The organism is Rahnella sp. ATs2, assembly GCF_051851855.1.
GTDB lineage: Bacteria > Pseudomonadota > Gammaproteobacteria > Enterobacterales > Enterobacteriaceae > Rahnella > Rahnella variigena.
In genome coordinates, this window is the sequence record NZ_JBLYPL010000008.1 from 1 (window position 1) to 57,037 (window position 57,037).

52 protein-coding genes and 1 tRNA gene (1 of these 53 cut by a window edge) are annotated in these 57,037 nt (G+C 53.3%); 28 read left to right on the forward strand and 25 right to left on the reverse strand.

Annotated elements, in window-relative coordinates; genetic code table 11:
- Positions 1–74: 74 nt before the first annotated feature.
- Entirely contained in the window at positions 75–266 is a 192-nt protein-coding gene (locus tag ACJY2G_RS09760) for a hypothetical protein (protein ID WP_013576041.1), read from the reverse strand.
- 436 nt (positions 267–702) lie between these two features.
- Here ACJY2G_RS09760 and ACJY2G_RS09765 point away from each other — a divergent pair, with 436 nt between their 5' ends.
- The 4 genes from ACJY2G_RS09765 (at position 703) to ACJY2G_RS09780 (ending at position 7,486) form a co-directional block, all read left to right on the forward strand.
- Entirely contained in the window at positions 703–1,989 is a 1,287-nt protein-coding gene (locus ACJY2G_RS09765; protein ID WP_430319794.1) for an HlyD family secretion protein, read from the forward strand.
- A complete protein-coding gene (locus ACJY2G_RS09770) occupies positions 1,976–4,075 on the forward strand; it encodes a peptidase domain-containing ABC transporter (RefSeq protein ID WP_430319793.1) in 2,100 nt (699 codons plus the stop codon). The genes ACJY2G_RS09765 and ACJY2G_RS09770 overlap by 14 nt, the downstream gene beginning before the upstream one ends.
- Positions 4,076–4,291: 216 nt before the next feature.
- Positions 4,292–5,266 carry a porphobilinogen synthase gene (gene hemB, locus ACJY2G_RS09775; protein WP_112290678.1) on the forward strand — a complete coding sequence of 325 codons (975 nt, stop codon included), beginning with the start codon at positions 4,292–4,294 and terminating at the stop codon, positions 5,264–5,266.
- Between the two features lie 402 nt (positions 5,267–5,668).
- Positions 5,669–7,486 carry a methyl-accepting chemotaxis protein gene (locus ACJY2G_RS09780; RefSeq protein WP_439291680.1) on the forward strand — a complete coding sequence of 606 codons (1,818 nt, stop codon included), beginning with the start codon at positions 5,669–5,671 and terminating at the stop codon, positions 7,484–7,486.
- A 126-nt stretch (positions 7,487–7,612) separates the two neighbouring features.
- On the opposite strand, the gene ACJY2G_RS09785 is transcribed toward ACJY2G_RS09780, so the two are convergent.
- Positions 7,613–7,828: a YgdI/YgdR family lipoprotein gene (locus ACJY2G_RS09785; RefSeq protein ID WP_112290675.1), complete on the reverse strand. Its 216-nt coding sequence runs from the start codon at positions 7,826–7,828 to the stop codon at positions 7,613–7,615.
- A 455-nt stretch (positions 7,829–8,283) separates the two neighbouring features.
- On the opposite strand from ACJY2G_RS09785, the gene ACJY2G_RS09790 reads away from it, so the two are divergent.
- The 9 genes from ACJY2G_RS09790 to ACJY2G_RS09830 all read left to right on the forward strand — a co-directional run bounded on the left by ACJY2G_RS09790 (position 8,284) and on the right by ACJY2G_RS09830 (position 18,927).
- Positions 8,284–9,408, forward strand: a complete 1,125-nt coding sequence (locus tag ACJY2G_RS09790) for a branched-chain amino acid ABC transporter substrate-binding protein (RefSeq protein ID WP_120161825.1) — start codon at positions 8,284–8,286, stop codon at positions 9,406–9,408.
- 80 nt (positions 9,409–9,488) lie between these two features.
- A complete protein-coding gene (locus ACJY2G_RS09795) occupies positions 9,489–10,403 on the forward strand; it encodes an ABC transporter permease subunit (RefSeq protein WP_120161826.1) in 915 nt (304 codons plus the stop codon).
- A 10-nt stretch (positions 10,404–10,413) separates the two neighbouring features.
- Positions 10,414–11,703: a high-affinity branched-chain amino acid ABC transporter permease LivM gene (gene livM, locus ACJY2G_RS09800; RefSeq protein ID WP_430319792.1), complete on the forward strand. Its 1,290-nt coding sequence runs from the start codon at positions 10,414–10,416 to the stop codon at positions 11,701–11,703.
- On the forward strand, positions 11,700–12,593 hold the full coding sequence (locus ACJY2G_RS09805; protein ID WP_120161828.1) for an ABC transporter ATP-binding protein: 894 nt from the start codon (positions 11,700–11,702) through the stop codon (positions 12,591–12,593). Before livM ends, ACJY2G_RS09805 begins: the two co-directional genes overlap by 4 nt.
- On the forward strand, positions 12,590–13,306 hold the full coding sequence (locus tag ACJY2G_RS09810; RefSeq protein ID WP_439291681.1) for an ABC transporter ATP-binding protein: 717 nt from the start codon (positions 12,590–12,592) through the stop codon (positions 13,304–13,306). The genes ACJY2G_RS09805 and ACJY2G_RS09810 overlap by 4 nt, the downstream gene beginning before the upstream one ends.
- A 416-nt stretch (positions 13,307–13,722) precedes the next feature.
- Positions 13,723–16,035, forward strand: a complete 2,313-nt coding sequence (gene opgB, locus ACJY2G_RS09815; protein ID WP_439291682.1) for a phosphatidylglycerol--membrane-oligosaccharide glycerophosphotransferase — start codon at positions 13,723–13,725, stop codon at positions 16,033–16,035.
- A gap of 246 nt (positions 16,036–16,281) precedes the next feature.
- Entirely contained in the window at positions 16,282–17,124 is an 843-nt protein-coding gene (locus ACJY2G_RS09820) for a MetQ/NlpA family ABC transporter substrate-binding protein (protein WP_120161831.1), read from the forward strand.
- 11 nt (positions 17,125–17,135) lie between these two features.
- On the forward strand, positions 17,136–18,290 hold the full coding sequence (locus ACJY2G_RS09825) for a methionine ABC transporter ATP-binding protein (protein ID WP_430319789.1): 1,155 nt from the start codon (positions 17,136–17,138) through the stop codon (positions 18,288–18,290).
- Positions 18,271–18,927 carry a methionine ABC transporter permease gene (locus tag ACJY2G_RS09830; RefSeq protein WP_430319788.1) on the forward strand — a complete coding sequence of 219 codons (657 nt, stop codon included), beginning with the start codon at positions 18,271–18,273 and terminating at the stop codon, positions 18,925–18,927. Before ACJY2G_RS09825 ends, ACJY2G_RS09830 begins: the two co-directional genes overlap by 20 nt.
- Before the next feature lie 42 nt (positions 18,928–18,969).
- Here ACJY2G_RS09830 and ACJY2G_RS09835 read toward each other — a convergent pair whose 3' ends face one another.
- Positions 18,970–20,283 (reverse strand): NAD(P)/FAD-dependent oxidoreductase, encoded by a 1,314-nt coding sequence (locus tag ACJY2G_RS09835; RefSeq protein WP_430319787.1) that lies wholly within the window; start codon positions 20,281–20,283, stop codon positions 18,970–18,972.
- 345 nt (positions 20,284–20,628) lie between these two features.
- On the opposite strand from ACJY2G_RS09835, the gene ACJY2G_RS09840 reads away from it, so the two are divergent.
- From ACJY2G_RS09840 to ACJY2G_RS09850, 3 genes are all read left to right on the forward strand, one after another.
- Positions 20,629–20,781 carry a Hok/Gef family protein gene (locus ACJY2G_RS09840; protein ID WP_112290661.1) on the forward strand — a complete coding sequence of 51 codons (153 nt, stop codon included), beginning with the start codon at positions 20,629–20,631 and terminating at the stop codon, positions 20,779–20,781.
- 230 nt (positions 20,782–21,011) lie between these two features.
- Complete coding sequence (locus ACJY2G_RS09845; RefSeq protein ID WP_112290660.1) at positions 21,012–21,371, forward strand: type II toxin-antitoxin system RelE/ParE family toxin; 360 nt, start codon at positions 21,012–21,014, stop codon at positions 21,369–21,371.
- The gene (locus ACJY2G_RS09850) at positions 21,371–21,673 is read left to right on the forward strand and encodes a helix-turn-helix domain-containing protein (protein WP_120161836.1); all 303 of its coding nucleotides are present in this window, start codon (positions 21,371–21,373) and stop codon (positions 21,671–21,673) included. Before ACJY2G_RS09845 ends, ACJY2G_RS09850 begins: the two co-directional genes overlap by 1 nt.
- An 86-nt stretch (positions 21,674–21,759) precedes the next feature.
- Here ACJY2G_RS09850 and ACJY2G_RS09855 read toward each other — a convergent pair.
- Positions 21,760–21,835: transfer RNA gene (locus ACJY2G_RS09855), tRNA-Asn, on the reverse strand.
- Between the two features lie 395 nt (positions 21,836–22,230).
- Here ACJY2G_RS09855 and ACJY2G_RS09860 point away from each other — a divergent pair.
- From ACJY2G_RS09860 to ACJY2G_RS09890, 7 genes are all read left to right on the forward strand, one after another.
- Entirely contained in the window at positions 22,231–23,103 is an 873-nt protein-coding gene (locus ACJY2G_RS09860) for a MurR/RpiR family transcriptional regulator (protein ID WP_120161837.1), read from the forward strand.
- A gap of 28 nt (positions 23,104–23,131) precedes the next feature.
- Positions 23,132–23,713 (forward strand): D-alanyl-D-alanine dipeptidase, encoded by a 582-nt coding sequence (gene ddpX, locus ACJY2G_RS09865; RefSeq protein WP_430319786.1) that lies wholly within the window; start codon positions 23,132–23,134, stop codon positions 23,711–23,713.
- A gap of 47 nt (positions 23,714–23,760) precedes the next feature.
- Positions 23,761–25,341 (forward strand): ABC transporter substrate-binding protein, encoded by a 1,581-nt coding sequence (locus tag ACJY2G_RS09870; RefSeq protein ID WP_430319785.1) that lies wholly within the window; start codon positions 23,761–23,763, stop codon positions 25,339–25,341.
- Positions 25,342–25,482: 141 nt separating this feature from the next.
- The gene (locus ACJY2G_RS09875) at positions 25,483–26,499 is read left to right on the forward strand and encodes an ABC transporter permease (RefSeq protein WP_120161840.1); all 1,017 of its coding nucleotides are present in this window, start codon (positions 25,483–25,485) and stop codon (positions 26,497–26,499) included.
- A gap of 3 nt (positions 26,500–26,502) precedes the next feature.
- A complete protein-coding gene (gene ddpC / locus ACJY2G_RS09880; protein WP_430319784.1) occupies positions 26,503–27,414 on the forward strand; it encodes a D,D-dipeptide ABC transporter permease in 912 nt (303 codons plus the stop codon).
- A gap of 1 nt (position 27,415) precedes the next feature.
- Positions 27,416–28,444, forward strand: coding sequence for an ABC transporter ATP-binding protein (locus ACJY2G_RS09885; protein WP_430319783.1), 1,029 nt, complete (start codon positions 27,416–27,418; stop codon positions 28,442–28,444).
- Positions 28,444–29,400 (forward strand): oligopeptide/dipeptide ABC transporter ATP-binding protein, encoded by a 957-nt coding sequence (locus ACJY2G_RS09890; RefSeq protein WP_120161843.1) that lies wholly within the window; start codon positions 28,444–28,446, stop codon positions 29,398–29,400. The genes ACJY2G_RS09885 and ACJY2G_RS09890 overlap by 1 nt, the downstream gene beginning before the upstream one ends.
- A gap of 202 nt (positions 29,401–29,602) precedes the next feature.
- On the opposite strand, the gene ACJY2G_RS09895 is transcribed toward ACJY2G_RS09890, so the two are convergent.
- From ACJY2G_RS09895 to galB, 4 genes are read right to left on the reverse strand one after another with little or no spacing between them, the layout of a single operon-like run.
- Positions 29,603–30,487 (reverse strand): DUF1932 domain-containing protein, encoded by an 885-nt coding sequence (locus ACJY2G_RS09895; protein ID WP_430319782.1) that lies wholly within the window; start codon positions 30,485–30,487, stop codon positions 29,603–29,605.
- Entirely contained in the window at positions 30,480–31,604 is a 1,125-nt protein-coding gene (locus ACJY2G_RS09900; protein ID WP_430319781.1) for a 4-oxalomesaconate tautomerase, read from the reverse strand. Before ACJY2G_RS09900 ends, ACJY2G_RS09895 begins: the two co-directional genes overlap by 8 nt.
- Before the next feature lie 9 nt (positions 31,605–31,613).
- The gene (locus tag ACJY2G_RS09905) at positions 31,614–32,339 is read right to left on the reverse strand and encodes a 4-carboxy-4-hydroxy-2-oxoadipate aldolase/oxaloacetate decarboxylase (RefSeq protein ID WP_279919117.1); all 726 of its coding nucleotides are present in this window, start codon (positions 32,337–32,339) and stop codon (positions 31,614–31,616) included.
- Entirely contained in the window at positions 32,336–33,082 is a 747-nt protein-coding gene (gene galB / locus ACJY2G_RS09910) for a 4-oxalmesaconate hydratase (RefSeq protein WP_129638605.1), read from the reverse strand. The genes ACJY2G_RS09905 and galB overlap by 4 nt, the downstream gene beginning before the upstream one ends.
- 275 nt (positions 33,083–33,357) lie before the next feature.
- Between galB and ACJY2G_RS09915 the strand changes: the two genes are divergently transcribed.
- Positions 33,358–34,575 (forward strand): LysR family transcriptional regulator, encoded by a 1,218-nt coding sequence (locus ACJY2G_RS09915; RefSeq protein ID WP_120161847.1) that lies wholly within the window; start codon positions 33,358–33,360, stop codon positions 34,573–34,575.
- A 272-nt stretch (positions 34,576–34,847) separates the two neighbouring features.
- Here ACJY2G_RS09915 and aroQ read toward each other — a convergent pair whose 3' ends face one another.
- From aroQ to dapF, 5 genes are all read right to left on the reverse strand, one after another.
- Positions 34,848–35,288, reverse strand: a complete 441-nt coding sequence (aroQ, locus tag ACJY2G_RS09920) for a type II 3-dehydroquinate dehydratase (RefSeq protein WP_430319780.1) — start codon at positions 35,286–35,288, stop codon at positions 34,848–34,850.
- A gap of 14 nt (positions 35,289–35,302) precedes the next feature.
- The gene (locus ACJY2G_RS09925) at positions 35,303–36,136 is read right to left on the reverse strand and encodes an amidohydrolase family protein (protein ID WP_430319779.1); all 834 of its coding nucleotides are present in this window, start codon (positions 36,134–36,136) and stop codon (positions 35,303–35,305) included.
- The gene (locus ACJY2G_RS09930; RefSeq protein WP_112288278.1) at positions 36,133–37,395 is read right to left on the reverse strand and encodes a gallate dioxygenase; all 1,263 of its coding nucleotides are present in this window, start codon (positions 37,393–37,395) and stop codon (positions 36,133–36,135) included. The genes ACJY2G_RS09925 and ACJY2G_RS09930 overlap by 4 nt, the downstream gene beginning before the upstream one ends.
- A 142-nt stretch (positions 37,396–37,537) precedes the next feature.
- On the reverse strand, positions 37,538–38,917 hold the full coding sequence (locus ACJY2G_RS09935; RefSeq protein WP_279919112.1) for an MFS transporter: 1,380 nt from the start codon (positions 38,915–38,917) through the stop codon (positions 37,538–37,540).
- A gap of 323 nt (positions 38,918–39,240) precedes the next feature.
- Entirely contained in the window at positions 39,241–40,080 is an 840-nt protein-coding gene (dapF, locus tag ACJY2G_RS09940; protein WP_430319778.1) for a diaminopimelate epimerase, read from the reverse strand.
- A 158-nt stretch (positions 40,081–40,238) separates the two neighbouring features.
- On the opposite strand from dapF, the gene ACJY2G_RS09945 reads away from it, so the two are divergent.
- Entirely contained in the window at positions 40,239–40,808 is a 570-nt protein-coding gene (locus tag ACJY2G_RS09945) for a GNAT family N-acetyltransferase (protein ID WP_430319777.1), read from the forward strand.
- A 212-nt stretch (positions 40,809–41,020) separates the two neighbouring features.
- On the opposite strand, the gene ACJY2G_RS09950 is transcribed toward ACJY2G_RS09945, so the two are convergent.
- The 4 genes from ACJY2G_RS09950 to spy all read right to left on the reverse strand — a co-directional run bounded on the left by ACJY2G_RS09950 (position 41,021) and on the right by spy (position 44,831).
- Positions 41,021–41,356, reverse strand: coding sequence for a phage holin family protein (locus ACJY2G_RS09950; protein WP_112288275.1), 336 nt, complete (start codon positions 41,354–41,356; stop codon positions 41,021–41,023).
- Positions 41,357–41,663: 307 nt separating this feature from the next.
- On the reverse strand, positions 41,664–41,969 hold the full coding sequence (locus tag ACJY2G_RS09955; RefSeq protein ID WP_430319776.1) for a YbdD/YjiX family protein: 306 nt from the start codon (positions 41,967–41,969) through the stop codon (positions 41,664–41,666).
- Positions 41,962–44,028, reverse strand: a complete 2,067-nt coding sequence (locus tag ACJY2G_RS09960; protein WP_430319775.1) for a carbon starvation CstA family protein — start codon at positions 44,026–44,028, stop codon at positions 41,962–41,964. Before ACJY2G_RS09960 ends, ACJY2G_RS09955 begins: the two co-directional genes overlap by 8 nt.
- Positions 44,029–44,321: 293 nt before the next feature.
- On the reverse strand, positions 44,322–44,831 hold the full coding sequence (spy, locus tag ACJY2G_RS09965; RefSeq protein ID WP_120161856.1) for an ATP-independent periplasmic protein-refolding chaperone Spy: 510 nt from the start codon (positions 44,829–44,831) through the stop codon (positions 44,322–44,324).
- A 368-nt stretch (positions 44,832–45,199) separates the two neighbouring features.
- Here spy and ACJY2G_RS09970 point away from each other — a divergent pair, with 368 nt between their 5' ends.
- A complete protein-coding gene (locus ACJY2G_RS09970; RefSeq protein WP_430319774.1) occupies positions 45,200–46,642 on the forward strand; it encodes a PLP-dependent aminotransferase family protein in 1,443 nt (480 codons plus the stop codon).
- A gap of 87 nt (positions 46,643–46,729) precedes the next feature.
- On the forward strand, positions 46,730–47,215 hold the full coding sequence (locus ACJY2G_RS09975) for an Hcp family type VI secretion system effector (protein ID WP_120161858.1): 486 nt from the start codon (positions 46,730–46,732) through the stop codon (positions 47,213–47,215).
- Between the two features lie 30 nt (positions 47,216–47,245).
- On the opposite strand, the gene ACJY2G_RS09980 is transcribed toward ACJY2G_RS09975, so the two are convergent.
- The 8 genes from ACJY2G_RS09980 to ACJY2G_RS10015 all read right to left on the reverse strand — a co-directional run bounded on the left by ACJY2G_RS09980 (position 47,246) and on the right by ACJY2G_RS10015 (position 55,172).
- Positions 47,246–47,578: a DUF1493 family protein gene (locus ACJY2G_RS09980; protein ID WP_120161859.1), complete on the reverse strand. Its 333-nt coding sequence runs from the start codon at positions 47,576–47,578 to the stop codon at positions 47,246–47,248.
- 9 nt (positions 47,579–47,587) lie between these two features.
- Entirely contained in the window at positions 47,588–48,037 is a 450-nt protein-coding gene (locus tag ACJY2G_RS09985) for an STM2901 family protein (protein WP_439291683.1), read from the reverse strand.
- 139 nt (positions 48,038–48,176) lie between these two features.
- The gene (locus ACJY2G_RS09990) at positions 48,177–48,785 is read right to left on the reverse strand and encodes a KpsF/GutQ family sugar-phosphate isomerase (RefSeq protein ID WP_120161861.1); all 609 of its coding nucleotides are present in this window, start codon (positions 48,783–48,785) and stop codon (positions 48,177–48,179) included.
- Positions 48,782–50,422 (reverse strand): FGGY-family carbohydrate kinase, encoded by a 1,641-nt coding sequence (locus ACJY2G_RS09995; RefSeq protein ID WP_430319772.1) that lies wholly within the window; start codon positions 50,420–50,422, stop codon positions 48,782–48,784. Before ACJY2G_RS09995 ends, ACJY2G_RS09990 begins: the two co-directional genes overlap by 4 nt.
- 29 nt (positions 50,423–50,451) lie before the next feature.
- Complete coding sequence (locus ACJY2G_RS10000; RefSeq protein WP_120161863.1) at positions 50,452–51,405, reverse strand: ABC transporter permease; 954 nt, start codon at positions 51,403–51,405, stop codon at positions 50,452–50,454.
- A gap of 1 nt (position 51,406) precedes the next feature.
- Positions 51,407–52,396, reverse strand: coding sequence for an ABC transporter permease (locus ACJY2G_RS10005; protein WP_120161864.1), 990 nt, complete (start codon positions 52,394–52,396; stop codon positions 51,407–51,409).
- Positions 52,389–53,909 (reverse strand): sugar ABC transporter ATP-binding protein, encoded by a 1,521-nt coding sequence (locus ACJY2G_RS10010; RefSeq protein ID WP_279919105.1) that lies wholly within the window; start codon positions 53,907–53,909, stop codon positions 52,389–52,391. Before ACJY2G_RS10010 ends, ACJY2G_RS10005 begins: the two co-directional genes overlap by 8 nt.
- Positions 53,910–54,185: 276 nt before the next feature.
- A complete protein-coding gene (locus tag ACJY2G_RS10015) occupies positions 54,186–55,172 on the reverse strand; it encodes an autoinducer 2 ABC transporter substrate-binding protein (protein WP_430319771.1) in 987 nt (328 codons plus the stop codon).
- Positions 55,173–55,949: 777 nt separating this feature from the next.
- Between ACJY2G_RS10015 and ACJY2G_RS10020 the strand changes: the two genes are divergently transcribed.
- Positions 55,950–57,037 carry the 5' portion of an aspartate aminotransferase family protein gene (locus tag ACJY2G_RS10020; RefSeq protein ID WP_120161866.1) on the forward strand. The gene runs 133 nt beyond the window's last position, so only the first 1,088 of its 1,221 coding nucleotides appear in the window; it begins with the start codon at positions 55,950–55,952; its stop codon lies beyond the right edge, outside the window.

Below are 57,037 nucleotides of genomic sequence, written 5' to 3' on the forward strand. Positions count from 1 at the left end.
TGAGCAGGGGCTTGTATTACTCTGACTGAGTTGCTTATAAAACCACTTTCTTTAAAGCGAAAGCTATTTATAAACTAGGTTGTCAGATAGTTCTGTGCTTTAGCAAGACCATCGGAAATTTGTGAATACGCTTTGTTCACCGCATTACTGGTGTCACTTACCGCGTCCTGACCAAAGTTTGATAGGCGATCGGCAACTTTATTCACATCTTCCGACCAACCTGCACCATTAACCATTTCAATATCATGTTCTGTTAATTGTTTCATCTTAGGCCTTCCTTTTAATCTGTTAAAGCAAGTCCCCTAAAAAACCGGGGGCGATGAAAACATTGAGTAATGCTATGGAGATAATTTCTACGCAATGTCTTCACAGGGATTAAGCCTAGAGCACTGGCGGCGGAATTTGACTAGGAATAATCTCCTATGTGAAATATTATGCATAACTCATTGTTTTTAAATTAAATTAAGAGTTAATAAAATCTGATTTATTAATTTCACGTATAAAAAATAATCGCTTACTCAGGCGGGGGGTTATTTATGCGTCAGATCTGCGTCAAAAGGTAAATTAATATGACGGAGTAACAGTCGCTATGCGGAAATACCTGCCTGCGATGTTTCAGAGTAATCGCGGTGGCAGGAGGTTTTATGGCTGCTATCTTTCAAAGATTCTGTTTTTACAGCCAGTTTTTCCGGAACAAAAAATATGCTCTTTCGTAAAGAGGTCAATGAACATCAGCAAAACCACTGGACGGGTAAGGCGTTATTACTCGCCGGCTGGCCCATATGGATTGTGACGTCACTGACCGCTGTTTTTATTATTTCTTTACTGATATTCCTAATCTTCACCAATTACACCCGGCGTATTAATGTCAGCGGTGAAATTATCACCCAGCCACACAGTATTAATTTGTTCAGCCCGGAACAGGGCGTGATCACCAAACTGTACGTGGATACCGGCAAACCGGTCAAAAAAGGCCAGCCGCTGTATGAAATTGACGTCAGCCGTGTGACGCAGGCGGGTAACGTCAGCACTACCACGCTTGCCGCCATCAAAAAACAACGAGAGCAAATTGATTCGATCGTTGCTCAGCTTAAGCACAATAAGCAGGAGACGCTGCAAAACCTGCAACAGCAGTTAGAGCAATATGAGAAAGCGCATCAGGTTTCGCAAAGCATGGTGGCTTCCGCTCAGGAAGGGCTGGATGCCATGAAGAAAAGTATGCAGAACTACGGCGCTTATCAGAAGAAAGGTCTCATCAATACCGACCAGCTGAACAATCAGCGTTACCTGTTTTATCAGCAGCAGACGTCGTTTCAGAGTCTGAACACTCAGGCGATTCAGGAAGCGCTGCAAATCACCAATCTGCGCAGCGAACTGGTGACCCGCGCCGCCGAGTTTGATAATCAGATTTCGCAATACGGCTACCAGCGTAACGACCTCGAGCGTCAGCTGGCACAGGCGGATGCCAAAGGTTCCTTGCTGATCACCGCACCGACCTCCGGAAAAATTTCCTCGCTGAGCGTCACGCCCGGACAGATGGTCAACGCCGGAGACAGTCTGGCGCAACTGGTGCCTGCCAGTAATTCCCCGTTCTTCCTTGTTGCCTGGCTGCCTAACGAAAGCGTGCCTTACGTGAAAGCCGGTGAGCACATTAATATTCGCTACGAAGCCTATCCGTTTGAAAAATATGGCCAGTTCCCCGGCAAGGTGGAATCGATTTCCTCTGCACCCGTTTCTGAACAGGAGCTGAATTCCTACGCCAGCGCGCCGCGAACGGCCAACGGCACGGTCAGCGGGCCGTATTACAAAGTGATTGTTTCACTGGATAAAAAAACGATGGACTGGCACGGCGAGACGCTGAATTTATCCAGCGGTATGAAAGCTGAATCAACATTATTCCTGGAGAAAAGGCCGCTGTATCAGTGGATGTTGTCTCCGTATTACAGCATGAAGAAAAGCGTGGTGGGGCCAATTAATGAATCTCGATAACGTACGGGAGCTGGCTGACCGCCTGCACTTTAGCTGGCGCCACCGGGTGCCGCAGATTATTCAAACCGAAGCTGCCGAATGCGGGCTGGCCAGTCTGGCGATGGTCTTTGGCTATCACGGTAAACACGTCGATTTACAAAGTCTGCGCCAGCATTACGGCATTTCCTCGCGCGGTGCGACGCTGCGCACGCTGATGGATATCGCCGCAGCGAATGAGATGAAATCCCGCGCCCTCAAGCTGGATATTGATGAGCTGAACGCGCTGAAAACGCCGTGCATTTTGCACTGGGATCTCAACCATTTCGTGGTACTGGTCGGCGTTAAGCAGGGCAAAGTGATTATTCACGATCCGGCTTTCGGGCGTCGCTCGCTGGGTATGCGCGAAGTCTCAGAGCATTTCACCGGCGTGGCGCTCGAGCTGTGGCCGGATAATGGTTTTACCTCTGAAAAGCCGCGTGTGCGGCTCAATCTGCGCAAAATGATGGGCAATGTCAGCGGGCTGATCCCGGCGCTGACCAAAATCTTCTGCCTGTCGCTGATGATCGAATCGGTGAATCTGCTGCTGCCGGTGGGGATGCAACTGGTGATGGACCACGTGATCCCGGCGAAAGACCCCGATTTACTGACCCTGATTTGCCTCGGTTTGCTGTTCTTCATTATTTTCCGTACCGGCGTCAGTATGCTGCGCGCCTGGACGTCGCTGGTGATGAGTACGCTGATTGACGTGCAGTGGAAAGCGCGTCTGTTTGATCATCTGATGAAACTGCCGCTCGATTACTTTGAGAAACGCAAACTCGGTGACATCCAGTCGCGGTTTACCTCGCTTGATACACTGCGTACCACGCTGACCACCAACGTCGTCAACAGTATTATCGACGGCATTATGTCGGTCGGATTGATCGTGATGATGGTGCTGTACGGCGGTTGGCTGATCTGGGTCATCCTTGGTTTTACAGCGATTTACGTGGTGTTCCGTCTGACCACATACAACGCCTATCGTCAGGTTTCGGAGGAACAAATCGTCAAAGGTGCCCGTGCCGGTTCGCACTTTATGGAAACGCTGTACGGCATCAGCACGCTGAAAGCGCTGGGTTTGTCGAAAGCACGCGCCAATTTCTGGCTGAATCTGAACATTGATAACGCCAATGCCACAGTGCGTAAAACCAAGTTTGAAATGATGTTTACCGGCGGTAACACACTGATTGCCACACTCGATCAGGTGGCGCTGCTGTGGCTCGGCGCGACGCAGGTCATCGACGGCCATATGACGCTCGGGATGTTCGTGGCGTTCAATACCTATCGCGGGCAGTTTTCCGAACGTGCGGCCAATCTGCTGAATATGGTGTTGCAACTGCGGATGCTTTCCCTGCACCGCGACCGTATCGCGGATATCGCGCTGACGGACACCGAAAAATCGCTGCCGGAGCGTGAATTGCTGCGGGCGGGCGAAGCGGCGTCGCTGGATGTCCGGGGGCTGGTTTTTCAGTACGACAGCCTTTCAGCACCGCTGATTAACGGCCTGAATCTCTCGGTGGCGGCAGGGGAAAGCGTGGCAATCACCGGACCTTCAGGGCAGGGCAAAACCACGCTGATGAAAATCATGACCGGTTTGCTGACGCCAACTGAAGGCCGCATTCTGATCAACGGCATGGATATCACCACCGCCGGGCTGAACAATTACCGCAGCTGCATCGCCTGTGTGTTACAGGATGATACGTTGTTCGCCGGTTCCATCGGCGAGAACATCGCCAGCTTTGATGAACAGAAAGACGAAGCGCGGATTATCGACTGCGCCCGCCGTTGTAATATTCACGACGACATCGAACGTATGCCGATGGGTTACGAAACGCTGATCAGCGAACTGGGCGGCAGTTTGTCCGGCGGGCAGAAACAGCGGTTGCTGATTGCGCGTGCGCTGTACCGCCGTCCGGCAATTCTGTTCCTCGATGAGGCCACAAGCCATCTGGATCTGGACAACGAAATGCGCATCAATCAGGCGATCAGCGAACTGGATATAACGCGGATATTCATCGCCCACCGTCCGTCTACGATTGCCTCAGCAGATCGCGAGATCAAGCTCGGTTAAATCCTTCCTTCAGGCGATCCCTGTTCCGGGATCGTCTTTCCAAAAATGCGGCCTCTGTTACATCTCCTCACGGAAAGTTCATCATTTGTTTAAAAGTTATTATAAAATGCTGCCTCCATCGTCTGACGGCGCTGCCATGCCTCCTGCCGTCTGAACTGTCTGCACTCCTGTTTCTTAAAAAATTTCAGTGCAACAGACTAATTTTTAGGAGTTTTCATGTCGAATCAGTTCCCGAGCTCACGCCTTCGCCGCCTGAGACAGTCCGAATCCCTGCGCACTCTTTTTCAGGAAACTGAATTTAGCGTCAACGATCTGGTACTGCCGATTTTCGTAGAAGAAGAGACCTCTGAATACGTACCGATCGAAGCTATGCCCGGCGTGCTGCGCATTCCCGAATCCCGCCTGGCGTTTGAAATCGAACGTTATGCCCGCGCCGGTATCCGCTCGGTCATGACTTTTGGTATTTCGCATCATATGGATGCCACTGGCAGCGACACCTGGAACGAAAACGGTCTGGTCGCGCGTATGGCACGTATCTGTAAAGACACCGTGCCTGAAATGATCGTCATGTCCGACACCTGTTTCTGTGAATACACCTCGCACGGCCATTGCGGCGTGCTGCATGACCACGGTGTGGACAACGACGCGACGCTGATTAACCTCGGCAAACAGGCCGTAGTTGCCGCTGCCGCAGGTGCAGATTTCATTGCGCCATCCGCTGCACAGGACGGTCAGGTACAGGCCATTCGCAGCGCGCTGGACGAAGCCGGTTTCATCGACACCTCGATCATGGCGTATTCCACCAAGTTTGCGTCTTCAATGTACGGGCCATTCCGTGAAGCGGGCGGCAGCGTACTGAAAGGCAACCGCAAGCAATATCAGATGAACCCGATGAACCGCCGCGAAGCCGTGCGCGAATCACTGATGGATGAGCACGAAGGCGCCGATGCACTGATGGTGAAACCGGCTGGCGCGTATCTGGATGTGATCCGCGATATCCGTGAAGCCTCCCGTCTGCCACTGGCGGCGTATCAGGTCAGCGGCGAATACGCGATGATCAAGTTCGCGGCACAAGCCGGTGCCATTGATGAGCGCGCCGTGGTGCGTGAAAGCCTGGGCGCGATCAAACGTGCGGGTGCAGATATTATCCTGACCTATTTCGCCATGGATATTGCTGAAAACGGGCTGTAATCCCCCTCATCCTTCAAAGCACCTTGCTGCGACTCAAATGATTTTGGGTTTGAGAACGGTGTTCAAAGCATAAGAAACCGGGCCTTCGCCCGGTTTTTCTTTATGTCCACGCTGCTGAACCTGATGTTGCGCGCTATATGCGCAGACCACATCTTCATTATTTAATAACAGCAGCACATTAAAATAATACTTTCTTAAAGTGAATCACTTCACCATTAATACGCAAGGTTTAAGCAAATAAGTTTTCATACAAAGAATAAGGTTTTATTGCTGTTAAATTACCGACTTATGTAACTTAAGAAAATGAGTTTTTCATTAATTAATTTTTATAGCCTGCCGATACTCCATGTGCTTCACATACAACTGTTTTTATAAAAATAATGGAGAGCCATAAAAATGTTTATGAAATATTTTGAAAATCTAAAAGTCGGGAAAAAATTAGCATTTGGTTTCGGACTTATCTTATTGCTAAGTATTGCGGTTGCTTTATGCGGTATTAAAAATCTGAATGATATTTCCATCCGGGCAGACAAAATAAGCCAGCTAAAAGTAATAACTGACCAGTTTGCTATGGCAAAAGCGGAAAGACTGGAATACGTGAAAACGCATGATGAAAAATACATCGCGATGAATGAGATGAACTTGCAGCAGGTTGATAAGAAAATTGAAAGTCTCAGATCGCTTCAATGGGACACAGAGCACCTGAAGATGCTTAATGAAATGTCAGAAGTCATGAAGGCGTATCGTGATAAACGTGCTCAAACTGTCCGTGAGACACAGCAACGTGATCTTGTTGTGAGTCGTTTTGTGCTGACCCGTGAAGAATCTACAATCAAAAGCTTGGCGCAGTCCTATGCACAGGATCCGACACGCGCTGTCACTGCGACAGCATTAGCTGATATCGTCCGTCACATCGACGGTGTGGCGACGCGTGTGAAACTTCTCCAGTTTGAGAATACTGATGAGTCACTTAACGCTTTAACAGGCTTTATGATTGAATCGATTCAGCAAATGAATGCCGTCAAATCCCAGCTAAATCCGGCGGATGTCAGCGCGCTTGAAGAAGTTGAGCACTCGGTCTCGGCTAAAAAGGAGAGTGCCAGTGATTACCTGCGTTCCTATTTTGCTGAGCAGGAAGCGACTCAGCTGCTTGCAAAAGCAGGCGGCAAACTGACGACCCTGAGTGACAATATCTTTGAATCGGAACTGAGCGCGGCTCATGACGATATCAGAAAGGCAGTGATATGGATGACTTCACTTTTGGGTGCCGCCGTCTTATTAAGTATTGGCGTTGCGCTGATCATTTCCCGCCAGATTGTGAAGCCTCTGGCTGACACGCTTGAGGTTGCGCGACAGATAGCACGCGGTGATTTAAGAGCTCATCTCAATACCACGCGTCGTGATGAACTGGGCGAACTGATGCAGGCCGTCGATGAGATGAACACCGATCTTCGCCGTATCATCGGTGATATTCGTGCCGGCGTGACGCAGGTGAGCCATGCCTCCGCAGAAATTGCGGCAGGAAATAATGATTTATCCGCACGTACTGAGGAACAGGCTGCTGCGCTTGAAGAAACAGCGGCCAGCATGGAGCAGTTAACGGCAACGGTTAAACAGAACGTGGACAATATTCATCACACCAGCCAACTGGCAGGCAGTACTTCGGAAACGGCGAACAAAGGCGGGCAACTGGTCTCTCATGTGGTGAAAACGATGAATGAAATCACGGCGAGCTCAGCAAAAATTGCTGACATTACAACGGTAATTAACAGCATCGCTTTTCAGACCAATATTCTGGCTCTCAATGCGGCCGTTGAAGCGGCGCGTGCAGGAGAACAGGGGCGGGGATTTGCTGTGGTGGCAAGTGAAGTGAGAAGTCTGGCGCAGCGCAGCGCTCAGGCTGCAAAAGAGATAGAAGGTTTAATTGGTGAATCGGTAGAGCGAATTAATGCAGGGTCAGAGCTGGTAGAACAGGCGGGAACCACCATGCATGACATTGTGACTAAAGTGGCTAACGTTACCGAAATACTTAATGAAATTACTCAGGCATCGGATGAACAGAACAGGGGAATATCTCAGTTAGGGCAAGCCATAGTGGAAATGGACAGCGTGACTCAGCAAAACGCGGCCCTGGTGGAAGAGTCTTCTGCTGCTGCTAATGCGCTGCGGGATCAGGCACAAAATCTGGCTTCGTCTGTTTCGCGTTTTATTACTGAGTAATTTTATCCTCAAAACAGTCGTGTTATTACGGGCCGTTAAGGTACCCATAGCATGACTGTTTTATTCAGCCCGCCGTGTAATTCATCGGTCGGGCTTTCAGATAAATGCAATTGCTGTCCGTCACGCCTACTTCTTCACGATGCCCGCAATATCATTGGTGTTCATCAGGTGATAATCGCCGTTCATGTCGGTGTAGCTGGTCATGCCGGTATCGCGGTCACGCTCAGGTTCGCCGTGGGCGAAAAGCTGATCGCCGGCTTTGGTGTTGATCACATAATCACTGGCACAGCCCGATAATCCCATGGCCAGCACAATTGCCGTCAGGCAGGATAATTTCTTCATTGTTCAGTAGCTTCCCGTTGCAATCATCTGCCCGCATTACAAAACAACCTGCCGAAAGAAGCAAAGAAAAAATATAACCACGGATTATCCCTGGGGAACTTAACGTTACATTTTGGTGCAGGGCGTTCCGGTATCGTTATTTTCCTGTTCTTTTCAGCACCAGTGCGGTGCGATGTGATCCCGTCGTTGTTTCTGCGAGTTCCCCGCAACGCCTGACAGGCGCTATCTATACTCACATAACCGTAACATTCACAGACCTCGGGTAACACTGGCAGATATTTTGCTTAAGTTTCTTACCTTTGATGTTGTCCGCCAGCGGTGGACAAACGGGATCTTCCCTCCATTGGCTTGTGCTTTAAATTTCAGATTTTCAGATTACGACTTTGCGTTGGTGTTTTTGCTGCATGCGTTGCCCATAACCCGTTTGCATAAACTCAGTCCTAAGGATCATGATGATGTCGATGAAATTTATGAAAAGTCCTCTCTCTCTTTTACTGGCAGGTTGTCTGGTCACGGCCTTCTCCGCGCGTGCGGATATTGTGATTGGGGTTGCCGGTCCGTTCACCGGTCCGAATGCCACTTATGGTGATCAGTACTGGCATGGCGCGACTCAGGCCGCCGAAGACATTAATGCCGCAGGCGGGATCAACGGCGAGAAAATCAAACTGGTTCAGGGCGATGATGCCTGCGAGCCAAAACAAGCGGTCGCGGTGGCTAACCGGCTGGTAGATCAGGATAAAGTGCAGGCAGTGGTCGGACATTTCTGTTCATCCTCTACCATGCCTGCGTCTGAGGTGTATAACGACGCCGGGATTATCGCCATCACGCCGGGCTCAACTAACCCGCAGATCACTGAACGCGGCATGAGCGATATGTTCCGTATGTGTGGGCGCGATGACCAGCAGGGTCTGGTAGCCAGCGATTACATCATCGACAAGCTGAAAGCCAAAAAAGTGGTCATCATTCACGACAAAGATACCTACGGACAGGGGCTGGCGGATGCCACCAAAGCAGCGCTTAACAAACGCGGCGTGAAAGAAGTGATGTATGAAGGTCTGTCGCGCGGCGAAAAAGACTTTAATGCGCTGGTTACCAAAATCAGTGCGCAGAAACCAGATGTGGTGTTCTTTGGCGGCTGCCATCCGGAAGCCGGTCCGCTAGTTCGCCAGATGCGTGAGCAGGGCGTTCAGGCGACGTTCTTCTCCGGTGACTGTATCGTCAACGAAGAAATGGTCACCGCTGCCGGCGGTCCGCAATACACCAATGGCATTCTGATGACCTTCGGCAAAGACCCGCGTCTCATCCCGGACGGCAAAGCCGTCATCGATAAATTCCGCGCTAACAAATTCGAGCCGGAAGGTTACACCCTCTATTCCTACGCCTCTGTACAGGCCATTGCCGCCGCCTTCAAAGCCACCGGCGGCAGCGATTCCGCCAAAGCCAGCGCCTGGCTTAAAGCCAACAGTGTCGATACCGTCATGGGCAAAAAAGCCTGGGACAGCAAAGGCGACCTGAAAGTCTCCGATTACGTGGTTTATAAATGGGATGACAAAGGCAAATATCAGGAAGTTAAGGAATAACTCATTTTGATTTGCCAGTTCTAATCTGTGTCAGACCGCGCCCTTAGCCAGGCGCGGTCACAAAAAGAGACTGCGTATTTATGGATTCATTCTTCCTGCAACAACTGTTTAATGGCATTACGCTCGGTGCTGTCTACGGTCTCATCGCCATCGGCTACACCATGGTTTACGGCATCATCGGCATGATCAACTTTGCTCACGGCGAAGTGTATATGATTTCGGCTTACCTCTGCGCTATCGCGCTGGCGCTGCTTTCCTTCTTCGGTCTGCACTCTTTTCCGCTGCTGATCCTCGGCACACTGGTGTTCACCATCGTGGTAACCGGCGTTTACGGCTGGGCGATTGAGCGCATTGCCTATAAACCATTGCGAAATTCCACGCGCCTTGCGCCGCTGATTTCTGCTATCGGCATGTCGCTGATTTTGCAGAACTACGCACAAATCAGTCAGGGACCGCGACAGCAGGGTATCCCTACGATGTTTGATGGCGCGCTGCGGTTTCATATCGGAGACAGCTTTGTCCAGATGACCTACACCAAACTGTTCATTCTGGTGGCGTCTCTTGTCGGCATGTTGGTTTTGTCGTGGATTATCAGCAACACCAAACTCGGTCGAATGTGTCGTGCGGTACAGCAGGACAGAAAAATGGCCTCAATTCTCGGCATCAACACCGACCGCATTATCTCGCTGGTCTTTATGATCGGCGCGGCGATGGCGGGGCTGGCAGGCGTACTGGTCACCATGAACTACGGCACTTTTGATTTCTATGCCGGATTTATCATCGGCATCAAAGCCTTTACCGCAGCGGTACTCGGCGGGATCGGCTCGTTACCGGGCGCGATGCTCGGCGGCCTGATACTGGGTATCGCTGAAGCGCAGTTCTCGGGCATGGTGAATTCCGATTACAAAGACGTGTTCTCTTTTGGATTGCTGGTGGTGATCCTCATTTTCCGCCCTCAGGGCCTGCTGGGCCGTCCGGTCGTGACGAAAGTGTGAGGGAAATAAAATGACGACACAAACTGCTGTGAACCGCGGGTTTTCGCTTAAACGCTGCCTGCTGGATGCCATTTTCGCCGGACTGGTGGCGTTGATTATTTTCGGACCTGTTGTCGGCGTGGTGCTGGACGGCTATAGCTTTAACTTTCATTCCCAGCGGCTGATCTGGATTATCGCCGCTGTCATGCTCGGACGTTTTTTGCTTAGCGCTTTTCTGGAAACCGCAGCCGGACAGAAAATGCGTGCGCGCTTCGAATCCGACAGCGCGGGTGTATACGTTCGTCCGCCGGGTCACAAAAGCAATCTGCGCTGGATATTGCCTCTGCTGATTGTGCTGGCGATTTTCTTTCCGTTTGTCGCCACGAAATACATTCTGACCGTCGCTATTCTGGGGCTGATTTACGTGCTGCTTGGCCTCGGGCTGAATATCGTGGTCGGTCTGGCCGGGCTTTTGGATCTGGGATACGTCGCCTTTTACGCCATCGGCGCCTACGGGCTGGCGCTGGGGTACCAGTATCTCGGCCTCGGATTCTGGTCGATGCTGCCGCTGGCCGCCGTGATGGCCGCGCTGGCGGGCGCGTTGCTGGGCTTTCCGGTGCTGCGTATGCATGGCGATTATCTGGCGATTGTGACGCTCGGCTTCGGCGAAATCATCCGCCTGGTGCTGACTAACTGGTTGTCGTTCACCGGCGGCCCGAATGGTGTTTCCGCGCCACCTCCGACGTTTTTCGGTCTGGAGTTTGGCCGACGGGCGAAAGAGGGCGGCGTGCCGTTCCACGAGTTTTTCCATCTGACTTACAACCCGAATATGAAATTTATTTTCATCTACGCGGTGCTGGTTCTGGTGGTGTTGCTGGTGCTGTTTATCAAACACCGCCTGACCCGCATGCCGATTGGCCGCGCGTGGGAAGCATTGCGCGAAGATGAAATCGCCTGCCGCGCAATGGGTCTTAATCACGTACTGGTTAAACTTTCGGCGTTTACACTTGGCGCTTCTACTGCCGGTATCGCGGGCGTGTTTTTCGCCACCTATCAGGGATTCGTCAACCCGACGTCTTTCACCTTCTTCGAATCTGCACTGATCCTCGCCATTGTGGTGCTGGGCGGGATGGGCTCGACCATCGGCGTGGTGCTTGCGGCATTTGTACTGACCGTCGCGCCGGAACTGCTGCGCAGTTTTGCCGAATATCGCGTGCTGTTGTTCGGGGTGTTAATGGTGGTGATGATGATCTGGAGACCGCGCGGGTTAATCCGCATCAGCCGCAGCGGGTTTGCCGTGCGTAAAGGAGTCACGCCATGAGCGAAGCGTTAGCGGATAACAATATTTTGAGCGTCGAGCATTTACGTATGCATTTTGGCGGCATTAAGGCGCTCAACGATGTCAATCTGGCGGTAAAACGCGGCTCGATTACCGCGCTGATCGGCCCGAACGGCGCAGGGAAAACGACGGTATTTAATTGTCTGACTGGTTTCTATAAAGCGTCTGGCGGCAATATTCTGCTTAATACCCGCCGTCGCACGACCAACGTCATTCAGGTGCTCGGCCAGAAATTCCAGCCGGATGACTGGATAAAACCGGCACAGCTGGGGAAACGGATTTTCTACAAAATGTTTGGCGGAACACATCTGGTGAACCGCGCCGGGCTGGCGCGTACTTTCCAGAATATCCGGTTGTTTCGTGAAATGTCGGTGATTGAAAACTTGCTGGTCGCGCAACACATGCAAACCAACCGCAATCTGATCGCGGGTGTGCTCAATACTCCCGCCTATCGCCGTGCGGAAAATCAGGCGCTGGACCGGGCATTTTACTGGCTGGAAGTCGTCGAACTGGTGGATTGCGCCAACCGGCTGGCGGGCGAGATGTCTTACGGTCAGCAACGGCGTCTGGAAATTGCGCGGGCGATGTGTACCGCGCCGGAGATGATTTGCCTCGATGAACCGGCTGCCGGTCTTAATCCGGTAGAGACGCGAACGCTGAGTAAAATCATCCGTTTTCTGCGCGATCACCACGACATTACCGTCCTGCTGATTGAACACGATATGGGCATGGTGATGGAAATTTCCGACCATATTATCGTGCTCGACCACGGCGATGTAATTGCCGAGGGCTTGCCTCAGGCTATTCAAAATGATGAGAAAGTCATTGCCGCCTATCTCGGTGCTGATGAAGACGACGAGGTCAGTTTATGAGTGACGCGATGCTGGAGTTTCGCGATGTGAATGTGTATTACGGGGCGATTCAGGCGTTGCAGCAGGTTTCGCTGCAGGTGAATCAGGGAGAAACCGTGGCGCTGATTGGCGCGAACGGAGCCGGAAAATCCACCTTGCTGATGTCAATATTTGGTCAGCCGCGCGTGCAGAGCGGACAGATTTTATTTCGTGGCGAAGATATCAGCCGTAAATCGACGCACTTTGTGGCCTCTGCGGGTATTGCGCAGTCGCCGGAAGGGCGGCGGGTTTTTCCGGACATGACAGTCGAGGAAAATCTGCTGATGGGCACCATTCCCATCGGTAATAAATATGCCGCGGAAGATCTGCAAACCATGTTTAACCTCTTTCCGCGTCTCAAAGAGCGGCGAAAGCAACGGGCGATGACCATGTCCGGCGGTGAACAGCAAATGCTGGCGATTGCCCGTGCGCTGATGAGCCGTCCCAAATTGCTGTTGCTCGACGAGCCCAGTCTGGGGCTGGCGCCCATCATCGTAAAACAGATCTTCCAGACCCTGCGCGAACTGGCGCAAAGCGGGATGACTATCTTTCTGGTTGAACAAAATGCGCATCACGCACTGAAGCTTTCTGACCGCGGATACGTCATGGTTAACGGGCAGATCCGCCTCAGCGGTACGGGGGATGAACTTTTGCATAATCAGGAAGTGCGTAAAGCCTATCTGGGAGGAATCTGATTTTTCATTATCAAAGCCCGCAATACCGTGTATCGCGGGCTTTCCCGCCAACTATTTTTCGCATTTTCAATCCCCCTCCACATTTCGCTCATACTAATCGGCTATCATGCAATTCTTACCGAAAAGTGACGGCGCCGTTAAATTTCTGAGTTATCATCCGCAGCCGTCGTCAATAGTTTGTAAAAAGTCAGTTTTTTAGGACAAATCAGTGACCTGACGCAGTGTTAAGGCGTTGACCCTCTCAGGGGCAACAGGCTATATAGCGCTATCCGTTTTTGGCATGACATTTTCCTGTCTCAAGGATGAAGTGAATGACAAATCAGTCATTCGCTCGATGAGTTGAACCGTCGGCGCTGCCCGTAAAACGGCAGAGAAGGGTCGCAGAGTTTATTGTTTTAATCAGACAGGGTGCTGAAATGGCTTCTGAGATAATTTCATTTATTTTATTTCTTTCCTCAATTTTCCTCTACGTCACACGGGCGTCGGCCAGCCGCGTCTGGTTTTCGCTGGTGCTGTTTTTCCTCGGCCTCTACGTCATCCTGAATGTCATTCTGATTGGCAGTAATTACTTCACGGGTGAAGGTATTACGGATGCGGTGTTATATACCGTCACCAGCAGCCTGAAGGGCGCAGGCCTAAATAAATATATCCTGCCATTCATCGGCTTACTGACCGGACTGATTGCTGTTTTCGCATTACTGGCATGGGGACTCAAACAGCGCCGTGCCAAAAACAGCAGCGTCATGTACAGCGTGCTGGCCGTAGTGCTTGCCGTGTTCTCAGTCGGTTCAACTCAGGCATTCCAGAATATTTCCCGCCTGGTGAAAACGCAGATCTCCGGTCATGGCGCCGATTTCGATACTTATTACAAAGTGCCGGAAAAAATCGTTAAAGGCGCGAAAAAACCAAATCTGGTTTACATCTATGGCGAAAGCCTCGAACGGACCTATTTTGACGACAAAGTGTTCCCCGGGCTGACGACTGAATTAAGCCAGCATAAAGCGCAAAGTATTGATTTTACGAATACTAAACAGGTGCCGGGTACCGGTTATACCATCGCCGGCATGGTCGCTTCACAATGTGGTATCCCACTTTTTGCGCCTTTCGATGGCAATGCCTCCAGCGCGCTGGCGACCTTCTATCCGGAAAACGTCTGTATTGGTGATGTGCTGAAAGGCGCGGGATACACTAACTATTTCTATCAGGGCGCAGAACTGGCGTTTGCCGGTAAAGGCACCTTCCTGAAATCTCACGGCTTCGATCATCTTTATGGTTACAACGAACTGCGTCCGACCGTCGCAGACCCGTCTTATAAAAATGACTGGGGCTGGTATGACGATACGTTGCTGGAAGAGGTTTACAAAAAATTCGTGACGCTGAGCAAGGAAGGCAAGCCTTTCTCGCTGTTTACGCTGACCGTCGATACTCACCATCCGGACGGCTTTATTTCGCGCGGTTGTACCCGCAATGAATATAAAGTGAACGGTAAGGCTAATCAGTCATTGAGCGCGGTTTCCTGTAGTCAGGAACTGATTGCGGCCTTTATCGATAAAATTAAAAAATCCGGTTATTACGATAACACCATCATTGTCGTGTCATCCGATCATCTGGCGATGAACAATACCGCGTATAACATTCTCACTAAACAGAACCGTAAAGACCTGTTCTTCGTGATGGACGGACGTCATCCGGCAGCTGGCGATCAGAATGCGGCGAAACGCAGCACGCTGGATAACGGCGCTACCGTGCTCGATATTATGGGCGGTGATAACTTTATCGGCCTCGGGCGCAGCGGTATTTCGGCCACCTCGATGACCGCGCAGTTCCTCAACATTGATGACAAAGTGAATGCCTGGAAACCGGCGGTTATCAAACAGTGGGGCTTCCCGAACAGCATTAAAAATTACGCAGTGAACACTAAAGACAATACCTTCACATTCTCCGGTATGACCATCAAAACGCCGTTTATCCTGAAGGTCACCGGCGACAAAATTGAACCCATGTTTGACGTTTATCTTTCCACGCCGCTGAAAAAACAACTGGCGGGGCTGGCGACCAGTGACAACTTTGTCTGGGTGGATAAATGCTACGAAATGGGGCGCGTCTGGGCACCGGAGTTGTCGCTGAACACCGGTCTGTGCGTGGCGTCCGGTAACCTCGGAGCGAAGCCGTCTATCGTGCAGGTCACCGGTGCTACCTTTAAAGGGAAGGTCGATTTCGCAAAAGACACGTCGGGCAGCAATGCCATTTATCAGCAAACGCTGAAAACCCTGAATATTGATGACGAAGCGACGCGATACCAGTCTCCGGCCATTGCCTTTATGGTGCCGGGCTTACCTGAGCAGGTGAAAGCGATTACCGGTGTTTCGACAGTAGAAAACTGGGGACGCTGGTCGGATGCTAATCTGGCACCTTCGGTGAAAATCGATTACGTCAAACCGCTGCCAACCACATTTGACGTGGTGATCCGCGCACGTGCTTACGGCAATAACATTGATAAACCGGTCTCCGTCCGCGTGGGCGATCAGGAACAGTTTGTCACCTTCGGCGATCAGGACGGCATCGTGAAAGTGCAGTTTACTAATCCTGAAGCGGCGCAGAGTATAGTCATCACGCCACCGGCACCGACCGAGCCCACCGAAGGCACCAGCGGCGGCTTCCAGCCACGTAAACTGGGCATCGGGATGGTGTCTCTGGAAGTTAAACCGGTAGAAGAGCCGCAATCTTAAAACGCGCTTGTGATACCTTTCTGCTGAACATGAAAACCCGCCTCGGCGGGTTTTTTATTGCCAATATTCAGTCCTTGCGTCTAAAGCTTTTTTATCGATTTACTATCCCATTTTAGTTATTCATTTTCAGAATAACTATCGCTAAAACAATATTATAAAGAAATAAGCCGATGGGTATACTCGCCAAATTCCTGCACTGAAACACAGCCGTGTGCAGGCCTCTCATCACACTTTTGGGGATACTCTATGCGCAAGACATTTAACAACTCGAAGACCCGTATTAACCGTGCATTTTTGCTGGCCGCGACTTCAGCCGCCATTTTTTCCGCCAGCGTTCTGGCGCCGCTGAGCGCAGCACATGCCGCCGACAAAACGACCATTAAAGTCGGCATTATCAGCGGGGAAGATGAAGATGTCTGGCGCGAAGTGGTTAAACAGGCGGCAGCGAAAGGGCTGACCGTCAAACCAGTTATATTCAATGATTACAATCAGCCGAACGAAGCGCTGCAAAACGGGGAAGTGGATGCCAACGCCTTCCAGCATCAGCCTTTCCTCGACAATCAGATCAAGGTAAATCACTACAATATCGTGCGCGTGGGCGACACCGCCGTGTGGCCAATCGGTTTGTATTCCAAAAAAGTAAAATCAGCCGACGAACTGAAAGAAGGCTCGGTGATTGGTGTGCCGAACGATCCGTCGAACGAAGCGCGCGGCCTGATCCTGCTCCAGCAATCTGGCGTCATTAAGCTCAAACCCGGTGCCGGTATTTTTGCGACAACCGCGGACATCACTGAGAACCCGCGCCATGTGGTCATCAAAGAGCTGGATTCCGGCATTATTGGCCGTTCCGTACCTGATTTAGACGCGGCAATTGTCAACACCGACTGGGCGCTGAAAAGTGGCCTGACGCCTGCGGACCGTATCGCGCAGGAGCCGGTAAAAGGCAACCCTTACAATAACTTCATCGCGGTGAAGACAGAAAATGTTAACGCGCCATGGGTGAAAACGCTGGTCAGTGCTTACCAGAATGATGCCGTCAAACAGGAGTTTGATAAGGTTTATAAAGGCACTGGCGTGACGGCCTGGTAAGGATGTAAAGCATGACGATCCTCTCTGAAACTGGCGTGCAATTCACCGCGACGCCTTCAGATAACCACGATGCCCGCCCGGTGAACGCCGGGCTGTTCACAGATACCGGCAGGGACGTGGCGCACACAGGCACGGAGAATGTCGTCCGTCTGCACCGCGTCAGCCGCAAGTTTGGTACGACGCAGGCGCTGAAAGAGGTTTCGCTGACGGTCCGGCGGGGCGAAATCCTCGGCATTATCGGACGAAGCGGAGCGGGTAAATCGACGCTGATCCGCTGCCTTAACGGCCTCGAGCAGCCTGATGAAGGCGTGATTGAAATCGAAGGGCGTCCGATTACCGGCCTCAGCGAAAAAGCCTTGCAGGCTGTGCGCAGTCGCGTCGGAATGGTATTTCAGCACTTTAATTTGCTCTCAGCCAAAACCGTTGAGCAAAACGTCGCGCTGCCGCTGAAAATTGCCGGATACGATAAGGCACGGCGTCAGGCGCGCGTCGCCGAATTGCTGGCGCTGGTGGGGCTGGAGGACAAAGCTAAAAACTATCCGGCGGCTTTATCCGGCGGGCAGAAACAGCGCGTCGGTATAGCCCGTGCGCTGGCGGCCAATCCGGCGCTTTTGCTCTGCGATGAAGCGACGTCGGCGCTGGATCCTGAAACGACGCGTTCGATTCTGGCACTGCTGCAATCGCTTAATCAGAAACTCGGTATCACCATTTTGCTGATCACACATGAGATGGAAGTGATCAAAAAAATCGCGCATCGCGTGGCAGTGATTAATGTCGGCGAAATTATCGAGGAAGGGCCGGTGTGGCAGGTGTTTGCGCATCCGCAATCCCCGCTGACCCGAACGTTGTTGCAGGGTTTACTGCCACAACTGCCGGAAGCGCTGGCCGAACGCTTGTCACCGGTACGTCAGGGCGAGGCGATATACAGCGTTCAGTATGCCGAACAGGGCAGGCAGGGCGAAATCCTCACGCAGATGGCGACCGCTTTACCAGGCAAATTCCGGCTGATTCAGGGCGGTGTCGATCATATCCAGCATTACGCCGTCGTGCGTTTCTTCTTCTCAGTGCCGGCGAACGATTCGGCGTCTGAGCAGGTTGTTTTAGACTGGCTGCAACAGCACCAGGCCACTGTGGAGCTGACAGGTTATGTCTCCGGTAATGATTGATTTGCTGATTAACGCCATCGAAGAAACGTTATTGATGACCGCAATTTCCGGGCTGTTTTCGCTGTTCGCCGGTTTGCCGCTGGGTCTGATTCTGGTGATGAGCAGTCCCGGCGGAATTGCCGAAAATCGCTGGGTTAACCGCTCGCTCGGGCTGGTCATTAACGGATTCCGTTCGCTGCCATTTATCATTTTGCTGGTAGCACTGATCCCGGTTACCCGTTTTCTGGTCGGTACGTCTCTCGGTACCTGGGCGGCGATTGTGCCGTTGTCGATCACGGCAACGCCGTATTTCGCCCGTGTGGCTGAAGTTTCGTTGCGGGATGTCGATCGCGGTCTGATTGACGCGGTTCGCGCGATGGGAGCCAGCAAATTGCGTATTGTCTGGGATGTGCTGATCCCTGAAGCGTTGCCGGGGATATTGTCCGGATTTGTCGTCACGCTGGTGGCGCTGATTGGTGCTTCGGCTATGGCGGGTGCTATCGGCGCTGGCGGACTGGGCGACCTGGCAATCCGTTACGGCTATCAGCGGTTTGAAACGGTAGTGATGATTGAAGTGATCGTCGTTCTGATTGTGATGGTGTGTGGCATTCAGTGGCTGGGAGATCGCGTTGTGGCGCGCGTGGATAAGCGTCATTAACAAAGCCGGTCGTCAGCGTATGGCGACCGGCAGGTTCTGGGTTTACATTTCAGTGCGTGAGCGCCAGCGTTCACGCGCCATAAAGCCTTTCACTCCGGCATCCAGGAACGGGCGCGGCGGCAGATAACTGGCGCGCCCGATGCCCTGCATATCGGCCAGCAGCGGATTATCTTCTCCCAGCGCATACTCTGCCAGCAATCGCCCGAACGCGCTTTGCTTGGAACTACCCGAGCCATTGCAGCCCGCCGACGAATACACGTTCGGTCCAATATTCCCCCAAACCGGCGCGCCGTTACGCGTAATACTGATCAGCCCCGACCAGGTGTAGGCCATATTGACGTCCTGCAACTGCGGATAAATGCGGGCAAATAATTCCTGATGGCGGCGTGCATGACGGCCAGTTTCGACCGCACTGGTCACCAGACCCGGCGTAAAGTTAACGTGTTCGCGGATCAGGAAACGGTGGTCAGCGGTATAACGCAACGTTGCGCCCGCCAGCGCATTCACCGGTGTCGAGCCCCACGGCGCTATATCGCCAATACGTGCGCGTTGTTCCGGCCTGAGCGGTTCGGTCAATGTGGCAAAGGTCGACATGGCAAAAACGTTGCCTTTGAACAAGGGTAACCCGCGTGCCGCACCGTTGATCGCCAGCATCAGTTTACCCGCGCGCACTTCGCCATGCGGCGTTTCTGCGCGGATACTGCCCTGTGTGTCAATCTGCAACGCGGGCGAGTTAGCATAAACCGTGACGTTCGGGGGCAGCGTTGCCACCAGACCGCTGATCAGCGCAGCCGGATTCACCAGAATACAGTTGGGCGTGTACACCGCGCTGCGGTAGAAATCTGTTCCCAGACGCTGGCGTAGTGCGGCTCTGTCCAGCAGCTCAAAGCTTTCGCCGAGCGTAGTGAGTTCCTGCTGATAATGCGTGATTTCACCGTCAAACTGCTCGCTGACGGCGCAATGGTATTTCCCCGAATTCAGCCAGTCGCACGCAATATCATGCGTATCGACGGTCTCTTTCAGATGATGCAGACCGTACTGCAACAGACGCCGGTACGCATTGGCGTGTTCCAGCTCAGCCGATGTGCTGCCGACGGTATGCGGTAAATCAATCACAAAGCCTGAATTGCGCGCCGAGGCGTTATCGGCGACGTCCAGCGCCTCAAGCACCACGACATGCTCATGCGGGCGAAGCTCTGCGATACGACGTGCAAACGCCAGTCCGGCGAAACCAGCGCCGATCACCAGCCAGTCAGCCGTCACTGCGCCACGTAAAGCAGGATGACGGCGTATGTTCCCGCGCAGTGCCGCCCAGCCATTAATATTTTGATCAAGAGGTAAATGTTTAATTTTCATCGTTATGTGAGGTCGTTATCCCGGGTGGTGCGATCCTAAGGGATAGCCGTTTAGATGTCTAATGCGGATTGATGATAAGGATATATTGCAGAAAGCGCAGGGGGGGATTCTGGTTTAAATTAGGACAAAGTGCAGCCAGGTTGATGGGATTTTGTACAGCGGGAGCTGCTAGAATGCGTGCGGGTGCTTGAGGCTTATTTGGCTTGAGCAGAAATAAATAATAGTTGCTCAAGGCGTAATAAGACGAAAGCCCCAGGGGATTTTTCAATCAACCCGGGGCTATCCCTGCACGTCTAAGCAACTGCAGGATAGCCTCTTAAAAGCAGAAATGCAACGGAGGGCAAGATGTCGCGAAAGCTTGTGTTACACGGACTCATCGTGGTTTGTTTCACATTGCTGGCCTGGACCTGGATGGTGCGTGATTCGCTCTGCGAGTTACATATCAAACAGGGTATGACAGAGATTGCGGCAGTCTTAAGCTACGAAATTAAGAGCTAACCGTAAGGTGGGGTTCGCCCCACCTTTTTGGTTGTTGACGAAGCATGTTGGCCTCAGGCACCCATTCTTATTATCTTCTCCGTCCGAATTTTGTCTTCATCGCTCGAATTTCTGGAAGACGTCTTCCGTATTTATACCTTCCGCCTTGTGACGATACCCTCCGGGCAGTACTTTTCGATTATAGCATTTGACCTATATAGCATTTAACCTATAATCGACAAGGAGTCGCTGTGTGGATAATTAATACGACAGAAAGATTTGATGGCTGGTTTGATGGTCTCGATGATGTTGAGCAGGCGAGTGTACTGGCTTTGGCGATCGTCTTAAAAGACAAAGGCCCTGCATTATCCAGGCCTTACGCGGATACAGTGAATAACTCCTGTCATCGCAATATGAAAGAACTGCGTATACAGAGTAAAGGCGAACCCATCCGGGCGTTTTTTGCTTTTGACCCTTTACGCAGAGGTATATTGCTTTGCGCTGGACACAAAGCCGGAAATGAAAAACGATTTTATGATGTCATGATACCGGTTGCCGATAATGAATTTTCCCGGCACCTGAATACGATAATAGAAAAGGAATTACCTTAATGAGCAGAACCCTTGAACAGTTACTGGCATCGGTAAAACCTGAGGTCGCCGCGCAGGCACAGGCAATGGCCGCCGATATTTTGATTACTATTGAGCTGGCCGAACTGCGTGAAAGAATGAACAAAACACAATGTGAGATGGCTGAAACGTTGGGCATTAAACAGCCGACGGTTGCGGGTATAGAAAAGCCGGGCCGTGACCTGAAATTATCGACGTTGAAGCGGTATGTAGAAGCGGCTGGTGGCAAGCTACGTTTGGAAATCGATCTGCCGGACGGCAGCCATTTCGGATTTGCTATGTAAGGGCGGGGTATTACGCTAACTGTTTCGGGCATGCAATCAGAAAGCAAAAAGCCCGCTTAAGTTTCCTTAAGCGGGCTTTTCTAATTTGGCTCCTCTGACTGGACTCGAACCAGTGACATACGGATTAACAGTCCGCCGTTCTACCGACTGAACTACAGAGGAATCGTTTGAACGGGGCGAATAATAGCGACTGCCCCGAAGCATGTCAAAGGGTTAACGCAAAAAGTTGCCCAACTGCTGTCTTAATATTCAACTTGTTGAGTATTAAGACAAAGTGATGAAAACCTCTGCCAGTTATTCCCCTCTTCGCGTTATTTCACTGACGGACTGCACTAAAAGCAAACACAAGTTGCCTGATTGTTGTGCAGCCGTTATCGACAAGTTTGATTCTGGCCGAACTTCTGCACGTTTTTTGCCAGATACCCGCCATAAAAACGTCATAAATTCAGATCTGCTGCACAAATTTCACTCATTTTTGGGAACTGGCACACCCCGTGCATTGTTATTTTGCTAACAGCAGCTAGTTTTTTGACAATAAAGCAACAAAGGATTAACCGATGCAGCCAGCGCAGGATGTGATCGAGCAACTCGAAGCTTCGTTCGCCGTGCAGACACCAACGGGTAAACGCATTGCCAGTTATTTGCTGGCCAATCTGTCGCAGATCCCTTTTGAAACTGCGGACAGCATTGCGCGAAGCGCGGCGACCAGCGGGATTTCTGTCGGGCGTTATCTGCGCAGCCTCGGTTATCGCAATCTGGATCATTTCAAGCAAACGTTGCGTCTGCAAAGCGGCACCTCTTATCAGCCGTGGGTGGTCACCGATCGTCTTGGCGCGTATCGCGAACGCAGTAAACAGCCGCAACAGGAAAAGCTGCAACAGTCACTGGCGCTTGAGCTGGAAGCCATTAATCACGTGTACCAGCTGGCGCAGACGGACAGTTTTGCCCTGGTCAGCCGCCGTCTGGCCGATGCGGAGGCAGTGTTTATTCTCGGCATTCAGTCGGTGCGGGGTATCGCGAATAACTTTTCCAGCTATCTCGAGTATTTACGGCCAAAAGTGTATTTCGCTGACGGACTTTCGGGCACCTACGTCGAATCCCTGAATTCAGAATTCGCACAGCCGTATCTGGTGGTCACCGACACCCGCGCGTATTCGAAGATGGCGCAAACCTATTGCGAAGCGGCCTGCGAACGCGGGCTGAACGTGGCACTGATCACCGACATTTATTGTCCGTGGGCGCGCGATTATCCGGTGGATTTGTTGCAGGTGAAAACTGACACCGGTCAGTTCTGGGATTCGATGGCGCCGCTAAGCTGCCTGTTCAATCTGCTGTGTTCCGCGGTGCTCGAACTGCGCGGCAATGAGGTGGAACAGCGTCTGGCCAGCAACCGGATCCTGCAAAAACAGCTTGGACAATTTGAATCCTGAACTTCTAACCCAGCGGAAAGATTTATTGATGAATACGAAAACACCTGATGTTGCCCTGGTCGATCTGGCTGAAATTCTGCCCGATGCGGTGATCGACCTGAAATACGCCACTGCCGATAACCTGACTGGTAAGCCGATTTATCGCGAATCCCGCTGCCTGTTACATCCCGATGCGGCCGCCGCGCTGAGGCGTTGTAACGACGTAGCAAAGCTGGCCGGATTCACGTTGAAAATCTATGACGCTTACCGGCCACAGGCGGCGCAGGCCTGTTTGTGGGCGGCGTTTCCCAATCCGGATTATGTCGTGGATATCAAACTCGGTTCGCACCACAGCCGCGGTGTAGCGGTGGATCTGACCTTGCTGGATGAGCAGGGTGACGTGGTGAATATGGGCGCGGACTTTGATGAAATGACTGAAGTTTCGCACCCGTTTTATCCCGATTTACCGCCGCAAATTCAGCGTAACCGTCTGTTGCTCAACGCCGTCATGGCAGCGGGCGGCTTTAAGGGGATCACCAGCGAGTGGTGGCACTTTGAATTACCGGATGCCAAAACGTATCCGTTGTTGGAAGAGCGGTTCGGCTGTTATCCGCCGGTGAATGCCGCGTAATTATTGCACGTCTCTTATCACTTTTTGACAGAGCCAGGAGTTCTCCGATGAGCAACACAGCAATCAACACGTTCCGCAAAAATACGAAAACACAGGTCGCCGGTGCCATTTTTCTCGCCTTGTCAGGCTTAAGCTTTGCCGCGCAGGCTGCCGTGCCAAAAGACATGCTGGTGATTGGTAAAGCGGCGGATCCGCAAACGCTGGATCCTGCGGTGACTATCGACAACAACGACTGGACAGTCACGTATCCGGCGTATCAGCGCCTGGTGCAGTATAAAACCGAAGACGGCAAAGGCTCGACGCAGGTGGAAGGGGATCTGGCGGCGAGCTGGACGGCGTCACCGGACCAACTGGTCTGGACGTTCAAACTCAAACCGGGCGCTAAATTTGATGACGGTTCCGACGTCAATGCTGACGCGGTGAAATGGTCGTTCGAGCGTCTGATGAAGATCGGTCAGGGGCCGTCGGAAGCTTTCCCGAAAGACATGACGGTTACGGTGGTCGATCCGATGACGGTGACCTTTACGCTGAAAACGCCGTTCGCGCCATTCCTCTATACGCTGGCAAATGACGGCGCAGGCATCGTGAATCCGGCAATTGCCAAAGCCAATCCTGCTGATGAAGGCAAGGCGTGGCTGGCGGGTCATACTGCCGGCTCCGGCCCTTATAAACTCGATCGCTGGCAGAAAGGTCAGCAACTGGTGATGGTGCCGAATCCGCATTACAACGGCACGAAACCGGCGTTTAAACGTGTGACCGTGAAAATTATCGGTGAAAGTGCTACCCGCCGCCTGCAACTGTCGCGCGGGGATCTGGATATCGCCGACTCCCTGCCGATGGACCAGCTGGCTGCGCTGAAGAAAGAAGACAAAGTCGCGGTTGAAGAATTCCCTTCATTGCGCGTGACCTATTTGTATCTCAATAACGCCAAAGCGCCGCTGAATCAGGTGGATTTACGCCGCGCAATTTCTTCTGCCGTGGATTATCAGGGCATGGTGAAGGGCATTCTCGGCGGTAATGCTAAGCAAATGCGCGGGCCAATCCCTGAGGGTATGTGGGGCTTCGACCCGGCGGCGAAACAATACACCTTAGATCTGACGCAGGCTAAAACTGACCTTGAGAAAGTCAAAGACAAGCCACAGACGCTGGACTTCCTGTATTCCGACAACGATCCGAACTGGGAATCCATCGCGCTTGCCGTGCAGGCCAGCCTTGGTCAGGCCGGTATTAACGTGAAGCTGGAAAAGCTGGCTAACGCCACTATGCGAGATCGTATCGGGCAGGGCGATTACGATATTTCGATTGGTAACTGGAGCCCGGATTTCGCCGACCCGTACATGTTTATGAACTACTGGTTTGAGTCCGACAAAAAAGGCCTGCCGGGTAACCGTTCCTTCTACTCAAATCCTGACGTGGATGCGTTGCTGAAAAAAGCTGTGTCAGTCACCGATCAGAAACAGCGCACTGACTACTACCAGCAGGCGCAGAAAATCGTCATTGATGAAGCGGCATACGTTTACCTGTTCCAGAAAAACTATCAGGTGGCGATGAACAAAGACGTTAAAGGCTTTGTTTTCAACCCGATGCTGGAGCAGGTGTTTAACGTTTCACAAATGAGTAAAAAATAAATCCCCGTCATACTTCGAACTGCAGATGCGTTGGCTGCGCTCATTCGCCCCGGTCACAGGGTATATCCATGCTCCCGGGGACTTGTGAGCTTGCCGCCTTCCTGCAGGCCGGATTATTTAGGGGATTGGCTGGGGGGTAGGATGACTTTTTGGACTCTGATTCGACAAAGATGCTGGGGTTTGATTTTGGTGATGGCGGGCGTTTGCGTAATCACTTTTATCATCTCGCATATGATCCCGGGTGACCCGGCGCGCCTGCTGGCGGGCGACCGTGCAAGCAATGAAATGGTCGAACATATCCGTGAGCAACTGGGGCTGAATCAGCCGCTGTACGTGCAGTTTTTCCGCTACGTCAGTGATTTGCTGCACGGCGATTTAGGCACGTCTATCCGTACCGGTCGTCCGGTGCTGGAAGACCTGAAAGCGTTCTTCCCGGCGACGCTTGAACTGGCGGTCAGTGCGCTGTTTCTGGCGATTGTGCTCGGTATTCCGCTTGGCGTGTTATCTGCGGTGTATCGCAATAAATTCCCGGATCATCTTGTGCGTTTGCTTTCCGTGCTGGGGATATCCACGCCTGCATTCTGGCTGGGGCTGGGCGTTATCATCCTGTTCTACGGTCATCTGAACCTGCTGCCGGGCGGCGGAAGGCTGGATGACTGGATGGATCCACCGGCCAATATCACCGGTTTTTATGTCCTCGATTCCCTGCTGACCGGTAACTGGGACGCGTTCTGGAACAGTCTGCAACATCTGGCGATGCCTGCGCTGACGCTGGCGTTTGTCCACATGGGTATCGTGGCGCGGCAAATTCGCTCGGCGATGCTTGAGCAACTGAGCGAAGACTACATCCGCACGGCACGCGCTAACGGGCTTTCCCGCTGGCGTGTGATCCTGAGCCACGCCTTGCCGAATGCGCTGATCCCGTCGGTCACCGTGCTCGGGCTGGCGATGGGTGATTTACTCTACGGCGCGGTGCTGACCGAAACCGTTTTTGCCTGGCCGGGTATGGGGGCATACGTGGTGAACTCGATTCAGGCGCTGGATTTCCCGGCGGTGATGGGCTTTGCGGTGGTGGTGTCGTTCGCGTACGTCATCGTCAATTTATGTGTGGATTTACTGTATGTGTGGATCGATCCGCGCATTGGCCGTGAGGGGTGAGGCATGTCAGTGATTGAACCGGGCATCAATAACCATCGTGCCGAGATTGTGGCACCGGACATCAAACCGCGTTTCGCCAACTGGCGGCGCACATTCCATTTACTGAGCCGCAGTCCGCTGACCATGCTTGGGCTGGCGATCATGCTCATCGTGCTTTTTATCATGATTTTCTCGCCGTGGCTGGTGCCGCATGACCCGAATGCCATCAGCCTGACCGACCGGTTGCAGGCGCCTTCCGCGCAGCACTGGTTTGGTACTGATGAAGTCGGAAGGGACCTGTTCAGCCGCGTCCTGATTGGCAGCCAGCAGTCGGTGGCCGCAGGGCTGGCGGTGGTCATTATCGCGGGCACGATTGGCTCGCTGCTCGGTTGTTTTTCCGGCGTGGTCGGCGGCGTAGTGGACGCGCTGATCATGCGCTGCATGGACATCATGCTGTCGGTACCGTCCCTGGTCTTAACGATGGCACTGGCCGCTGCACTCGGGCCGAGTTTATTTAACGCCATGCTGGCAATCGCCGTGGTGCGTATTCCGTTTTATGTGCGGCTGGCGCGCGGGCAGACACTGATGTTACGGCATCAGGCGTATATGCAGGCCACGCGGACGTTCGGCGCATCGCGCTGGCATCTGATTACCTGGCACGTTTTACGAAACGTAATGCCGCCGCTGGTGGTGCAGGCTTCTCTGGATATCGGCACCTCGATTCTGATGGCCGCGACGCTCGGTTTCATCGGCCTTGGCGCGCAACAACCGACAGCAGAATGGGGCGCGATGGTGTCCAATGGCCGCAATTATATTCTCGATCAGTGGTGGTATTCAGCGTTTCCGGGGGTGGCGATCCTGATCACGGCCACCGGTTTTAACCTGTTCGGCGACGGTCTGCGCGACCTGCTGGATCCGAAAAGCAGAGGGCGCTGAAATGAATGAAAAAAACCAGGCGCCGGTACTTGAAATCGACAATCTGCAACTGGTCTTTCCGGTATACGGCGGCAAAGTCAGCGCACTGAATCAGGTTTCGCTGTCAGTGAACGCCGGCGAAATCGTCGGCGTGGTGGGCGAATCCGGCTCAGGCAAATCGGTCACGGCGATGATGGCGATGCGCCTGCTGCCACCCGATGGTTTTACTGTCACGGGCGGCGCGTTACACATGCTCGGCACCGACGTGGTTCACGCCAGTGAAGAACAGATGCGCACCTTACGCGGCGCTCGCGTGGCGATGATTTTTCAGGAGCCAATGAATGCGCTGAATCCGACACGCAAAATTGGCCGTCAGATGTGCGAAGTCATCTGCCTGCATCAGAAACTCAGCAAGGCGCAGGCATGGCAAAAAGCCATCGGGCTGCTTGATGACATGCAGATTGCCGATGCAGAACAGGTGATGTCGCGCTATCCGTTCGAGCTTTCCGGTGGGATGCGCCAGCGGGTACTAATCGCGATGGCTTTTTCCTGCGAGCCGGAGCTGATTATTGCTGACGAACCCACGACCGCGCTGGACGTTACCGTGCAGCGTCAGGTTTTACGTTTGCTCCAGCGTAAGGCCCGCGCCAGTGGTACCGCCGTGTTATTCATCACCCATGATATGGCGGTGGTGTCGCAGCTTTGCGACCGTGTTTATGTGATGTACGCCGGGCATGTGATTGAAAGCGGCAACACGGCTGACGTGATCGACACGCCGTCGCATCCGTATTCCATCGGCTTATTGCAGGCCGCGCCGGAGAATGGTGAGCCACGTAGCCTGCTGAAAGCCATTCCCGGCACGGTGCCGAATCTGGCAACACTGCCGCAAGGCTGTGCATTTCGCGGGCGCTGCAATCACGCAGACGAGCGTTGTCTGATAACACCTGTGTTGTCACCGCTGACTCAGTTTCCGCTGCAGTCCGTCGCCTGCTGGCATCCGCAGCGTCATGCCGCTGAAATCAACATTCAACGCATTGAGGAGCATTCCTGATGATTGCTGAAGCATTGGTCGAGTTGCAGGATGTGCGCGTGCGGTTCCCGGCCAGTTATAACTGGCGCGGTAAACCTACCGGTTATGTCCATGCGCTGAACGGGCTTGATCTCAATATTATCCGCGGCGAGACGTTAGGGATTGTTGGCGAATCCGGTTGCGGAAAAAGCACGCTGGCACAATTACTGATGGGATTACAAAAACCGAGCAGCGGAGAAATTCACCGTGCCCGCCATGATAATTCCTGGTTTGGTTCCGGTATGCAGATGGTATTTCAGGATCCACAATCGTCGCTTGATCCGCGCCTGCCGGTCTGGCGAATCATCACTGAGCCGGTATATGTGCAGAAACACAACAGCAGCCGCGAACGCCGTGAACTGGCTGTCACATTGGCGGAACAGGTGGGTATTCGCAAAGAATACCTCGACCGTCTTCCGCATGAATTTTCCGGCGGCCAGCGTCAGCGTATTTCCATTGCCCGCGCGCTGTCTTCCGAACCAGACATCATCGTGCTGGATGAACCAACCTCAGCGCTGGATATTTCAGTGCAGGCGCAAATTCTCAATCTGCTGGTTGAACTGCAACGCCAGCGTAATCTGACCTACGTGCTGATTTCCCATAACGTGTCCGTTGTGCGCCACATGAGTGACCGCGTGGCCGTGATGTATCTGGGGCAAATAGTTGAACTGGGCGCGGCGGAAAAAGTGCTGTCCGAGCCGCAGCATCCGTACACCCGGTTGCTGCTCGATTCGGTTCCCCGTGCCGGACGCGCTCTGGATGAGGGGATCGTTGATAAAAAGGGCGAGCTTCCCAGTAACCGTAATCTGCCGATGGGCTGTTATTTTCGCGAACGCTGTCCGCTGGCCGGTGACGGCTGTCAGATGCCGCAGGAGCTTGTCTGCGGGGCAGGTGGGGTGGTAGCGAGGTGTCATCGGGTTATGCCGGAGCGGGTGTAGTTTCTAGCTCCTCCCCCTGCGAAGGGGGAGGCGGGGAGGGGGTATTAATGGCGAAACGATTGTTGAAGTATCCGCCGGGTAAAAACGTGCCAAAGCAAACTTCAACGCTATGATTTCTCTGTAATACCCCACCCCAACCCTCCCCTTCGCAGGGGAGGGAGTTGACCGGTTTTCTCCTCCGGTCAGGTGAGAAAGGGACAACTTATTTTCGTAAAAGATCCACTGTTTTCCCCCAGTCAAACGGCTCCAGATCCGTATATCTTATCCCTTTCGCGCCCAGCGCATCCACCATCCCCTGTTGGGCCAGCACCGTACCGGAGCTCATATTCGGTGCGACGCCGACATCTTCGAGCGTTTTCACCACTTCACGCATTTCCTCGGCGCGGCGTTTGCCATGTTCCGCAATCCGGCTGATGAGATAGTGCGGAAACTGCGCGTTCCAGCCGAGTGTGGGGAAACTAGCATGCAGCGAAGCCAGTACTTCTTGTTCGACGCCGTACTGGCGCGCGGCACTCAGGCATTCGGCGGTCAGCGCTTCCAGACCTTTGATCATCACGCTGCGGCACATTTTGATCGCCGAGGCTTCTCCGACGGTGGTGCTGTGAACGTTGCTGTTAAATCCGGTTTCATTCAGCCATTCGCTGATGGCGTAAACATGCGTGCCACCAAGCAGCAGCGGGGTTTTCAGGCGTGCGGGCGGATAGGGCGCCATCACCGCGACGTCGATATAATTGCCGCCTGCCTGTTCAATCAGCGCCATCGCCTCACGTTTGGTGTGCGGTGAAACGGAATTCAGATCGAGAAAGAACTGTCCGGGGGCGAGGTGCCGGGCGACGGCACCGGCCACTTTCAGCGATTCGGCGGCGGTCACGGCTGAGAATATGATCTGACTGTTTTTCACGGCGTCTTCGACCGACAGCGCAAAGCTCACTCCCGCGTCACGGGCGCGCTGACGGATAACCGCTGAATCGGTCTGCTTATCAAATGCTGCAACGTCCAGCGCCGGATGTTGCTTTTTGAGATCCGTTGCCAGAATGGTGCCGACTTCGCCAAGGCCAATTAAGGTAATGCGGGTCACGTTATTCATGATGGGATTCCTGATGATTGTCCTGATTGCCGTCCCAGATGCTGGCAGGGATCGCGACGCGGCCTTCAAAAATCAGGCGGGCGGTGCGTAACAGTGCGCAGCCTTTCAGGCGCTCTGCACCGGTTTTGGTCGGATCAAGTTGTAATTCCACGCTGAATTCGCCGGTCGGATGTTCCACGCTGATTAACGGCGTGTTGCCTGATGGCGCATGTGCCAGCCCTTCGGTAACAGAACCGGGGATCAGGCAGGCGCTGGCGACGCTGACCGCGCCGAGAACGCCAATCGATGCGTGACATCTGTGTGGGATAAACGTACGGCTGGAGATAGCACCACCGTTTCGCGGTTCGGCAATCAGGGTCATTTTCGGCACGGTACGCTGCGAGACATCGCCGAGATTCATTTTCGGGCCCGCCTGTAAACGGATCGACTCGAGGCGTTTTTTCAGTTCTGTATCAGCATCCAGCTGTTCGCGGGTCTCATAACCACTGCGCCCGAAATCGGCGGCACGCAGCAGAATAACCGGCATGCCGTTGTCGATGCAGGTAACGTCGATACCGTCGAATGTGTCGCGGGCGTTACCCGTCGGCAGCAGTGTGCCGCAACTGGAACCGGCGATATCGGCAAATTCCACGCTGATTTTGGCCGCAGTGCCCGGTACGCCGTCAATGCGCAAATCACCCTGATAGCAAACCTGACCGTCTTCTACAGGCACATGAGCGGTCGCAATCTGGCCGGTATTTTCCATGAAGATCCGCACCGGGGTCATCCCTTCGATCGCGCTGACCAGCTGGCGTTCGAGGGCGAACGGGCCGACGGCGGCCAGAATGTTGCCGCAGTTTTGACCGTAATCTACCACCGCTTTATCGACATTCACCTGCGCAAAAAGGTAATCGACGTCGGCATCAGGTCGCGCCGAAGGGCGGACAATGGCCACTTTGCTGGTCAGCGGATCGGCGCCGCCGAGGCCGTCAATCTGGCGAGGATCGGGTGAACCCATCACCGCCAGCAGCACGTTATCGCGTAAAGTCTGGTCTGCCGGTAAATCATCCGCCAGAAAGAATGCGCCTTTGGACGTGCCGCCGCGCATCAGCAGGCAGGGAATTCGGGTCTGCGGCATATCGGCTCCTCAGCGCTTTTCGGCTTGCTCTAATTCTTCGGTGGAATCGAAATACTTCAGGCCTTTTTCTGCCAGACGCGGGCGCATATTGTAGATATCCAGCCCAAGCTCGCCGTCTGCCATTCTTGCGCGTTTACTTTCTTCCAGCGCTTCACGCTCACGGCTGGCCTGCGCCACTTGCGCGACCTCTTCGCGGCGAACGACCACCACGCCGTCATCATCGGCCACGATGGCATCGCCCGGATACACCAGCTGTCCCGCACAGACCACCGGCACGTTCACGGAGCCGAGTGTTTCCTTGATGGTGCCCTGCGCATGAACCGCACGCGACCAGACGCGGAATCCCATATCGCGCAAAGTTTTGGTATCACGCACGCCGAGATCGGCAACCAGTCCGACAACGCCACGTGCTTTCAGCGACGTTGCCAGTAAATCGCCGAAGAAGCCGTCGGAACAGGGTGAAGTTGGCGCCACAACCAGAATATCGCCCGGCTGACATTGTTCGACGGCGACGTGGAACATCCAGTTATCGCCCGGCGCGGTCAGCACGGTGACCGCGCTGCCTGAAATCGCACAATCCTGTTGAATCGGACGAATGCCTGCCTCCAGCAAACCCTTGCGACCCTGCGCTTCATGTACGGTGGCGACGCCAAAGGCTGCGAGAGCAGTCACGTCCGCTTTATTTGCCCGTGGAATATGGCGAACCACGACGCCTTTTTTGCCGACCAGACTCATGCTAAATCCTCCGTCACGCGCGGGAAGATGCTCTGATAGCCTTCGCCGTAAACGATGTTTTTGGCGCTGGTGATCCCGACATTTCGTTTGGCCTGCACGCCGCGCTGCTGGGCGACGCGGGTGTAGTACTCCCACAAATGTTCCTGACCGGCCATGCACTGGATAGCCTGATATTTCTTGTCCCAGACGTCGGTGATATCGAGCAGAACATCGGGTTTCCAGTCGCACTGTTCCGGCTGATGTGGTTCAAAACAGTAAACCGGCGGCGCGCCGACGATGGTTTCACCCGGTTTATAGCCTTCGGCCTGCGCGATAATCCGCGCTTCCTGCGCCAGATGTGTCGCCATCGGATGATCGTAGTTGTACGGGTCTTTCAGCGAATGGGTCAGCACGAAATGCGGCTGCACGCGGCGGTAAACATCGGCCAGGCGGAACAGCGATTCTTTATCCGCACGCAGCGGATAATCGCCCATATCGAAAAACTCAACGGTGGCACCGAGAATTTCAGCGGCAGCCATGGCTTCTTCGCGACGCGACGCTTTCACGATTTCTTCCGTCATGCTGCCTTTACGCCATAGTTTGGCGGATTCACCGCGCTCGCCGAAAGACAGACAAACGATGTGGACGGCATAACCGGCCTGGGTATGTTTGGCGATGGCACCGCCCGCACGCCAGACGAAATCGGCGGAGTGGGCGCTGACGACTAATGCACTTTTAGAATCATCTTTTTTTGGCTGAGTCATGAGGGTGTCCTTGGTTTTATTGTTCTCAAAATGTCTGAGTTCCATGCTGTCAGCCTGCGCACGTGACGGGTAATTCATTTGAGCGCAGGAGGTATGCATTTTATTTATATAACCGTCATACTTCACATTGCGGATGCGTTGGCTGCGCTCAATCTCCCGAATCACTTACTTATGTAAGCTCATCGGGTGCTCTCGCTTGCCGCCTTCCCGTAACGTGAATTATTTAGGTTATAGTGCTGAGGGATGTCACTGAAAGAAACTGACAGGAGAAGGGGATGGCAGAGTCTGAGATGTTGAGTAATCTGATGCAAATCCGGGCATTTTGTCAGGTTGTCGATCAGGGAAGCGTATCCCGTGCGGCCGATGAGCTTTACCGCACGCAGTCGGCGGTCACGCGGGCGATCCGCGATCTGGAACAGGCGCTCGACGTCCCGCTGTTTGAACGTCATGCCAACGGCATGTTGCTGACCGATTTCGGTAAATGCGTGCTGCCACGTGCGCGGCGTGCGATTGCCGAGCTGCATCAGATCCCCTCGCAGCTGGCGAAATTACAGGGCAAAAGCGGGCAAAGGCGCGGTGATACCGAACCGCTGTATCTGTTTAACGTCCGGCGTTTACAAATTTTTATCTCGCTGTGCAAGACGCGGCATATGCAGACGGTCGCGACGTTGCTTGGTCTCAGCCAGCCCGCGGTCAGTGCCGCCCTGAAAGTGCTGGAAAACGGCGCCGGTCTGGCGCTGCTCGAACGCACGCCGCACGGTATGATGCCGTCGCTGGCCGGGCAGGATATCGTGCCGAACCTGCGCCGCGCGCTCAACGAACTGCGGCACATTCCCGCTGATATTGCCGCCCGCCGCGGTGTGCTGGAAGGTACGGTGCAGGTCGGGGCGTTGCCACTCGGGCGCACGCGGTTACTGCCGCAGGCGATTATCGGTCTGACGCAGCGCTACAGTGGCGTAAAAGTGGTGACCAACGAAAGTGCGTTCAGCGCACTGGCATCGGAACTGCGTTCCGGCGAAGTGGATTTCATTTTTGGCGCGCTGCGCTCCAGTGATTACGCGGCGGATATGGCGACCGAAACCCTGTTCACCGAAAGCATGGTGATACTGGCAAGAAAGGGACATCCGTTGCTGAGCGGCGCAGTGACGCAGGCGCAGTTGCGCGAGGCCCGCTGGGTATTGCCCCGCGCTGAAACGCCCGCCCGACGGCTGCTGGACAACAGTTTTGCCGCCATGAATATGCCGCCGCCCGACCCGGTGGTTGAAAGCGGTGATCTGGGAATTGTACGCGGGCTGTTGCTGGGTTCTGACATGCTGGCAGCGGTGTCCGCCCGCCAGCTGGAGCACGAGCTTGAGTCCGGTGAACTGGTCAAATTGCCGCTGGATCTGGCCGATACGCACCGCGCTATCGGCCTGACATTCCGCGCCGGGAGTTTGCTGTCACCGGCGGCACAAGCACTGGTGGCAGAAATCCGGAAGGTTTGTGCTCAGTAATCCACTACGCCGGATTTTGCCTTTACTCCTCTTCTTCACCGGGAGGGAGTCGATTGAGCCACGCTTTGGGCTTTTGCTTTAGCTCCTCCCCCTGCGAAGGGGGAGGCGGGGAGGGGGTTTTAATGACAAAACCACTGCCTGCGAAAAGGTCAACCTCTTGATTTTGCTGTAATACCCCACCCCAACCCTCCCCTTCGCTGGGGAGGGAGCCGATTGTGCCATACTTCGGGCTTTTGCCTTTGCTCCATCCCCTGCGCAGTTGAGGGTGTTAATCACTTATACAAATTCACCACTGCCTGTCTGATCGCGTATTCGTAGCCCTGAATACCGAACCCGCAGATCACACCGACGGAAACATCGGAAAGAAATGAGTGATGGCGGAAGGCGTCGCGTTTATGCACGTTGGTGATGTGCACTTCATACAGCGGCAGGCTGACGGCGGTCACGGCATCGCGGATGGCGACGGAGGTGTGCGTCCACGCAGCGGCGTTCAGCACAATCGCATCTACTTTTCCACGGCAGGCCTGAATACGGTCAATCAGATCGCCTTCGTGATTGGTCTGGAAGAATTCGATGGTTGCGCCGCAGCTTTCGCCGGTCTGATGACATAACTTTTCGATGGTCGCCAGCGTGTCGTGGCCGTAGGTTTCCGGTTCACGGGTGCCCAGCAGATTGAGATTCGGGCCGTTAAAGACGGCAATTTTGTAATTCATGGTCTTTCCTTTCTTCAGTAATCCGTAAATCCAAACAAATCTTTCGGCGTCTGCCACAAAATCTGCTGACGAATTTTTTCGTCAGGGAATAATTGTTCAACCAGCATCAGCAGCGTGCCGAGATCCATCCGGTGCTCCGCCCGCAGAAACGGCCAGTCGGAACCCCACATGCAATGCTCTGCGCCGAACGCATTGAGCAGCGCATGCTGATAAGCGTGCCCGTCCTGATAAGGGAAGGGCTGGTGGCTGAATTTCGCCAGGCCCGACAGTTTTACCCAGGTTCTTTGCTGGTCAGCGAGGCCGAGAAGTGCCTGAAACGCCGGTTGTTGCAGGCCCTGCGTGATGTCAGGGCGTCCGGAGTGATCAATCAGCAGCCGCGTTTTGCTGCGGTTGATCAGCGGCAACAATGCCAGAAGCTGATCGTTTTGCACCTGAATGGCAGCGAACATATCCAGTTCGGCAAGACGCCCCATCAGGCTGCCGAGATGCAAAAAAGGCTCTGTGCCGAGCATCGCAACATTCATCGCAATGCCGACCACACCGGCCTGTTTCAGGATGGCAAGCCGCTCAGTGCTGATATCAAACGGGACGACGGCGATACCTTTGAAGCGGCCGTTGCCCTTTTCCAGCGCATCCAGCAAACACGTACTGTCAGTGTTGTAACCCGACGTCGGGCCGACAATCAGCGAGTGGCGGATGTTATACGCCTGCATCACGGCGCGGTAATAATCGGTGGTGCCAATCTCGTGCCCTTCCGGACGATAAGGCGTGTCCGGAAGGTACGGGAAGCGCGCCGGATCAAACACGTGATGATGTGTGTCGATCTTGGGTTGCTCAAAAATCGTCATGCTTTCGCTTTACCTGCTACTGAATAGAGAACTTGTTGATTGCGGGTTTTCTGGAATTCTTCCAGCGTTTCGCCACGCATCGCGGAATAAATATGTAAGTTGGAGACGCCGACTACCGCGCCGAGTTTTTCCAGCAGGAAGAAGCTGACGCCGTAATGGATCATGCCGCGCCAATCGAGTTCACGCAGCAGCTTTTGTTCCTCGTCCGTCAGTTTGTTTTCAGCAAACATAGCCTTCTGATCGGTAAGGAAACGCTCGCGCCATGCAGGCTGGATCAGACGGTGCAGGAACCGGTTAATGCGCAGCGCTTTCAGGCTTCGCGCCTGAGTGAACGGATAGGTGCCCGGCAGTTTTTCGACGCCCGCCATTTGCTGCGCGATTTTGTCACGCTGGCGCTGTTGCACGTCGTACGGCGCTTCACGTGACTGATTCTCCAGGATCAGCGTGGCGATGCCGGTCATCGACGGCAGGTAATAGGCCTGATGCAGTTTCTTCACATTGGCCGACAGCGCGCCGCGCATCACCAGCCACATAATGACTTCCGCACCTTCCATGCCGCCCAGCGTGGCAAATTCAGCCAGCGTCATTTCGGTCAGACGTTCCGGGTCGTTGACGATCATATCGACAAACTGCTCATCCCAGTCCGGATTATTAAACCCGCAACGTTCGCCGTGAACCTGATGCGAAACGCCGCCGGTGGCGACAATCGCTACGTTCAGATCTTCCGGGAAACTTTCAATTGCACGGCGCAGCGCCTGACCGAGTTTGTAGCAGCGGCGGGCAGTCGGAATAGGGAACTGCAATACACCGATTTGCAGCGGAACGATTTGTGTCGGCCAGCCGCCTTCATGCGGGAGAAGAGCGGAAAGCGGCGAGAACAAACCGTGATCCAAAGGCTTATCCTGGAAGAAAGACATATCGAATTCGTCCGCCATCAGGCTGGCCCCGATATGCTGCGACAGTGCCGCATGGCCTTTGACCGCAGGCAGGTCACGCGGGCCGCCGCCTTCATCGGCCACTTCATACTGCTCGTCGATACCCAACGTAAAGGCGGAATAGTGATCGAAGAAAAACGAGGTCACATGGTCGTTGAAAATGTAAACCAGCACGTCCGGTTTTTTCTCATCCAGCCATTTTTGCATCGGTGCAAAGCTTTCGAAAATTGGCGCCCAGGCGCTTTCTTCCTGCTTGTTATGGTCAACCGCAAAACCGATGGTCGGGGTATGTGAAACTGCTAAACCGCCTATGATTTTCGCCATCTTAAATCCTCAGTGCTTTTGTAGGGTAATCGCGGCGCGAAGGTCGTGCCGCGTTCTATTTCTATTTATGAACAGGTAGATGAACAGGTTGATGAATATATTGCTCAATAGGTTTCTAATTATAAGGTGGCTAATCCAGAGACTAGCGGATATTCATGGTGCGCGACAACTCCGGGATGTCAGTAATATCAACGCCTTTGATCATCTCGGCCGGGTGCGCCGCGCGGTGTAAAAGAATGCTCAGCCCCGCAAGCAATGCAGGCAACGCCAGAATAATAAAGATCATGTTTTGGCCGGAGAAAACGCCCAGCAGGACGCCGCCCATCGACGAACTGATAATCGCGCCGCTGCGGCCGATTCCGTGCATCCAGCAGACCCCGGTGGCACGCATTTCCGTTGGATAAAAGGCTGGAGAAAATGCCTGCAAACCGGTTTGTGCGCCGTTAATACACACGCCGCTGATGAAGACCAGCAGGGCAAGAATATCCGGGCCGAAGTTACCGATACCCTGTGATAACAGGCTGACCACGCCCATCATGTAGAAACCGGCAATCACCCGTTTGGCGATGAATCTGTCCATTAGCCCGCCGACCATCAGCCCGCCGAAAGTGCCGCCTAACTGGAACAAACCGGCGACAATGGCCGCACGTTCCAGTGAGAAACCGCCGTTACGCATAATGGTGGGCAGCCAGCCGTTGAGCAGATAAATCACGAACAGCCCCATGAAATAAGTGACCCATAGGACAATCGTGCCTTTGGCATAACCGTTAGTGAACAGCTGGAAGACCTTGGCTTTTTTCTGGATCACCGGCGCTTTCAGCACAAACCTGGTGCCTTCGCTGAAGACGCCACCGGCGCGGGTCAGCACTTTGGCGATTTTTTCCTTCGCCACTTTACGCACCACCATGTACATCGCCGATTCCGGCAGGATCCACAGCAGCAAGGGCAGCATCAGCAGGGGCACAATCCCGCCCGCGAAAATGACTGATTTCCAGCCGTAGTGCGGCAGTAAACCCGCGGCGACAAAACCCCCTGCGCCGGAACCGACGTTAAAGCCGCTGTACATCACGGTGATCATCAGGCTGCGGCGGCGTTCGGGCATGTATTCCGACACCAGCGTCACGGTATTGGGCATCACCGCGCCCAAACCAAGGCCGGTGAGAAAGCGCAGGATCGCCATTTCCATCGGCGTGCGGGCAAATGTGCTCAGCAGGCTGAACAATGCGAAGCACAGAATCGACCACATCAGCACCCGTTTGCGACCAAAGCGATCCGCGTTCGGTCCGGCAATCAGCGCGCCAATAGCCACGCCAAACATCGCAGCACCGAGGATCGGGCCCATTTCCGCGCGGCTGATACCCCAGTCTTCGATCAGCGCCGGAGCGATGAAGCCCATCACTGCGGCGTCATAACCGTCGAACATGATGATGATGAAACACAGGGATAAAACCACCCATTGATATTTCGATATCGGGCGTTCGTCTATCCACGCTTTCACGTCCACGATGGTGTTGTTGCTCATAGGGTACGCTCTCTGTTTTTTTTATTAATATGTGATCGGATTAAAACTTTGGACAAAATTTCACTGACCGGCTTAGCACGAAGAACGGTCGTGAAGGGTTTTTATTAAGATTATTTTATTTATTAAACAATGAGTTGGTTATTCATTGTTGTGCTTCCTGATAACCAACTTAGGGGCTGTAAAGCGCGCTGTCTGCCATAAAATCATTATGCAGGTATGAGTTTTATTTATGATGAGGTGTTTAAAATTACGGCAGTCGTGCTGCCGTAATTAAAAGAGGGCTCTGGAAGAGAAGGGGATAAAGCATTCATCAGGCGAATAGGTTACGCGGTCATATCCCAGAAACAGTCGTTATCGAGGGTGATGGTGGCGATTTTCTGCACCGGACCGCGCATGTTGACCTGAAAATCACCGCTGAAACTGATGGCAAGTTTCCCACCCGGCATATGCACCGTAACATTTTCATCCACCAGCCCCAGTTTGCGCATCGCGCTGGCGGCCGCACAACTGCTGCTGCCGGAGGCCAGCGTATAGCCTGCGCCACGTTCCCAGATGCCGATATTGATGTTGTTTCTGTCCAGCACCTGAACGAACTGCACGTTGGTACGCTTCGGGAAAATCGCCAGCGTTTCGATTTCAGAACCCAGTTGTTTCACCAGCGCTAAATCCAGTTCATCCACCCGGATCACGCAGTGCGGATTGCCCATCGACACCAGCGTCGCACTGAGGTTATGTCCGCCCGCGACCAGGGGTAATGCAAGGGCTTCGTCACCTTCAACGCTGGCAGGTAACGCCGCCGGAGAAAACTTTGCCTGACCCATATCGACAATCACCTGATGCGCACCTTCGGTCACTTCGCAACGCACCTGCCCGCCGGGGGTATTCACCTGAAACGGTTCGTGCGCTACGCGGCCAATATCAAACAGATAGCGGGCGTAAATCCGCAGGCCGTTGCCGCTTTTTTCGGCCTCTGAACCGTCGGGATTGATAATGCGCAGGGAAGGAATGTCGGCGTCGTCATGGTCAATCAGCAAACCGTCGGACCCGATGCCATAATGGCGGTCGCAGAGCCGCTGAATTTGCTCATTACTGAGAAGGGCGGCTACGCTCTGATGACAGACCAGATAATCATTACCCAGCCCGTGATAGCGGTGAAAAATCATGTTGGTGCTTCCTTTAATTCCTGCTCGTTCATAATTGATATGAATAGCTTTAATAGGAAATCTTGCCTGTTTCAATAGCGCCACGTAAATTCAAAATAATCAGTACGAAATTGCTGAGCTGATGTCCCTGAGATCCCGCCATAAACAAGGAGTTACAGATGGAAGCTTTTACTATTCCTGTGGCTGTTCCGCCGCTGGCCGTCACCACGCCGCGCCTGATCCTGCGTCAGTGGCAGGACAGCGATGCTGAGGCATTTGCAGAAATGAATGCAGACCCGCAGGTCATGGAGTTTTTCCCCGCCACCATGACCCGCGAGAAAAGCGACGAAATGCTGATGCGCTGTCAGAATTTGATCAATGAACGCGGCTGGGGGATATGGGCAGTTGAGTTGCGTGAGTCGGGGGAGTTTATCGGTTTTGTCGGGCTGCATACGCCGGGGTATGATCTGCCTTTTGTTCCGTGCGTGGAAATTGCCTGGCGGTTAAAAGTGGATGCGTGGGGAAAGGGTTATTGCACCGAAGCCGCCCGCGCCGCAATGGATGCAGGATTTAACCCGTTGGGTTTAAGCGAAATAGTGGCGTTCACAGCGCTGCCAAATGTGCGTTCTCAGGCGGTGATGAAGAAGCTCGGCATGACATGCGATCCCAAAGAGAACTTCATGCATCCGGCGCTGGAAGAAGGACACTGGCTGCGGGAACATTGTTTGTACCGTTTACCGCGTCCCTGAATGGCGTCCCTGAAAAAAACGGCTCCCCCTTTTCAGAGGGAGCCGTTTTTTTCAGCAAGGGCATTTGCCCGTTTTACCGCCTTCGCCCGGGAATCTCGTCTCCAGACAACTGCGGTGAAATCAGGGGGAGTCAGACGGGGCGTTAGCTTTCTGTTGATTCTGGCAAAAAAATCTCCGGCGCAGACACTTTGCCGGGGAAGAAATGAACGCGCTTATTTGGGTGCCGGACTGTAATTATCGATATAGCCAGCGATTTTCTTGCCAATCAGCGTAAGGAGTGGGCCGGCAAATACCCCGCCCAAACCGGCGACGATCATTAACCGGTCATCGCTTGCATCCCGCGAAAGAACGAAAATACTTACCAACATCCCGGTGAAACAAGAAACAACAATCTGCAGAAAACAGGCTTTCAGCTCTTCTATGAACGGCTTACTTTTTCTCAGCATGATATAGCGGACAAGCCCGCCCCACGCCGACATACCTACAATTGCAAGTATGATACCGTGCTCCATTAACACGATATCTCTGGCTTGTGCTGCACCAATCATGACGTAGTCCTCAGAAGTTAAAATTAAACCGATATAAAACTGTTGCGGTCAAATTATCACCAGAGGCTGTGGCGCGAAAATCACAAGGCAACACATTTTACTGTGAGGTGTCGGGCAGCCATCACCGGGAACATTAAAAAAAATAAAAGACATTCTATTTTAAGTCTTTGTCAGCGACCGCGCTGACCCGACTAGCCTCCGGCCATTCTGACTATAAGGCAGGAGCGCATAAGTAACTCCTTCCTCAGGTGAGAGGAAGGAGCAAAACACTAAAACCGTCAGTCAACCGGGGAGGATAAAGTGGGGGTCAGCAAGGGCATTTGCCCATTTTACCGCCTTCGCTCGGGAATCTCGCCTCCAGACAACGGCGGTGGAATTCACGCTCCGTCATGGGCGTGCTGTCCGGATGTCGCACCTGCATATGCCGGACATAATTCTGATAATCCTGCACGCCGACCATCAGCCGGAAGCTCTGCGCGGTGCGCTTTATGACCAGTTTCAGCCACCCGGCAACGTTGTGTGGTTTCGGTTGTGGCACAAATAACGGCTGACAGCGTGTCACCTGAAATGCGCCTAACCGTGGGGTCTTAAATAATGCGCGTGATTCAGACATGGCGGGCCTCGCGACGGTTAACCACGGCAGTTTCATGCACGGTTGGCGTAGCGGATTTAAGCGCGCGGCGGATAACAAAGAAGGCGGAAATCAGCATGGTCACCGCCACCAGCATGAAAAAGCCGCACAGGATGGCGTTAATCTGATTGTTCAGCACGATGGTGTGCATATCCGCCATCGTTTTCGCCGGTTTGATGATTTCACCACTGTCGATGCCCGCGTTAAATTTCTTCGCCTGCGCCAGAAAACCAATCGACGGTTTTTCGTGAAAAATCTTCTGCCAGCCTGCGGTCATCGAGGTGATGAACAGCCAGATGGTCGGCAAAATCGTCACCCACGCGTAACGCTGTTTCTTCATTTTGAACAGCACTACCGTACCCAGAATCAGCGCCATTGAGGCCAGCATCTGGTTACCGATACCAAACAGCGGCCACAGTGTATTGATGCCGCCAAGCGGATCCACCACGCCCTGATACACGAAGAAACCCCAGCCAGCGACCGCGACCGTAGTACCGGCAAACGTGCCGATCCAGGAACGGTTATTCGCCAGCGACGGAACGGCGACGCCCACCAGATCCTGCACCATAAAACGGCAGGCGCGGGTACCGGCATCGACGGCAGTCAGAATAAATAAGGCTTCAAACAGGATGGCGAAGTGATACCAGAAGGCCATCATGGCGCGGCTGTTGAACACCTCGGTGATGATGTGCGCCATGCCGACCGCAAAGGTCGGTGCGCCACCGGCACGGGAAAGAATCGACTGCTCGCCGACGTCCCTGGCGATTTGCGTCAGAACGTCCGGCGTGATGACAAAGCCCAAGCCGTTAATCACCTGTGAAGCGCTTTCCACCGTGGTGCCAATCAGCGCCGCCGGTGAGTTCATCGCGAAATATACGCCCGGATCGATAACAGACGCACAGATCAGCGCCATGATCGCCACAAACGACTCCATCAGCATTGCGCCGTAACCGATAAAACGGATATGGCTTTCGCGCTCAATCAGTTTCGGCGTCGTGCCGCTGGAAACCAGTGCATGGAAACCGGAAATCGACCCGCAGGCAATAGTGATAAACAGGAACGGGAACAGGCTGCCGGAGAATACCGGACCGCTGCCGTCAATAAAGCGTGAGACGGCAGGCATTTTCATTTCCGGCATGGCGAAGACGATACCCACCGCCAGACCGGCAATCACGCCGATTTTCAGAAACGTCGAGAGATAATCGCGCGGCGCCAGCAGCAGCCAGACCGGCAATACCGAGGCAATAAAACCGTAAATCACCAGCACCCAGGTTAGCGTGGTACCGTGCAGCGTAAAGAACGGACCCCAGTAGGGATCTGCCGCTACGTTGCCGCCGTACACAATCGCCAGCATCATCAGCACGAAACCCATCACCGACACTTCAGCAATTTTTCCCGGACGCAGAAAACGCATGTAGATGCCCATAAACAGGGCGATCGGGATGGTGGCGGCGATGGTGAACAGTCCCCACGGACTGTCGGCGAGTGCTTTGACCACCACCAGCGCCAGTGCGGAAAGAATGATGATCATCACGCCCAGCGCGCCGAGCATAGTGATCACTCCGGCAAAATCGCCCAGTTCCTGTTTTGCCATTTCACCTAATGAACGCCCGTCGCGGCGGGTGGAGATGAACAAGATCAGGAAATCCTGCACTGCGCCCGCCAGCATCACACCCACTAAAATCCAGATAGTGCCCGGCAGGAAGCCCATTTGTGCGGCAAGGATCGGGCCGACCAGCGGACCGGCTCCGGCGATGGCCGCGAAATGGTGGCCGAACAATACCCATTTGTTGGTCGGCACGTAATCCAGCCCGTCATTGTGACGCTCAGCCGGAGTCATGCGTTTGTCATCGAGTTCGAAGACTTTTTCAGCGATAAACAGGCTGTAAAATCGGTATGCAATGCTGTAACAGGCAATAGCGGCGACCACCAGCCACAGGGCATTAACGTGTTCGCCGCGGCTCAGTGCCAGCATCCCAAAGGCAAAAGCCCCGATTAACGCCACCACCAGCCAGGTAATCCCGGACTTGACGCTTTTCATGATGTACAACTCCTTATGAATGGTCCTGCTCAGGCAGGCCACTATTTTTATGCAGAGAGTGTGATGTAGAGGTACGATGCGCAGACGTGCATCAGGTTGCAATATTGTGAAAATTCCGTTTAAAAATAGTGTTTTTAAACGGAAAAGTTTGAAGTTAAAGATGAAATTGTGATGGGGTTGACGCTTTAGGCAGAGAAGGCTGGTCGGATGACATCAAAGTTGTGGCGCAGAAGAAAGAATGCAAAAAAAAAACCGGCCCGTGAGGGGCCGGTCAGGCAGGTTATCAGACGCTATTATTCAGCGGCAGCGGGTTTTGCTTCACCTGGTTTGTGGTCACGCATCTGCTCCATTTTGGCAGCGCGTTTCTGGTAGTTCTCATTGAACTGTTTTTTCTGCTCTGGCGTCAGCAGGTTATACATTTTGTTCTCAGCACGTGCGCGTTCCAGCATACGGTCGGACTGCGCTTTGGTGATGGTATCAATCTGCGATTTCACTTTTGATTCATCGAAGCTGTCAGACGCCACCAGGCTGTGCATCTGATCCATCTGTGCTTTCATTGCAGCGCGGTCAGGACGCGGGCCGCTGTCTTTCATGATCTCTTTCATCTGAGTTTTCTGCTGCTCAGTCAGGTTCAGACCGGCAAACGGGTTCATATGATGCGGGCCTTTATGGTGCATCATTTTGCCGTGTGGCGCGGTAGTGGCGTCAGTTGCAGGAGCAGCGGTTGTCTCAGCAGCAAACGCGAAAGAAGCAGAGCTCAGAGCCAGAGTTGAAGCCACAATCATTGCGGTAAGTTTACGCATAATTAAATTCCTCATTGAATATTCAGGCACGTCGCCCGTTTTGTTTCGACGTAAACAAGTCTACTCATTCCAATGAATAGTAATGCGAGGAAGATGTAAAAGAGTGAAAGCCAAAATGTCATTTATCCGGCAATCGTGGAGAAAATGTTTAGAAAGCGTAAGGTTGCACGAACAGGCATGAACGGGAGGTCAGATAAATCTGAGTAATGCGGTGTATTCACACATTAACATGATGAATGTTTCGCCGCCAGACCTCACTGGTAAACATTGATGACGGTTGATGAGCAGTTTACTTCACAGATAAAAGCTAAAAACAGGCATAATAGTTATCATTTGATTAACACTTCCTATAACAGTGCAGATGAATTATGGCCGAATCCCGTTATGAAACGCTGGCGCGTACCTTACGCCGACAAATAGATACGCAGGTCTGGCTGCCCGGCGACCGTCTGCCTTCGTTGCGCGATACCTGTAAACAGTCGGGCCTGAGCCTGATGACGGTATTACAGGCTTATCAGCTGCTGGAAAGTCAGGGCGTGATTGTTTCCCGCCCGCAATCCGGTTATTACGTGGCGGCAGGCACACAGCGCCCGGTGCGTCATTCACCTGATGAACGCCTGCACGCCGCCGAGCAGGTGGACGTCAACGACGCTATTTTCGATATCCTCAAAGCCGGGCAAGATCCCGCCGTGGTGCCGCTGGGTTCCGCGTTTCCTGATCCGACGCTTTTTCCGCAGCCACGGCTGGCGCGTTCGCTGGCCAGCGCCGTCCGCCGGATGTCACCACACAGCGCCATTGCTAATCTGCCGCCAGGTAATGAAGAGCTGCGCCGCAGTATTGCGCAGCGCTACGCACAAAACGGTATTGAAGTGGCACCTGATGAAATTGTGATTACGTCGGGGGCAATGGAATCGCTCGGATTAAGTTTGCAGGTGGTGACAGAACCGGGTGACTGGGTCGCCATCGAATCGCCCGCTTTTTATGGCGTATTGCAGGCCATTGAGCGCCGCAAATTAAAAGCCGTCGCCATTCCGACGGATGTGCGTTATGGCATGGATCCCGATGCACTGGAGAAGGCGCTGGAGATCTATCCGGTCAAAGCCTGCTGGCTGATGTCGAGTTTTCAGAACCCGCTCGGATGCAGCCTGCCACCGGAAAATAAGGCACGGCTGGTGGGAATTTTGCAGGCGCATAAGGTGGCGCTGATTGAGGATGACGTTTACAGCGAACTGTATTTCGGCAGCGAACGGACGGTGCCGCTTAAAGCGTCAGATTATCGCAGTGAAATTCTGCACTGTTCGTCTTTTTCAAAATGTCTGGCGCCGGGATTTCGTGTCGGCTGGGTGGCGGCGGGGGCTTATGCCGAACGTATACAGCGTCTGCAACTGATGAGCACATTATCGGCCAGCGTACCGGTTCAGCTGGCATTAGCGGATTATTTACAGGGCGCGCAGCAGGGCGGCTACGACACGCATTTGCGACGTTTACGGCGTCAGCTCGAACAACGGCAGCTGGCGATGCGCCACGCCATTATCCGGGAATTCCCGCCGCAGGTTTCAGTTTCGCAACCAGCGGGAGGCTATTTCCTGTGGCTGGATTTGGGCGATAACGTGGATGCGGCACGGGTTTATCAGCGCGCGCTGGCAAAAGGCGTCAGCGTCGCGCCCGGCACCATGTTCTCGGCCGATGAACGATTCCGTCACTGTTTGCGTCTGAACACCTCATTCGAATGGGGGCCGCACACCGCCCGCGCCATCTCGATTCTGGCGGCGCTGGTGGCGGAAGAAATCGGGATGGAAAAGGGGAGTTAACCTTCCGGGGAGTAGCGGGTTCGCTAATTGTCTGATGCCAGGTAAAGGAATATTGTAATCCCTCACTCTAATAAGGGATTTAAAACCATGGCAATACCCGTTTACTTATGGCTCAAGGATGACGGTGGTGCAGACATTAAAGGTTCTGTGGATGTACGTGATCGCGAAGGAAGTATTGAGGTCGTTTCATTTAATCACGGGCTTCATATTCCGACAGATAATAATACCGGAAAAATAACCGGCACGAGGATCCATGCACCGCTGACATTTGAAAAAGAGTTCGATAGTTCGTCCCCATACTTTTATAAAGCTGTAGCTCAAGGCCAGACTTTAAAATCGGCAGAATATAAGTGGTATCGGATAAATGATGCTGGACAGGAAGTAGAATATTTCAATATGTTGCTGGAGAACGTGAAAGTCGTCGCTATCAGTCCGGTGATGTACAACGTTAAAACTTGTGAGAAAACCAATCATATGGAAAATATTGAACTGCGATATGAAAGGATTACATGGAAATATTGTGACGGAAACGTACAGTTCACCGATGCATGGAATGAACGTGTAACAGCCTGAAGATGAGAGGGGATTATCCCCCTCTTTTCACTAATCATAAAGCCATTGTCCCGCCTCAGCAGAGTTAATGAACATCTGAACTGTTAAATCCGGCTTCTTTATCCATTTATCTTTTTTTCTGAGAATCCAGTCCAAAATGCCGATTTCTAAATAGGGAAAATAGGCATTCCAATCAAGAGTGCTCATATCAATACTGAATTCATCGCCAAATCGCTCAATTATTTCAACCAGATAGTAAGGTTCATCTTCGAAATCCTGCAGTGCTGAGTCGATCTCGATAGAAATTCTTTTAGAACTGAACAGTACCTTTTGGTCCGGTATTTCTCGCTTAAAAAAAGCCACCACCTTCTCCTCAATACTCATAATACCACCTTAAAATATCCGATCTTGGGGATGGGCAATGATGTTGTATTTATTGACAGATTTACAGGCAATACTTGAGACATCGTAAGCAATCAGAAATGCTCCCAGTACTGGGATTGTGCGGCCAATAAAGGTTGATAATTTTTTAACCATCACAATTTTCATCTTAGGTGGGAAGTAACCTATTATCGTTGGTAACTTTATGGGCATCATTTTTCCACGAAGATATTTTCTGATAGTTTTTGAAGCCCTTGATGTCCCCGGAGTGGCATCGGAGGGTTTACCTGGCACATCGATATTATTTTTCCCTGAGTATAGGAGTGAAACACCTACTACATCATTTACACCGAAATGATCAAGTGTCTCATCAACCATAATCCAGAAAAATAGTTCGCAGGCAGTAAGATTGGAGGTTCCATCGTAGAAATAGGTTCCATTTAGTTCTTCAATCGTGTCCATCGTAGAAACTCCCTTTATAAATGAGGAGTTACGTTATGCCTTCGAACTTTAATAAACAATTATCGATCGCTATTTAACGAGATTTTCAGAAAGTTATTATGGATAAACATTCATTAACGGAAACCCTATTATCCCGATTTCAAACATCCTTCTCCCGCAACGTCTTGCCGACATTTCCGCCCGGATGGACTTTCAGCAAACGCTGCTGGTCGAAACCGTTGCGCAGCATAATGTTGCCGCACAACGCATCGAACACCGCCAGCACCAGCACGATAGACGTCGTGGCCAGCATATTGAGCGGGTCGATTTCGCGCTGAATGTGCGTTTTCACCACCAACGTGGCGGCGCGGGCAATCGCCGAATCCGGATTCTCCGTCACGCTGATGATTGCCACGCCTTTAGCTTTCAGTGTCGGCAGCAGGCGCGTCAGCTCTTCAGAGTTGCCGCCGCGGGAAATCAAAATCATCAGATCATTGCTGCGCATAAAACCTAAGTCACCGTGGGCCGCATCGGTAGCACTCAAATACACCGCAGGCTGTTCAACGCAGGCCAGCATATGCGCGATTTTCCGCGCTGCAATGCCCGATGTGCCCACGCCGGTGACGGCAACCTTGCCCTTGCAGCCCGTCACCAGCGTCAGTAACTGCTGCCAGACATCCGCATCGAGATTATGCTGCAATGCCAGCAGTTCCTGGCTGTAGGTCTGCCAGCCCTGACACGCCAGGGTAAACTCCTCTTCCGCATTCATTCGGTTTCCCCCTGCATCAGGCGGCGGTATTTCATGCTGTCGTGGTACATCTCATGGAATACGCGATATTTACGGTCGTAATACTCTTTGATTTTATTGGTTTGCGGCGTAACGGTTTTGCCGATACGGCTCATGGCGGCCATCGCTTCCGGCAAAGAATCGTATGCGCCTGCCGCGACGGTGCCCATCATGGCGCTGCCAAGCAACATCGCTTCGCTTTCTTCCGGCAATAACATCGCGCAGCCGGTGGCGTTGGAATGTTCCTGCACAAATACCGGGTTTTTGGTGCCGCCGCCGCTGGCCATCATGGTATCAATGCGGTAACCGCTCTGGTTCATGGTCTCGATAATGTGACGGGTGCCGAGCGCCAGCGCCTGAATGGTCGCCAGATAATGCAGGGCCATGTCTTCCTGCGTGCGCGACAGTTTCAGACCGGTCAGCGTACCGGTCAGCGTCGGATTGGCGCGCGGTGAACGGTTGCCGTGGAAATACGGCAGCATATGAATATCTTTGGTGAGGAAGGCGATATTCTCCGGTTCACCGGCCATTTTTCGCAGAATGCCGTTGAGCATTTCGTAAATGGTTTTGCCACTGTCTTTGCCCTGTTTGAGCAGGTCCTGATAACAGGGATGCGACTGGATCACGTGGTCTATCAGCGCGCCGGTGGTAGATTGCCCGCCTTCATTCAGCCAGTAGTCCGGCAGAATGGCTGAGTAATAAGGCCCCCAGATGCCGCCGATATAACGTGCGCTGCGCGACATCGCCATATGCGCCGTAGACGTGCCGCCAATCAGCGCGATGCGGTTGTCGAAATCAGCTGATTCACCGGATGCACCGCTGGCACCGAGAATACCGAGGCTGCCTGCGTGGGCATCAATAATCGAAACGCTGACTGCCGTGCCAGCCATCAGACCCATTTCTGCAGCGGCGCGCTGGGTCAGACCGTGTCCGAGCGGTTCCCCCATGGTTTTCACTTCACTGCCAATTTTCGCCGCGTTGTTTTCCAGCAAATCTTCCAGCCCGATCTGGCGGAAATAGCTCGGATCCCAGCGGTCTTCATGGCCGATATAGGTCCATTTGCAGACGGTGGAACACAGCGAGCGGGTGGTGTCCTGCGTGGCGCGCCAGGTCAGGAAATCTGGCAGGTCAAACAGGTGACCGACGTTGTTCCAGGTGGTTGGCATATGCTGTTTCAGCCACAGCAATTTCGGCGTCTGCATTTCCGGTGAAATAATCCCGCCGACGAATTCCAGCACGCGGTGACCGGTGGCATTGATACGCTCGGCCTGAGTTATAGCGCGGTGATCCATCCACACAATAATGTTCTGCTCGCTGCGCCCGGAAGGACTGACGGTCAGCGGTTTGCCTTCTTTATCCAGCACCACCAGCGAACAGGTGGCGTCGAACCCGATACCTTTCACCTGAATCGGGTTGATGTCTGCCTGATTCACCGCGTCTTTCACGGCGTTGCAAACGGACTGCCAGATCTCATCGGAAGACTGTTCGACGAAATCGGCTTTCGGGCGGTACAACGTGATTTCACGGCTGGCCTGGCCGACCATGCGGCCGGTCATGTCGAAGACGCCCGCGCGGGCACTGCCGGTTCCTACGTCAACTCCAATAAAATAACTCGCCATGTTCTTTCCCTTCGGTAAAAAGCTTTCGCTTAAGATTTTCTGTTTTGCAGAGCGATAAACAGGATCAGGACGCCGCCCCAGAGAGCCATTGTCAGGTAACTGCTGACGCCCATCAGGTTCAGGCCGCTTTCCAGCATTTGCAGAACAATCAGTGCCAGTACCAGCCCGATGACCCGACCGAAACCGCCGTCGGGGTTAATCCCGCCGAGCACCGAAGCCAGAATAGTCACCAGCAAATACGAGTCACCGTAGCCTGCTTTCGCCGAGTTAAATTTGGACATCATCAGCAGTGCCGCGCCCCAGCCGAGCAGGGCGGAAAGCACGTACACTGCGATAGTCACTTTGTGGGTGTTGACGCCGCTGAAGCGTGTGGCCTGTTCGTTGGACCCCATCAGATACAGGCTGCGCCCGAGCGTGGTGTGCTCCAGCAAAACCCATAACAGCAGCGCCACCAGCAGGAATAACAGCAGAGCGACCGGAATGCCCAGCAGACTGCCGTTACTGAGATACTGAATTGCCGCCGGGAAGCCGGAAATCACCGCACCGTTGGTCAGCAGAATGTTCAGTCCGGCAATCAGCGTCATGGTGCCGAGCGTTGCCAGAATCGGCGAGACACCGACATACGCAATCAGCGCGCCGTTGAGCACGCCAGTCACCACTGCAACGGCCAGACCGGCGAGCATCGCCAGCACGAAATATTGCGGCTGATCCGGATGCGCTACCAGAATCGCCGCCATTGCCAGCGAACAGGCGTTAGCTCCGGCAATCACTGAAAGGTTGATGCCGCCGGTGAGCATGGTGATGCCCATCCCCAGTGCCAGCATGCCCAGAATCGGCAACTGCGAGGAGATCGACTGGAAATTGCCGATGCTGTAAAAACTGCCGCCCAGCGTGAACGAGAACAATACGGCCACGGCAACGATGATCAGCAACTGCAAACGGATGATGCGGTCGCCGGGGAAGAATCGGTTTAAGGTTGTCATGTCACATCCCCTTTGCCAGTTTGCGTTTTTCATTCCACGCGGTGCTGCTGATGCTGACCAGAATGATCACGCCGCTGAAAACCTGATGCCAGTAAGACGAAATACTCAACAGGGTCAGGCCGTTTTGCAGGAAGGCCAGCAGCATCACACCGAGAATGGTGCCGGTGAGCGAGCCGCGACCGCCGGTCATGCTGGTGCCGCCTAACACCACCGCTGCCAGCACCGTCAGCTCATAACCGAGCAGGGAATTCGGTGCGACAGACTGAGTGATTTGCGCCTGAACCACGGCAGCGATACCCGCCAGTAATCCCATAAATCCGTAGACGTAAAAATGCAGCCGCAGGATGTTCAGACCAAGGCGCGACGCGGCGTCACGGTTGCTGCCCATGGCGTAAATCTGACGACCGACGCGGGTGCGGTTCATCAGCACGCCGGTGGCGATGATGACGCCCAGCAGGCTGAGCAACGGCAATGTCAGGCCATAGTCATAACCGTCGGCAGCGGTAAAGGAAAACCAGTTAATGCCGTTCATAAACCAGTCGGGGAAGCCGTACAGCCAGGTGCCGTTGGTCAGATACACCAGCAACCCGTAGAAAAGGTTCAGCGTGGCAATCGTAATGATGATGGCCGGAACGCGCAGCCAGTACACCAGAAAACCGTTGACCAGCCCGAGCAGCAAACCGGTGCCCATCGACATGGCAAACGCCAGCGGGAAACTGCCGCCATGGTGGATGATGTAGCTCGCCATCACGTACTGACCGATGGAGGTCACCGCCGGGAAAGAGATGTCGATGCCACCGGCGATCAGCACCACAAACAGGCCGCAGGCCAGAATGCCGAGAATGGCATAACTGGTGGCGACGTCGGTCAGGTTGCCGAGCGTCATAAATTCCTGGGTGCTGACGCTCAGGCCAATCACCAAAAGCAGCACCAGTAATCCCAGCCAGAATTCGTGCTGAGAAAACAGTTTCGAGAGAGATTTGTTATCCATTGATCGCCTCCGCAATCTGCGCTTCGCTGCTCTGGTGCGGCGCGAATTCCGCCACCAGTTCGCCTTTGCGCATCACCAGCACGCGGTGACTGTTGTAATAAGCTTCCGGAATTTCATCGCAAATCATCAGCACCGCCATGCCGGACTCCGCCAGATCGCGGGCGATGCGGTAAATCCCTTCTTTGTTGGCAATATCCACACCGACGGTTGGAGAATCGAGGATCAGGATATGTGGCTGGGTCGCCACCCATTTTGCGATGGCGATACGTTGCGCATTACCGCCGGAAAGCGTCTTTACGGGTAAGCCGCTGTCGGAAACTTTAATGTTCAGGTCACGGATCAGGTCTTTCACCACGGATGCCGCTTTGCGGTGATCCATCAATCCGGTGCCGGTGTGCAGCTTGTCGAAAATCGACACCAGCGTGTTGTCGTAAATGGATTGCTCCATGATCAGCCCCTGAGTCAGACGGTCTTCCGACACATAGGCGATACCGTGACGGATCGCGTCGCGGTTGCTGTGGAATTTCACCGCATTGCCGTTAACGCGGATTTCACCGCTGTCCGGCTGGCTCATGCCAAACAGGCTCAGACATAACTCGGTACGCCCCGAACCGAGCAGGCCGATAATTGAAGTGATCTCGCCCTGGCGCAATGACAGCGAAATATCCTGATACTGGCCTTTGCGGCTCAGATGGCTGACTTCCAGCAGCGGCGTCACGTCGGCGGGCGCGCGGTGCGGCAGATGACTGTAGGTAAAGCGCTGTCCGGTCATCAGGAATGCCAGCTCATTGCTGTCGAGTTCACTGGCCGGATAGGTGCCGACCAGTTTGCCGTCGCGCATCACGCTGATACGGTCGGCGACTTCCATCACCTCATCGAGACGGTGGCTGACAAAAACCACGCAGATGCCCGCAGCTTTCAGCTCATTGACCACCCGCAGCAGGCCGTTTACTTCGGTGCGGGTCAGCGATGCGGTCGGTTCGTCCATGATAACCAGGCTGGCGTCAGCGGCGATTGCGCGGCATATTGCCACTAACTGACGGTCTGCGATCGAGAGTTTTTCGACTTTACGGTCCGGATCGAGAGAAACTCCGACCCGTTGCATCGCCGCGACAGCTTTTTTGCGCATTGCCTCGCGATGTACCCAAAAATCACCGCCCGGTAAATAACGGTGAATGGCAATATTTTCGGCCACCGATAAATTCGGGAATAAAGACAAGTCCTGATAAATAACCTGAATACCGTAATAAGAAGAAAGTTGCGGTGTCAGGGTATGAAAGAGTTTTCCGTCGAGCGTAATCGCCGCGCCTTTTTCCGGCTGATACACGCCGGAAATCACTTTAATGATGGTGCTTTTTCCGCAACCATTCTGACCGGCAAGACAATGCACTTCGCCTTTATTCAGCGTCAGGCTGACATTATCCAGCGCTAATACACCGGGGAATTTTTTACTGATTTTTTCGAGGCTGATAAAGGCCTCAGCAGGGGCAGGGGACGTGCTGAGAGTATTCATCGCAATCCTTACAACATACCCTTCATACTTCGTGCTGTGGATGCGTTGCTGCACTCGCTCACCCGAATCACTGACTTATGTAAGCTCATCGGGATTCACTCATTTGCCGCCTTCCCACAACCCGAATTATTTAGGGTTTAAGTTTCAATGTCTGATTAGAAATTCAGATACGGCACAGCAAACATCGCCGTATCTGTTTCTATTTGCCTGGTGTGGCGCTGGAGATAAAAGTATCTCCGGTAAATATCCGATAAATAAAAGAATTAAAAAGCTAAATCAGAAGCCGAGTGATTTCGCATTCTCTGGTGTCACTTCCAGAATTTTATTAAAACGAATCACGTGTTTATCCATATCCACATCGGCTTTGCCTAACCCGTCGATGCTCAGGTCTTTGGTCACTTCTTTACCCTGCAACAGCTGGTCGGCGACGGTAACTAAGGCGTAACCGGCATCTTTCGGATCCCACAGCAGCACTTTCTTCACATCACCGCGCATCAGGTATGGCGCAGCCTGAGCAGGCATAGCGATACCGACAACGGCTATTTTGTTTTTCGCACGTTTCTGCTGAACGGCCTGACCGGCACCAATCGGGCCGAGGGAACCGAAACCGATAATCCCTTTCAGATCAGGATAGGTTTTCATTAAGTCGAGCGTGGTGGAGTAAGACTTATCGATGTTTTCTGCAACCGGCAGACGTGAAGTCACTTCATGCATATCCGGGTATTTTTCTTTCTGATATTTAATCGCCGCATCTGCCCATGCGTTATGCAATGGCACGGTCAGGGAACCGACATAAATGGCATAACCGCCTTTGCCGCCCATATCCTTCGCCAGCTCGTCCATATTCGCTTGCGCATATTTCTGGCTGTCGATGGTTTCGATATCCCACTGACCAATCTGCTGGTCCGGCGATTCGTGCGTTAACACCACGATGCCCTGGTCGCGCGCTTTTTTCAGCACCGGTTCCAGCACTTTAGCGTCGTTCGGCACAACGATAATGGCGTCGACTTTTTTGGCAATCAGATCTTCAATCACTTTGACCTGCTGGGCAGGATCCGGCGTGGAAGCGCCCACCTGATAGGCGTTAACGTCGAGTTTTTGCGCGGCTTCTTTTACGCCGACTTCCATGCGGGTGAACCAGGGAATGCCGGTGACTTTGGCGACGACAGCGATGTCGTAAGGCTTGGCGGCGAATGACGGTGTTGTGAATAACATGCATGCTGAAACCACACATGCACTGACTAATGCGAGGTTAAATTTCATGTCGGTACCTTTCTTATGATGTTCTGTTCTTGTGTAGGGGAACGGGCAGTGGTCATTTATTCCACATTCAGAGATTAACTTAACAGGAAAGCGCTTTTCGCGTGGTCGTGAACGGAATGTGATCAAAGTCCTTAATTGTTAATGTTTATGACTTTAAATGTAAAAATAAGGTTAATTAAATCCAGCAATTCAACCGGAACCCGGTTGGGTGGCAGACGTTACCGATAACAATGAAACAAATTTAGATCAAATAATTTACATATAAGACACATTGGAAAATCTATACGCGGATTTTTCAGAAAGGAAGGCGGGGCACTGTTTTTTATTTGCGCAGAGTGTGAACAGCGTCACGGGGAACAGATGCGCCAGAACGGTGCGACATTGCACCTTCATCGGGCGGTGCACCTGAATCAGCCAGGACCGATACGCGCGGGATCACAATCCTGCATAAAACATTGTGCCCGAAATGAAATTATTTCCCTGCATAGTCATTCTTCATCACCCGTTGCTGCAAAAGGGGATTTTTTCTTTTATTCATTTATTATGCAATTAAAGTGAATAACAGCCGGTATTAAGTGGTTGTTTTTTCTCGATGTCACTTTTTCTATTCACTTTTTCCCTTTGCTGGCATGAAGACTGCACTCTATGATGTGACTGAGTGAGATTATTTATTAACTTTTAAATAACAAATTAATAACCAGAATTCCTGCCGGTATGGGGGGCGGGCTCCTGCACCCTGAATTCAGCCAGTCACTGGCCTTACATTAAGAGGTTTATATGGAACACCAACAGCAACCACAAAACGTCAGCCGCCAGAACTTTGATGACTGGATGGTGCCGGTATATGCCCCTGCGGCGTTTATTCCCGTGCGTGGTGAAGGATCCTGGCTGTGGGATCAGGCGGGCAAAGATTATGTCGACTTTGCGGGCGGCATTGCCGTGAATGCGCTGGGTCATGCGCACCCGGAAATCCGTAAAACACTGCACGAACAGGCGGATAAAGTGTGGCATCTGGGCAATGGTTACACCAACGAACCGGTGCTGCGTCTGGCGAAGCAACTGATCGACGCCACCTTTGCTGACAAAGTCTTTTTCTGTAACTCCGGCGCGGAAGCCAACGAAGCGGCGCTCAAACTGGCCAGGCTGTACGGCAATAAAGCCGGTGGCGAAAAGAACGAAATCATCGCCTTCAAAAACGCCTTCCATGGCCGCACGCTGTTTACCGTAACGACCGGCGGTCAACCGAAATATTCCGAAGATTTCGCGCCCTTACCGCAAGCGATTACCCATCTGCCGTTTAACGATCTGGCCGCTGTCGCCAGCCATATTTCTTCCCGCACCTGCGCAGTGATTGTTGAGCCTATTCAGGGCGAGGGCGGTGTAGTACCCGCAGATGCCGGATTCCTGCAAGGTCTGCGCGAGTTATGTGACAAGCATCAGGCGGTGCTGATTTTCGATGAAGTGCAGACCGGCGTTGGGCGTACCGGCGAGCTGTATGCCTATCAGCATTACGGCGTGGTGCCGGACATTCTGACCAGTGCCAAGGCGCTGGGCGGCGGTTTCCCGATTGGTGCGATGCTGACCACCGACCGTTATGCCGCGTTATTCCAGCCGGGTACGCACGGCACCACTTATGGCGGTAACCCGCTGGCGACGGCGGTAGCAGGCAAGGTGTTTGAGCTGATTAACACGCCTGAAGTGTTAGCCGGAGTCACTAAACGGCATGACTGGTTTATCGCCGGGCTTAAGCGCATTAACGACCGTTATCAGGTATTCAGCGAAGTGCGCGGCCAGGGTTTGCTGATCGGCGCAGTGATGAATGCGCGTTATAAAGATCAGGCCAAACAGCTGAATACGCTGGCGGC

What these genes read in the sequence shown, in the direction of transcription:
- ACJY2G_RS09760 (WP_013576041.1), bottom strand. Translation starts at nt 266, where the DNA reads ATGAAACAATTAACAGAACATGATATTGAAATGGTTAATGGTGCAGGT.
- ACJY2G_RS09765 (WP_430319794.1), top strand. Translation starts at nt 703, where the DNA reads ATGCTCTTTCGTAAAGAGGTCAATGAACATCAGCAAAACCACTGGACG.
- ACJY2G_RS09770 (WP_430319793.1), top strand. Translation starts at nt 1,976, where the DNA reads ATGAATCTCGATAACGTACGGGAGCTGGCTGACCGCCTGCACTTTAGC.
- hemB (WP_112290678.1), top strand. Translation starts at nt 4,292, where the DNA reads ATGTCGAATCAGTTCCCGAGCTCACGCCTTCGCCGCCTGAGACAGTCC.
- ACJY2G_RS09780 (WP_439291680.1), top strand. Translation starts at nt 5,669, where the DNA reads ATGAAATATTTTGAAAATCTAAAAGTCGGGAAAAAATTAGCATTTGGT.
- ACJY2G_RS09785 (WP_112290675.1), bottom strand. Translation starts at nt 7,828, where the DNA reads ATGAAGAAATTATCCTGCCTGACGGCAATTGTGCTGGCCATGGGATTA.
- ACJY2G_RS09790 (WP_120161825.1), top strand. Translation starts at nt 8,284, where the DNA reads ATGTCGATGAAATTTATGAAAAGTCCTCTCTCTCTTTTACTGGCAGGT.
- ACJY2G_RS09795 (WP_120161826.1), top strand. Translation starts at nt 9,489, where the DNA reads ATGGATTCATTCTTCCTGCAACAACTGTTTAATGGCATTACGCTCGGT.
- livM (WP_430319792.1), top strand. Translation starts at nt 10,414, where the DNA reads ATGACGACACAAACTGCTGTGAACCGCGGGTTTTCGCTTAAACGCTGC.
- ACJY2G_RS09805 (WP_120161828.1), top strand. Translation starts at nt 11,700, where the DNA reads ATGAGCGAAGCGTTAGCGGATAACAATATTTTGAGCGTCGAGCATTTA.
- ACJY2G_RS09810 (WP_439291681.1), top strand. Translation starts at nt 12,590, where the DNA reads ATGAGTGACGCGATGCTGGAGTTTCGCGATGTGAATGTGTATTACGGG.
- opgB (WP_439291682.1), top strand. Translation starts at nt 13,723, where the DNA reads ATGGCTTCTGAGATAATTTCATTTATTTTATTTCTTTCCTCAATTTTC.
- ACJY2G_RS09820 (WP_120161831.1), top strand. Translation starts at nt 16,282, where the DNA reads ATGCGCAAGACATTTAACAACTCGAAGACCCGTATTAACCGTGCATTT.
- ACJY2G_RS09825 (WP_430319789.1), top strand. Translation starts at nt 17,136, where the DNA reads ATGACGATCCTCTCTGAAACTGGCGTGCAATTCACCGCGACGCCTTCA.
- ACJY2G_RS09830 (WP_430319788.1), top strand. Translation starts at nt 18,271, where the DNA reads ATGTCTCCGGTAATGATTGATTTGCTGATTAACGCCATCGAAGAAACG.
- ACJY2G_RS09835 (WP_430319787.1), bottom strand. Translation starts at nt 20,283, where the DNA reads ATGAAAATTAAACATTTACCTCTTGATCAAAATATTAATGGCTGGGCG.
- ACJY2G_RS09840 (WP_112290661.1), top strand. Translation starts at nt 20,629, where the DNA reads ATGTCGCGAAAGCTTGTGTTACACGGACTCATCGTGGTTTGTTTCACA.
- ACJY2G_RS09850 (WP_120161836.1), top strand. Translation starts at nt 21,371, where the DNA reads ATGAGCAGAACCCTTGAACAGTTACTGGCATCGGTAAAACCTGAGGTC.
- ACJY2G_RS09860 (WP_120161837.1), top strand. Translation starts at nt 22,231, where the DNA reads ATGCAGCCAGCGCAGGATGTGATCGAGCAACTCGAAGCTTCGTTCGCC.
- ddpX (WP_430319786.1), top strand. Translation starts at nt 23,132, where the DNA reads ATGAATACGAAAACACCTGATGTTGCCCTGGTCGATCTGGCTGAAATT.
- ACJY2G_RS09870 (WP_430319785.1), top strand. Translation starts at nt 23,761, where the DNA reads ATGAGCAACACAGCAATCAACACGTTCCGCAAAAATACGAAAACACAG.
- ACJY2G_RS09875 (WP_120161840.1), top strand. Translation starts at nt 25,483, where the DNA reads ATGACTTTTTGGACTCTGATTCGACAAAGATGCTGGGGTTTGATTTTG.
- ddpC (WP_430319784.1), top strand. Translation starts at nt 26,503, where the DNA reads ATGTCAGTGATTGAACCGGGCATCAATAACCATCGTGCCGAGATTGTG.
- ACJY2G_RS09885 (WP_430319783.1), top strand. Translation starts at nt 27,416, where the DNA reads ATGAATGAAAAAAACCAGGCGCCGGTACTTGAAATCGACAATCTGCAA.
- ACJY2G_RS09890 (WP_120161843.1), top strand. Translation starts at nt 28,444, where the DNA reads ATGATTGCTGAAGCATTGGTCGAGTTGCAGGATGTGCGCGTGCGGTTC.
- ACJY2G_RS09895 (WP_430319782.1), bottom strand. Translation starts at nt 30,487, where the DNA reads ATGAATAACGTGACCCGCATTACCTTAATTGGCCTTGGCGAAGTCGGC.
- ACJY2G_RS09900 (WP_430319781.1), bottom strand. Translation starts at nt 31,604, where the DNA reads ATGCCGCAGACCCGAATTCCCTGCCTGCTGATGCGCGGCGGCACGTCC.
- ACJY2G_RS09905 (WP_279919117.1), bottom strand. Translation starts at nt 32,339, where the DNA reads ATGAGTCTGGTCGGCAAAAAAGGCGTCGTGGTTCGCCATATTCCACGG.
- galB (WP_129638605.1), bottom strand. Translation starts at nt 33,082, where the DNA reads ATGACTCAGCCAAAAAAAGATGATTCTAAAAGTGCATTAGTCGTCAGC.
- ACJY2G_RS09915 (WP_120161847.1), top strand. Translation starts at nt 33,358, where the DNA reads ATGGCAGAGTCTGAGATGTTGAGTAATCTGATGCAAATCCGGGCATTT.
- aroQ (WP_430319780.1), bottom strand. Translation starts at nt 35,288, where the DNA reads ATGAATTACAAAATTGCCGTCTTTAACGGCCCGAATCTCAATCTGCTG.
- ACJY2G_RS09925 (WP_430319779.1), bottom strand. Translation starts at nt 36,136, where the DNA reads ATGACGATTTTTGAGCAACCCAAGATCGACACACATCATCACGTGTTT.
- ACJY2G_RS09930 (WP_112288278.1), bottom strand. Translation starts at nt 37,395, where the DNA reads ATGGCGAAAATCATAGGCGGTTTAGCAGTTTCACATACCCCGACCATC.
- ACJY2G_RS09935 (WP_279919112.1), bottom strand. Translation starts at nt 38,917, where the DNA reads ATGAGCAACAACACCATCGTGGACGTGAAAGCGTGGATAGACGAACGC.
- dapF (WP_430319778.1), bottom strand. Translation starts at nt 40,080, where the DNA reads ATGATTTTTCACCGCTATCACGGGCTGGGTAATGATTATCTGGTCTGT.
- ACJY2G_RS09945 (WP_430319777.1), top strand. Translation starts at nt 40,239, where the DNA reads ATGGAAGCTTTTACTATTCCTGTGGCTGTTCCGCCGCTGGCCGTCACC.
- ACJY2G_RS09950 (WP_112288275.1), bottom strand. Translation starts at nt 41,356, where the DNA reads ATGATTGGTGCAGCACAAGCCAGAGATATCGTGTTAATGGAGCACGGT.
- ACJY2G_RS09955 (WP_430319776.1), bottom strand. Translation starts at nt 41,969, where the DNA reads ATGTCTGAATCACGCGCATTATTTAAGACCCCACGGTTAGGCGCATTT.
- ACJY2G_RS09960 (WP_430319775.1), bottom strand. Translation starts at nt 44,028, where the DNA reads ATGAAAAGCGTCAAGTCCGGGATTACCTGGCTGGTGGTGGCGTTAATC.
- spy (WP_120161856.1), bottom strand. Translation starts at nt 44,831, where the DNA reads ATGCGTAAACTTACCGCAATGATTGTGGCTTCAACTCTGGCTCTGAGC.
- ACJY2G_RS09970 (WP_430319774.1), top strand. Translation starts at nt 45,200, where the DNA reads ATGGCCGAATCCCGTTATGAAACGCTGGCGCGTACCTTACGCCGACAA.
- ACJY2G_RS09975 (WP_120161858.1), top strand. Translation starts at nt 46,730, where the DNA reads ATGGCAATACCCGTTTACTTATGGCTCAAGGATGACGGTGGTGCAGAC.
- ACJY2G_RS09980 (WP_120161859.1), bottom strand. Translation starts at nt 47,578, where the DNA reads ATGAGTATTGAGGAGAAGGTGGTGGCTTTTTTTAAGCGAGAAATACCG.
- ACJY2G_RS09985 (WP_439291683.1), bottom strand. Translation starts at nt 48,037, where the DNA reads ATGGACACGATTGAAGAACTAAATGGAACCTATTTCTACGATGGAACC.
- ACJY2G_RS09990 (WP_120161861.1), bottom strand. Translation starts at nt 48,785, where the DNA reads ATGAATGCGGAAGAGGAGTTTACCCTGGCGTGTCAGGGCTGGCAGACC.
- ACJY2G_RS09995 (WP_430319772.1), bottom strand. Translation starts at nt 50,422, where the DNA reads ATGGCGAGTTATTTTATTGGAGTTGACGTAGGAACCGGCAGTGCCCGC.
- ACJY2G_RS10000 (WP_120161863.1), bottom strand. Translation starts at nt 51,405, where the DNA reads ATGACAACCTTAAACCGATTCTTCCCCGGCGACCGCATCATCCGTTTG.
- ACJY2G_RS10005 (WP_120161864.1), bottom strand. Translation starts at nt 52,396, where the DNA reads ATGGATAACAAATCTCTCTCGAAACTGTTTTCTCAGCACGAATTCTGG.
- ACJY2G_RS10010 (WP_279919105.1), bottom strand. Translation starts at nt 53,909, where the DNA reads ATGAATACTCTCAGCACGTCCCCTGCCCCTGCTGAGGCCTTTATCAGC.
- ACJY2G_RS10015 (WP_430319771.1), bottom strand. Translation starts at nt 55,172, where the DNA reads ATGAAATTTAACCTCGCATTAGTCAGTGCATGTGTGGTTTCAGCATGC.